The sequence below is a fragment of the Pseudomonas sp. NPDC008258 genome, from assembly GCF_042956345.1.
In the GTDB taxonomy this organism is placed as follows: domain Bacteria; phylum Pseudomonadota; class Gammaproteobacteria; order Pseudomonadales; family Pseudomonadaceae; genus Aquipseudomonas.
Window position 1 is genome coordinate 111,809 of the sequence record NZ_JBIBGE010000013.1, and the last position, 43,135, is coordinate 154,943.

Here is a 43,135-nt window from a genome sequence, read left to right on the forward strand (position 1 = left end):
TTTGCCATCCTGCTGTTCCAGGACATCGCCGCCATCCCGCTGATTGCCCTGGTGCCGTTGTTGGCTGCCAGTGGCCCGGACACCAGCCACGGTGACAGCCTGCAACACGGCCTGAAGGTATTTGCCAGCATCGCCGTGGTCATCATCGGCGGCCGCTACCTGTTGCGCCCGGTGTTCCGCACCGTGGCCCGCACCGGCCTGCCAGAAGTGTCCACCGCCACCGCATTGCTGGTGGTGATCGGCACCGCGTGGCTGATGGAAGAAGCCGGTGTGTCCATGGCCCTGGGCGCCTTCCTTGCCGGCCTGCTGCTGGCCGACTCGGAGTATCGGCATGAGTTGGAGTCGCAGATCGAACCGTTCAAGGGCCTGCTGCTGGGGCTGTTCTTCATCAGCGTCGGCATGGGCGCCAACCTGCGCCTGCTGCTGGAAATGCCGCTGGTGCTGCTGGGCCTGACCTTGCTGCTGGTGGCTGTGAAGCTGGTGCTTTTGATTGGCGTCGGCCGCCTGGCCGGTGGCCTGAACAGCGCCAGCGCCCTTCGTTTGGGCATGGTGCTGGCCGCCGGGGGTGAGTTCGCCTTCGTGGTGTTCAAGCTGGGCAAAGACCAAGGGCTGTTCGACACCCAGACTTACGACCTGTTGCTGATGACCATCACCCTGTCGATGGCCATCACCCCGCTGCTGATGATTGGCTGCGCCCGCGCCCTGAAACGCCCACAGCCTGTGCGGGAAGTGCCTGAGCAGTACAAGCAGATCCAGACTGATACACCGCGGGTGGTGATCGTCGGCATGGGCCGTATGGGCCAGATCGTGGCGCGCATTCTGCGGGCGCAGAAAATCCCGTTCATTGCCCTGGAAACCTCGGTGGACACCATCGAGATGACGCGGATGTTCGAACAGGTGCCGGTGTTCTACGGCGACCCGCTACGCCCGGAAGTGCTGCATGCGGCAAAGGTGGGTGAGGCGGAGTACTTCATCATCACCATTGATGACCCTGAAGCGGCCATTCATACCGCTGAACGGGTGAAGCGCCTGTACCCGCACCTGAAAGTGCTGGCCCGGGCACGTAACCGCCAGCATGTGCACAAGTTGGCGGATGTGGGTGCAGAGCCAATTCGCGAGACGTTCTACTCCAGCCTGGAGATGACCCGCCGCGCGCTGGTGGGGTTGGGTTTGAGTGATGAACAGGCGGCGGACCGGATTGCGCGGTTTACCCAGCATGATGAAGAGGTGCTGGTGGCCCAGGGGCAGGTGCGTGATGACCGGGCCAAGGTGATGCAGACGGCCAAGGAGGCGCGGGTGGAGTTGGAGCGGTTGTTTGATTCGGATGCGGATTGAAGATTGGCGCATCGCTTCAGGAAGAGGGCTGAGGCGCAATGCCAGTCAGTTAAGCCATTCGGGCAGCCATTGGGGCTGCTTCGCAGCCCATCGCCGGCAAGCCAGCTCCCACAGAAACCGCGAAGAACTTGAGGTTTATGCCGTACCTGTGGGAGCCCGGCTTGCCGGCGATGGGCCGCGTAGCGGACCCAACACACCAAATTCTCAGCAGCGTCCTACGTTTTTCCGGGCCGTTTCTTACATGTGCACATAGCCTGAAGAATTATCCTACACACCGTGTCGACGCCCGTCTGATTGTCCGGGGAAGGCCTGCTCTCTAGGCTGACCGGGTCGCTGTCGGTTCAGCGATCGGGTGTGGAAACCCGGATGTGATGAAGGACTGCCGTAATGGCAGTTGTGCGCGTGTGGCCTTTTGGCCTACCGGCTTGCCTTCTCCCCGGTTTTCCACCTCGCGTACAACTGCCGCCTTCTGCGTGGAAACGGGTGGTTGCAGTTCATTTCTGGAGAAGGAGTTGCCATGAAGAGAATCGTCCCCGATCCACCCCTCCCCGACACAACTCAACGCCCTTTCAGCCGCTGCGATGCCGGCCATCCCCCATTGTTCACAGTAAACCCGGGCGTCTCCGCCCACGATGCCCTGGTACATGTCGCCCAGTACCTGCGCGGTGCCTACGACTGCGGCTACAAAGCCTTGGAGCATCTGGATGACACAGGCAAAAGCCTGTTCTGGAGCAACCTGAATGCACTCGAAATGGCAGAAGGGTTGGTTGAGGCATTGCTGGATGGGATGGAGTCACAGCCCATAAGTTAAAGCGCTTTGCATCAGACCTGAGCAGGCTGCTGTGACTGGCCTGCTCAGCCTCAATATAGGAAACACCCTACAAAGCGCGTCCCTCCCCGTCTGATTGTTCAAGAAAACTCTGCTCTCTAGGCTCACTTGGCCGCCACCGCATCAGCGACATCCATCGCAGCCAGGTATCTCATTGAGCCCCAACCACTCCATCGCGAAAGTCACCGAGAGCAAAAGCCAGAACAATTGGGTGGACGAGAAACTGCCAGACCTCAAAACGCTTGCGCGTGAACTGCGCGCCCAGGCTATCGAAGAACTCGCTTCTGCCGACTCACATGACGCCGCAATTGAACTGGCTGCACAGCACCTGGGCTTGAGCAGAGAAGATGCCAGCCGGGTAATCGTCAAAAGCCCAATGGGCGACATCCTGATTCGGCGTAGCTGTATCCATCACATTGTCGAAAAGCGACAGGACGCCCGGGAACGCTATGTCAAAGTCGCCCTGGATACGCTGATCGGACCATTTGAAGTGTGGCAGGTGGCATACACCAATAACACCAACAGGCTTGCCTTTATAGGCGTCTACGAGACCAAGCGGCAGATGCTGGTGGTCGTAACACTCGACAAAGGCAAAATGCTGTGGAATTTCATGCAGTGCGATGCAAAAGCTCTGAACAAGCATCGCCACGGGAAGCTGCTCTACAAGCGGTACACATTTCTACCGAGCAAAGAAAAGGGCCACTGTTACCAGTGGCCCTGTAAGCATGCTTGATATTCATATACACACCCTCAAGCCGGGGTGTGGAGGTCTCACCCGACGCTGATGATTCAGCCATCGACGGGGTTCCTACGCCAACTGTTGCCGCTGAATGGCAGCTGGTTTCGCGCTCAACTGAGACGCTAACAACACTCTCGCATCAAGTCAATGATCGCTCTCAGTGGAATTCAACCATCAGGTTACCTGGTGTTACCTACCCGAAGTCAGCGCGTTATAGCTGGTCATCAGGTTGCGATAATCCGGAATGTGGTTCGAGCACAGCGCCGCCAGCCCTTCCACATCGTTGCGCCAGTCGCGATGCAGCTCACAGGCCACGCCGAACCAGGTCATCATCTGCGCCCCCGCCTGGCTCATGCGGTCATGGGCAGCATCACGGGTCATTTCATTGAAGGTGCCGGACGCATCGGTCACCACGAACACATCGAACTCTTCTTCCAGCGCCGCCAGGGCCGGGAAGGCAACACACACTTCAGTCACCACACCAGCAATGATCAGCTGCTTCTTGCCAGTGGCCTTCACCGCCTTGACGAAGTCTTCGTTGTCCCAGGCATTGATCTGGCCAGGGCGAGCGATGTACGGCGCATCCGGGAACAGCGCTTTCAGCTCGGGCACCAGCGGGCCGTTGGGGCCTTGTTCGAAGCTGGTGGTGAGGATGGTCGGCAGGTTGAAGAACTTGGCCAGGTCAGCCAGGGCCAGCACGTTGTTCTTGAACTTGTCCGGCTCGATGTCACGCACCAGCGACAGCAGGCCAGCCTGGTGGTCGACCAGCAGTACGGCAGCGTCGTCTTTGTTCAGGCGGTTGTATTTGAAGTTGGCCATGGTCTGTGCTCCTAAGGGTTATGAAGTTTTCAGCAATTCGGGGTGTTTCGCGTTGATGGGCACAGATTAAAATCATCACCTTTGCGGCGGTAGTTAGCAGAATCTGGCTTTAGCGTTCCGTTTTATGAACGATGGTTTGGCGTTGGATTTGCTGGCCTCTTCGCGGGCACGCCCGCTCCCACAGGCGATGTGCGATCCCAGTGGGAGCGGGCATGCCCGCGAAAGGGCCAGTACAGGCAACCCGTTACCCGGAGAACGATCATTGGAAGACCTCAACTCCCTCTACTACTTCACCCAGGTAGTCGAGCACGGCGGCTTCGCCCCGGCCGGGCGGGCGCTGGACATGCCCAAGTCAAAGCTCAGCCGGCGCATCGCCGACCTTGAGGACCGCCTGGGCGTGCGCCTGCTGCACCGCACCAGCCGGCACTGCTCGCTGACCGAGATCGGCCAGGCCTACTACAACCGCTGCCTGGCTATGCGCGTGGAGGCCGAGGGCGCGGCGGAGATCATTGAGCGCAACCGCAGTGAGCCGCGCGGGCTGGTGCGCATCAGTTGCCCTACCACCCTGCTCAACTCCTGGGTCGGGCCGATGCTGACCCGCTACATGCTCAAGTACCCGCAGGTTGAGCTGTTCATCGAAAGTACCAACCGCCGCGTCGACCTGCTGCACGAGGGCTTCGACATTGCGCTGCGAGTACGCTTTCCGCCGCTGGAAAACACCGACATGGTGATGAAGGTGCTGAGCAACAGCACCCAGTGCCTGGTCGGCCAGCCGCAGTACCTGGACCAACTGCCCAAGGGCTTCGATCCGCAACTGCTCGGCACGTTGCCGAGCCTGCATTGGGGCAGCGCCCAGCGCGAGTACCAGTGGGAGCTATTCCAGGGTGAGGACAGCAGCCGCAGCATCGTCATCCCGCATACACCGCGCATGGTGACCGACGATTTATTCGCCCTCCGCCATTTTGTGGTGGCCGGGGTGGGGATTGCGCATTTGCCGCGGGTGGCGGTGCGCGAAGACCTGGCATCGGGGCGGTTGGTGGAACTGATTCCGGACTGGCACCCGCGGTGCGGCATCGTGCATGCGATCTTCCCCTCGCGGCGCGGGTTGCTGCCGTCGGTGCGGGCGTTGATCGATCATCTGGCCGAGGAATTTGCGATCAGCGACATGGCCTAAATGGGTAGCTGCCTGCTCCGGCCCTTTCGCGGGTGAACCCGCTCCCACAGGGTCGGCGCTGGTCCCGAGACGTGTGCAGTACCTGTGGGAGCGGGTTCACCCGCGAAAGGGCCGGGACAGGCAAAGCCCGTTAAAGCACACACATACAAGACCCCTGACCTACCCTTCATCCACAGTCCCGGATCATCCACCCCGGAGCCCCCATGATCCGCGCCACTCACGGACCAGGCCGCGCCCTGCTCGCCACCCTCGCCCTCTGCCCCGCACTCAGCCAGGCCGAGGAACCCGGCTGGTCGCTGCTCAGCCGCAACTACTTCCTGCACAGCGACTTCCGCACACCTTCCGGCAGTGGCCAGAACTACCGCCAGGAATGGGCCCAGGGCTTCATCGGCGAGGTGCGCTCAGGCTTTACCGAAGGCACCGTGGGCGTAGGCATCGACGCCCATGGCTTTCTAGGCCTGAAGCTGGACGGCGGCCGCGGCCATGCCGGCACTGGCCTGCTGCCGCGCGACAGCGATGGCCGCGCCGAATCCGACTATTCAAGCGCTGGCGCCGCACTAAAACTGCGCCTGGGCAACACCCGACTGCGCTACGGCGAGATGATGGTGGAGACCCCGGTATTCGACACCGGCGACAAACGCCTGCACCCGGAATACGCCACCGGCTGGTTCGTGGAGAATACCGACCTGCCCGACTGGCGCCTGCAAGCCGGGCGTTTCACCGCCTTCAACAACCAGGACAACAGCTCCACCCACGACGACTTCAGCGGCTACGGCGCCACCACCCACAACCGCGCCATCAGCCTGGCCGGCGCCACGTTCGCGCCCGCTGGCCCGTTCGGCGGCGCGCTGTACGCCGGGCAACTGCAAGACACCTGGCGCCAGGCCTACCTGAACCTGAACCTGGCCGAAGGCAACTGGCGCGTGGACGGCAACCTGTACAGCACCCACGACACCGGCAACGCCAGCGCCGGGGCAATCGACACCCTCGCCTACAGCCTGCTGGCCAAGTACAGCTTCGGCGCCCAGGCGCTGAGCCTGGCCTACCAGAAAGTCGAGGGCGACACCCCGTTCGACTTCGTCGGCGGCGATTCCATCTACCTGGCCAACTCGATCAAGTACGCCGACTTCAACGGTCCCGGTGAGCGCTCGTGGCAACTGCGCTACGACCTCAACTTCGCCACACTCGGCGTCCCCGGCCTGAGCCTGATGGGCCGCTACGTGAGCGGCCGCGGCATCGATGGCAGCCATGCCCCGGCAAACGGCGCCTATGTGAACCAGTACGGCAAAGGCGGCAAACACTGGGAGCGCGACATCGACCTGAAATACGTGGTGCAGTCCGGTGCCGCCAAGGACCTGAGCCTGTCGTTCTCCCATGTAAGCCACCGCGCCAACCAGGCCCAGGCCGGCGATGACATCGACCGCATCTACCTGATCATCGAATACCCACTCAAAGGCAGCTTCTGACATGAGCACTTCCCCTTCAGGCGCCTGGAGCCCGTTGCGCAACACCACCTTCCGCATGCTGTGGATCGCCACAATCGCCTCCAACATCGGCACCTGGATGCACGAAGTTGGCGCCGGCTGGCTGATGACCACGCTGTCGGCCAGCCCGCTGCACGTGGCGCTGATACAGGTGGCCGGATCATTGCCGATGTTCTTTCTCGCCCTGCCGGCGGGTGCGGCGGCAGATATCGTCGACAAGCGCCGCTACCTGTTGCTGGTGCAGCTGTGGATGTCATCGGTCGCCGTGATATTGGCGGCCCTCACCCTGCTGGGGCTGATGAACGTCACCCTGCTGCTGGTGCTGACCCTGGCACTGGGCATCGGCACGGCGTTGATGATGCCGGCCTGGAGTGCGCTGACGCCGGAACTGGTGGGCAAGGAAGACCTGGCCAACGCGGTGGCCATTTCCAGCGTCGGCATCAATGTGTCCCGCGCCATTGGCCCGGCCCTGGCTGGCGTGGTGGTAAGCCTGGTTGGCCCGTGGCTGACCTTTGCCCTGAACGCGGTTTCGTTCGCCGGGGTGATCCTGGTGCTGTTCCTGTGGAAACGCGAAGTGAAAGAACCGCTGTTGCCAGCGGAACGATTTGTCGGTGCCATGCGTACCGGGCTGCGTTTCGCACGCAGTGCCAAACCCTTGCAGGCCGTGCTGTTGCGAGCGTTGGCGTTTTTCTTCTGCGCCAGCGCTGGCACCTCGCTGCTGCCCTTGATCGTGCGCGGTGAAATGCACGGTACCGCTGCCGACTTCGGCCTGCTGCTGGCGGCCATCGGCATTGGCGCAGTGGCCGGCGCGACCTTGCTGCCACGCCTGCGCGAACGCATCAGCCGCGACCGCCTGGTGCTGTTTGCCAGCCTGCTGTATGCCCTGTTCCTGCTGGCCCTGGCACTGGTGCGCAACTTCTACGTGCTGATGCCAGCGATGCTGCTCAGTGGTGCGGCGTGGATTGCCGTGCTGTCGAATTTGCAGGTGGCAGCGCAAACCTCTGTACCGGCCTGGGTAAGGGCGCGGGCGTTGTCGGTGTACATCCTGATCTTCTTCGGCGCCATGGCCTGTGGCGGCTTGCTGTGGGGTACGGTTGCCAGCCATGTATCGATCACTCTCAGCCTGCTGTTTGCCGCAGGTGGCCTGGCATTGGGCACCTTGCTGACCTGCAAGGTGACGCTGCCGGAAACCGAGGCTGAAGAGCTGACGCCGTCGCTGCACTGGCCGGTGCCAGTGCTGAGCGATGACATGGACAAGGAAAGCGGGCCGGTGATGGTGACCGTGGAGTACCACATCGACCCGGCCAAGGCCGAGGCGTTTCAGCAGGCGGCGCGGGAGCTGGAGGCGATGCGCAAGCGCAATGGCGCGTTGTCGTGGGGGTTGATGCGCGACAGTGCCGACCCGGCGGTTTGGCTGGAGTTCTTCTTTGAAGAGTCGTGGCTGGAGCATTTGCGGCATCACCACCGAGTAACGCGCGGCGAGCTGAAGATCGAGGCGCGGGTGCGGATGCTGCAAACCGATGGGGTTGCGGTGAAGATCCGGCATCTGTTGGCTGGCGGGGAGCATAAGGCGCACCATTGATGCTGCCTGCTCTGCCCTCTTCGCGGGCTCGCCCGCTCCCACAGGGACCGCGCAGAGCCTGAGAGCTAAGCCGTACCTGTGGGAGCGGGCGAGCCCGCGAAGAGGCCAGCACTGAAAGAACAAAAAAAGGGGCCAAAAAATGGCCCCTTCTTTGTATCAGCTCAGCTTAGAACGCGAAGCACGAGCAACCCAGCGACCCCCAGAAGCCCTGGAAGTCACTCACCGGCACACTCGATTTGCGCGCCTTGTCATGGCTGTGCGCATGCACCCCGCACGGGCCCGAGCACTGGTGCACGGCAGCAGCCAGCGACGGTGTACCCACACGCCAGTGCCCCGGCACCTTGGCCACCGGCGACCACTCCGGCAGCACCGGCACCTGTGGTGGGCCGAGGCGATCGAACTCCCCCGCCGCATACACCACCTTGCCATCGACAATGGTCAGCACCGACTCGATGCCCTTGATCGCCTCTTCATCAACGCTGAAGAAGTCCAGCGACAGCGCCGCCAGGTCAGCCAGCTGGCCCACCTTGATCTGGCCTTTCTTGCCCTGCTCGCTGGAGAACCACGCGCTGCCCTGGGTGAACAGTTGCAGTGCGGTATCGCGGCTCAGCCCTTCGGGGTACAGCTCCATGCCGCCCACGGTCTTGCCGCTGACCAGCCAGTACAGGGAGGTCCATGGGTTGTAGCTGGACACACGGGTAGCATCGGTACCGGCACCAACCGGCACGCCCATGTCGAGCATGCGCTTGATCGGTGGGGTCTGCTCGGCGGCCTTGGCGCCGTAGCGATCAACAAAATACTCGCCCTGGAAGGCCATACGGTCCTGTACGGCGATACCACCGCCCAGGGCGCGCACGCGCTCGATGTTCTGCGGGGTGATGGTTTCGGCATGGTCGAAGAACCACGGCAGGCCGTTGAACGGGATGTCGCGGTTGACCTTCTCGAACACGTCGAGCATGCGCGTGATCGATTCGTTGTAGGTAGCGTGCAGGCGGAACGGCCAGCGCTGCTCGACCAGGTGGCGCACCACCGGCTCCAGCTCTTCTTCCATGGTCTGCGGCAGGTCCGGGCGCGGTTCGAGGAAGTCCTCGAAGTCGGCGGCGGAGAACACCAGCATTTCGCCGGCGCCGTTGTGGCGCAGGAAGTCGGTGCCGCTGTGCAGCTTGACGCTGGAGGTCCACTTCTTGAAGTCGTCCAGCTCTTCCTTGGGCTTCTGGGTGAACAGGTTGTAGGCAATGCGCACGGTCAGCTGGTTGTTGTCGGCCAGCTCCTGGATCACCGAGTAGTCGTCGGGGAAGTTCTGGTAGCCGCCGCCAGCGTCGATGGCACTGGTCAGGCCCAGGCGGTTGAGCTCACGCATGAACTGGCGGGTGGAGTTGACCTGGTATTCCAGCGGCAGCTTCGGCCCTTTGGCCAGGGTGGCGTAGAGGATCATCGCGTTCGGGCGGGCAATCAGCATGCCCGTCGGGTTGCCGAACTTGTCACGCTGGATCTCGCCACCCGGCGGGTTCGGGGTGCTCTTGTCGTAGCCGACAGCCTTGAGCGCGGCGCGGTTGAGCAATGCGCGGTCGTAGAGGTGCAGCAGGAACACCGGAGTATCGGGTGCAGCCTGGTTGATTTCTTCCAGGGTCGGCATGCGTTTTTCGGCGAACTGGAACTCGTTCCAGCCACCCACCACACGTACCCACTGCGGGGTGGGCGTGCGCGCAGCCTGGTCCTTGAGCATGCGCAGGGCATCGGCCACCGACGGTACGCCTTCCCAGCGCAACTCCAGGTTGTAGTTCAGGCCACCGCGGATCAGGTGCAGGTGCGAGTCGTTCAGGCCGGGGATGACCGTGCGCTGCTTGAGGTCGACGAGTTGCGTGGTGGCGCCCTTGTGGGCCATGGCCTCGGCGTCGTTGCCCACGGCGATGAAGCGGCCGTCCTTGATGGCGACGGCGGTAGCGGTGGGCTTTTCGCGGTCAACGGTGTGCAGTTTGCCGTTGAACAGAATCAGGTCGGCGGTCATGGAACCTCCTTGGGTGGATGCGTGAGCGGAACCGGCTTGGCCGGTGAAAGGCAATGCAGACCAGAGCGCACCGGCAGCACCGAGCACGGTGCTGGTGGCGAGGAACTGGCGACGGGTCTTGTCGTTGCGGTCCTGGGACATGGGGTTCTCCGTCTCTCGGTGCGGCGGCGGCAGGCGCAACTGCGAAGCATGCCGGTTGGTGCAGTGCCAGGGCTTGGATGGATGTGCGGTGGGTTGTAGAAGGTTAGCCCTGATCAGGTTTTGTGTTGCCCGGGCCGGCCTCTTCGCGGGCTTGCCCGCTCCCACAGGGAAATCACAGGTTTCGAGTGCTGTGCAGTACCTGTGGGAGCGGGCGAGCCCGCGAATGCCTCCCACAGTTACTGCTGGAGGAACGCCAGCAAATCCTCATTAAGCTGCTGCGCATGGGTCACCGCAAACCCGTGCGGCGCCCCGGCATACACCTTCAACTCAGCCCCACGAATCAGTTCCGCCGCCTGCTTGCCAGTGGTCTCGAACGGCACGATCTGGTCGTCATCACCATGAATCACCAGCGTCGGCACATCGACCTTGGCCATGTCCGGGCGGAAGTCGGTTTCGGAGAACGCCGTCACGCAATCCAGGGTGCCTTTGATCGACGCCATCAGCGCAATGTTCAGGGTCTGGGCCTGCACCCCTTGGGACACTTGCTGCCCATGGTTGATGCCATAGAACGGCGCGGCGAAATCGGCGATGAACTGCGCGCGATCGGCACGCAGGCCAGCGCGGATACCTTCGAACACCGACAGGTCGACGCCCTCGGGGTTATCGTCACGCTTGCCGAACACCGGCGTCACTGCGCCCAGCAGCACCAGCCCGGCGACCCGCTCACTGCCGTGGCGGGCGATGTAGCGGCTGACGTCACCGCCACCCATGGAGAAGCCCACCAGGGTCACGTCGCGCAGGTCGAGGTGCTCGATCAGCTGGGCAATGTCATCGGCAAAGGTGTCGTAGTCGTAACCGTTCCACGGCTGGCTCGACCGCCCGAAGCCCCGGCGGTCGAAGGCGATGGCGCGGTAGCCGCGGCTGGCCAGGAACTCCATCTGCGAATCCCACATGTCGGCATCCAGCGGCCAGCCGTGGCTGAACAGCACGGGCTTGCCACTGCCCCAGTCCTTGAAATAAATCGACGTGCCATCACGGGTAACGAAGGTGCTCATAACGGTATCTCCTTGAAAGTGTCGAGGTGAAGGCGTGGCTCAGCCGCGCAGCCAGTTGGCGCAGCGGCGGGTTACCCAAGGCATGATGTAGAACACCACGGGCAGGATGACGAACAGGTTGACGATGAGGTTGCCGGTGATCGGCCCCCCCAGCTGCGGGAAGCGGGCGAACAACGGCGCCAGCAGTTGCGGAATGACCATGGTCATCGGGCAGATCACCAGGTAGGTCAGCAGCGCCTGCTTCCAGCGCGGCGGTTGCGCGGCCGGGGTGCCCGGGGTGGTATCAAGAACCTGGTGTTGCAGGCATACGGTCACTACTTCGCGGTTGTCTTGGAGTGCGGTGTTCATCGGCGTTCCTTGGGATGAGCTTGCCCGCATCCACTGTGCAACGGTGAACGGGCGGAGGATTGGATGGGTGTGCTGCCCTTGGCGGGCACCGACTGGCGGTGCCCGCGGCGGTTGGGCTTACTTGTTGGCGTTGAAGGCGTTGTAGCTGGTCATCAGGTTGCGGTAGTCCGGGATGTGGTTGGAGCACAGTGCGGCCAGGCCTTCGATGTCGTTGCGCCAGTCGCGGTGCAGCTCACAGGCCACGCCGAACCAGGTCATCAGTTGGGCGCCGGCGCGGCTCATACGGTCGTGGGCGGCGTCGCGGGTCATGGCGTTGAAGGTGCCGGAGGCATCGGTGACCACGAACACGTCGAACTCTTCTTCCAGTGCAGCCAGTGCCGGGAAGGCTACGCACACTTCGGTGACCACGCCGGCGATGATCAGCTGCTTCTTGCCGGTGGCTTTCACCGCCTTGACGAAGTCTTCGTTGTCCCAGGCGTTGATCTGGCCTGGGCGGGCGATGTAGGGGGCGTCCGGGAACAGTGCTTTGAGTTCCGGTACCAGCGGGCCGTTGGGGCCTTGCTCGAAGCTGGTGGTGAGGATGGTTGGCAGGTTGAAGAACTTGGCCAGGTCGGCCAGAGCCAGCACGTTGTTCTTGAACGCGTCTGGTTCGATGTCGCGGACCAGCGACAGCAGGCCAGCCTGGTGGTCGACCAGCAGTACGGCGGCGTCGTCTTTGTTCAGGCGGTTGTATTTGAAGTTGGTCATGGGGGTAGCTCCTAAGGGTTTTGATTTTCAGTAAGTTGGGTGTTTCGCGTTGATGGGAGAAGATTAAAACCATCACCTTTGGAGCGGTAGATAGTGGTTTTTGGCTTTAGCGTTCTGTTTTAGGAACGATGGATTGGCGCTGGATTTGCTGGCCTCTTCGCGGGCTTGCCCGCTCCCACAGGGACCGCGCTGGATTTGAATGCTGTGTAATCCCTGTGGGAGCGGGCGAGCCCGCGAAGAGGCCAGCACAGGCCCCATTGCCTGCAACAGCAACCTGCTCTATTACTACCCACAGCCCTCCCCTCACCCCCGAGACCACCATGCTGGCGTTCATCCAGTCGTCCCCGTTGTTGCTCGGTACCGCCCTGATCCTGCTCGACCTCGTGCTCTGGCAAGTCATCCCTCTCCAGCGCCGCGCCTGGCACATCGGCACGCGGCTGGTCATCTTCCTGCTGTTCAGCTCGGTGCTGGTGGCTGCTGGCATGAGCCCGCTGCAACCGCCGCCCTGGCCCGACGATGTCTCGCGCAACCTGATGGCCACCGTGCTGAGCATCGGCTGGTGGCTGTTTGGCGCACGCACGGTCACGGTGGTGTTCGGCCTGCTGCTGGTGGCCCGTGGCAGCCATGGCGGGCGGTTGTTGCAGGATGTGCTGGGGGCGTTGATCTTCCTGGCCGCCGTGGTGGCTGCCGCAGGCTATGTGTTGCAGTTGCCGGTGAAAGGCCTGCTGGCGACATCGGGGGTAATGGCCATCGTCATCGGCCTGGCGTTGCAGAGCACCCTGGCCGATGTGTTCAGCGGCATCATCCTGAACACCACGCGGCCGTACCAGATTGGCGACTCGATCTCTATCGACGGCACCGAAGGCAAGGTGCTGGAAATCGACTGGCGCGCCACGCGCCTGTTGACCGGCACCGGCAGCTTGGCGGTAATCCCCAACTCGGTGGCGGCCAAGGCCCGGCTGCTCAACCACAGCCGACCGGCCGATGTGCATGGGGTGTCCATCAGCGTGGTGGTGCCGGCCAAGGTGCGGCCCAAGCGGGTATTCGATGCACTGGAAAAAGCCTTGCAGGGCGTCAGCGCCATTCTTGCCACGCCCAAACCGAAGGTGACGGTAAAGGCTTCAATGCTGGAGTCCGTGGAGTACGAGGCCAGTGGCTTCGTAGCGGACGCGGGCGTAAAGGGCGATGCGCGCAACCAGTTGTTCGACCTTGCCCACCGGCACCTGGAGGCCAGCGGGGTAATGTGGAACGTCGACCTGGCCATACCCCCGCGCAGCCGCCAGCGCGAAGTGCTGGACGAAGTGCGGGTGTTCCGCTCGTTGAGCGCCGAGGAGCGCGATGCGCTCAGCCAGCGCATGACCGCCGTGGAGTACCTGGCGGATCAGGTGATTCTGGAGGTGGGCGAGCATTCCGAGCATTTGCTGGTGATTGGCAGCGGCGTGGTCTCGGCGTCGGTGCGCGATGGCGACAAGCTGCTGGAAGCCGGGCGCATGGGGCCGGGCGAGGTGCTGGGGATTGAGGGGATCATCGATGAGGATGACTCGTTTGCCGAATTCCGGACATTGACCAGTTGCGTGCTGTACCGGATCGACAAGGAGCAGGTGAAGAGTTGCCTGGTGCAGCGTGGCGATGTGCAGACGGCGCTGAGCAAGTTGCAGCGGTTCCGGCGCCAGAGCCGGGAATCGTTGTTGCTGCAGAAGCCGGCCTTGATCAAGAAGGGTGGCTTCCTAAGCTGGTTGCACAAGTAAGCCTGTACTGGCCTCTTCGCGGGCTCGCCCGCTCCCACAGGGATCGCGTAATGTCGACATCCTGCGCGGTACCTGTGGGAGCGGGCATGCCCGCGAAGAGGCCGGCGCTTACAACACAACTCTCAAGCATTGCCCCGCGTGGTACAGCGAGAAGCCGGACTCGTAGAACGCGGTGCGCAGCGAAGGCGCGCTCACACCATTCATCGGCGAGAACGGTATCGGCAGGCTATCAGCCTCGCCCTTCAGGAGGAACTCGGCAAACGCCCGGCCAATCACGGTGCCGGTGGTATTCCCCCGCCCGTTGTACCCGGTCACCGCCACCAGCCCCGGCGCCGGCTCGAACAGGCGCATCAGGTGGTCGGGGGTGAAGTCGATGCAGCCGGTCCAGTGCATCTCCCACTCGACCTTGCCCAGCTCCGGGTAGTAGTGGCTCTGGATCCGGTCGGCCCAGCTGCGCACGAACCACGCCGGCTTGTTGTCGACCCGGCCCAGGCTGCCGAGCAGCAGGCGGCCCTGGTCGTCGCGGCGGATGCTGCTGAGCACGGTACGGGTGTCCCACGAGCCTTGGCCGTGTGGCAGCACCTTGTCGGCCGCAGCGCCCTGTAGCGGCTTGGACGCCACCTGGTAGTAATACCCACGGAAGAACTGCTTCTGCAGGTTGCTCCAGTCGCCTTCGGTGTAGGCGCCGGTGGAAATCACCACCTTGTCGGCGCGCACCGAACCGCGTGCGGTCTTCACCCGCCAGGCATCGCCATCACGCTCCAGGCCTTCGACCGAAGACTGCTGGAACAGCTTGCCGCCCAGGCGTGCCACGGCAGCAGCCAGGCCCTGGGTGTAGCCCATGGGGTTGATGGTGCCGGCGCGGCGGTCGAGCAGCGCGGCGGAAATCTTGTTGGTACCGCAGTATTCCTGGCACTGGGCGCCGGTCAGCAGCTCGACGTCGGCACCACGGCGGCGCCATTGTTCGTGCCGGGCTTCGAGGTCGGCGATGCCGGTGGCGTTGTGCGCCATGTGCAGCGTGCCTTTGTGCTGGGCCTGGCAGTCGATGCCCAGGCGCTCGATCATGGCGAACACTTCCGCCGGGGCTTCGCCGAGCACCTTGTTCAGGCGGCTGCCCTGCTTCTGGCCGAGGGTGGCCTCGACGTCGTCGGGGCGGATCCAGGTGCCGGCGTTGACCAGGCCGACGTTGCGCCCGGAGCCGCCGTGGCCGATCTTCCAGGCCTCCAGCAGGATCACCGACTTGCCCTGTTCGAGCAGGTGGATGGCCGCCGACAGGCCGGTAATACCGCCACCGATCACGCAGACATCGGCCTTGTGCTCACCGGCCAGGGCCTGGGCGGCAACGGTCGGTTTGCTGACGAATTCCCACAAGCATTCTTGACGCAGTTCGGACATGGCCCGGCTCCAGCAATTTGTTCTTGTTGGGGCTGCCTTGCAGCCCATTCGCGGGCACGCCCGCTCCCACAGGGACCACACAGACCTCAAAGGCAGTGGAGATCCTGTGGGAGCGGGCGTGCCCGCGAACCGGGGGCGAGGCCCCCGGCCATGCAGCATCAATCGATCAGTCGAACACGATACCCTGCGCCAGCGGCAGCTCGCGCGAGTAGTTCACGGTGTTGGTCTGGCGACGCATGTAGCCTTTCCACGCATCCGAACCCGACTCACGGCCACCGCCAGTCTCTTTCTCGCCACCGAACGCACCGCCGATCTCGGCGCCGCTGGTGCCGATGTTGACGTTGGCGATGCCGCAGTCGCTGCCCGAGGCACTCTGGAAGCGCTCGGCCTCGCGAATGTCGGTAGTGAAGATGCACGACGACAGGCCTTGTGGCACTTCGTTGTTCAGGCGCAGGGCCTCTTCGAAGTCGTCGTAGGCCAGCACGTACAAGATCGGGGCGAAGGTTTCGTGGCGCACCACGTCGCTCTGCGCAGGCATTTCGGCAATGGCTGGCGACACGTAGTAAGCGTTCGGGTATTGGTCGGCCAGCTGACGCTCGCCACCAAACACCTGGCCACCTTCGTCGCGGGCCTTGGCCAGCGCGCCCTGCATGGCGTCGAACGACAGCTTGTCGATCAGCGGGCCGACCAGGTTGTCCTTGCGTGGGTCACCGATGCGCACTTTGCCGTAGGCCGCTTTGACGCGGGCAACCACTTCGTCCTTGATCGAGCGGTGCACGATAAGGCGACGCAGGGTGGTGCAACGCTGGCCAGCAGTACCGACAGCCGAGAACAGGATGCCGCGCACGGCCAGGTCCAGGTCGGCACTCGGGGCCAGGATCATGGCGTTGTTGCCGCCCAGTTCGAGGATGCTGCGGCCGAAACGGGCAGCCACACGTGGGCCCACTTCGCGGCCCATGCGGGTGCTGCCGGTGGCGCTGACCAGCGGCACGCGCGGGTCATCGACCATGGCTTCGCCGGCTTCACGGCCGCCGATGACCAGTTGTGCCAGGCCAGCCGGGGCGTCGCCGAAGGCTTTCAGGGCTTTTTCGAACAGCGCCTGGCAAGCCAGGGCGGTAAGCGGGGTTTTCTCGGACGGCTTCCACACCACCGAGTTACCGGCCACCAGGGCCAGGGCGGTGTTCCAGGCCCAGACCGCGACCGGGAAGTTGAAGGCGCTGATCACGCCGACCACGCCCAGCGGGTGCCAGGTTTCACGCATGTGGTGGCCCGGGCGCTCGGAGGCGATGGTCAGGCCGTACAGCTGGCGCGACAGGCCAACGGCAAAGTCGCAGATGTCGATCATTTCCTGCACTTCGCCCAGGCCTTCCTGGGTGATCTTGCCGGCTTCGATCGATACCAGCTCGCCCAGGTCGGCCTTGTGCTCACGCAGCACTTCGCCAAACAGGCGCACCAGCTCGCCACGGCGCGGGGCCGGTACAGTGCGCCAGGCCTCGAAGGCGCTTTGGGCCTGGTCGATACGGGCGATGGTCTCGGCTTTGCCGAGCAGTTTCACCGAGGCGATCTGGCTGCCGTCGATCGGCGTGTGAACAGGGTAGTCGCCCTGGGTGTAAGCCTCGGCGGCAACGCCAAGGCGCTCGAGCAATCCAGCAACCATTAGTGCATCTCCTACATCGGGTGATGGGGTGGAAAAATGATGTGGATCAGTATTAATCCGATCACATAGGTACAACAAACGACCTTTATTCCGCATATCATTCCGTCAGGTAATGATTTGAGCCGCAGAGACCGCTATGTCCAAACGCCTGGTGCCTTCCATGACCGCGCTGCAATGCTTTGAGGCTGCAGCCCGCCACTTGAGCTTCACCCGTGCCGCCGAAGAGCTGCACCTGACCCAGAGTGCGGTCAGCAAGCAGGTGGCGCAGCTTGAAGACATGCTGCGCCACCACCTGTTCCTGCGCATCCGCCGGCGCCTGCAACTGACGCCGGCCGGTAGCCTGTACCTGGCCGAGGTCAACAAGATCCTCACCCAGGTGGACATGTCCAGCCGCTACGTACTCACCTACGGCGAGCAGACCGAGATATTGAAGGTAGCCACTCAACCGAGTTTTGGCGTGCGCTGGTTGATCCCGCACCTGAAGGGTTTTGGCAAACGTCACACCAATATCCACCTGGACATTCGCAACGAGATGGAGCCGTTTGCCCTGTTGCAGGGCTCGGCGGACGTGGTGTTCTTCTATGGCCAGGGGACCTGGCCTGGGGCTACCTGCGTGGAGCTGTTCCGCGAAGAGGTGGTGCCGGTGTGCGCGCCGGAGCTGCTGGCCGGGCGTGAGCTGGCTGGTGCCGAGGAGCTGGCCGATCTGGTGCTGCTACAAAGCACGTCGCGGCCGGAGGCCTGGCATGAGTGGTTCCTGGAGCAGGACCTGCAGAGCGTCAGTGCCTACCACGGGCCGCGCTTCGATACGTTCTATATGGCATTGAGTGCGGCGCAGGCCGGGTGTGGGGTGGCGTTGGTGCCGCGTTATCTGGCGGCGAAAGAGTTGGCCGAGGGGAGTTTGGTGGTGCCTTGGAACCATGCGATGCGCAGCGCCGGGGCGCATTACCTGGCGTATGCCGAGCATGCGGCGGAGGTGCCCAAGGTACGGGCGTTGGTGGAATGGATTCACGAGCAGTTGCAGGCTTGAGGGCCTCTTCGCGGGCACGCCCACTCCCACAGAGGCGTTGCGCGGTCCCTGTGGGAGCGGGCGTGCCCGCGAAAGGCCCCTTGAGGTCGATCAAAAAAGGAATGACACACTCACTTTTTTTCGCTTGTGAGCCAAGTGCATTCCCAGCTTTCATGTAAGCGTCCGAACCCAACCAGGAAGCTAGCGATGCCCGCCCACGATTTCGTCAGCCCAGACAGCATTCGCGCGCAGTTCTCTGCCGCCATGTCGCTCATGTACAAACAGGAAGTGCCGCTCTACGGCACGCTGCTGGAGCTGGTGAGCGAAATCAACCAGCAGGTCATGGCCCAGCAACCCAAGGTTGCCGAGGCCCTGCGCTGGACCGGCGAAATCGAACGCCTCGACCACGAACGCCATGGCGCCATCCGCGTCGGCACTGCCGAAGAACTGGCCACCATCGCCCGCCTGTTCGCGGTCATGGGCATGCAGCCAGTCGGCTACTACGACCTAAGCTCCGCCGGGGTGCCGGTGCATTCCACCGCCTTCCGCGCCGTGCACGAGCAATCGCTGCACATCAGCCCGTTCCGGGTGTTCACCTCGCTGCTGCGCCTGGAACTGATCGACAACCTGCAACTGCGCGAGCTGGCCCAGAGCATCCTCGCCAAGCGCCAGATCTTCACCAGCCGTGCCCTCGAACTGATCGCCCAATGCGAGCGCGATGGCGGCCTGAACGCGGCAGATGCCGAAGCGTTCGTGCAGGAAGCGTTGCACACTTTCCGCTGGCACCATGACGCTACCGTCACCGCCGAGCAGTACCAGCAGCTGCACGACCAGCACCGCCTGATCGCCGACGTGGTGGCCTTCAAGGGCCCGCATATCAACCACCTGACCCCGCGCACCCTGGACATCGATGCGATCCAGCTCGGCATGCCGGCCAAGGGCATCCCGCCGAAGGCCGTGGTCGAAGGCCCGCCCACCCGCCGCCACCCGATCCTGCTGCGCCAGACCAGCTTCAAGGCCTTGCAGGAAAAAGTCGCGTTCAGCGACCAGCAAGGCAGCGAAGGCAGCCATACCGCGCGCTTTGGCGAGATCGAACAACGTGGCGCGGCCCTGACGCCGAAAGGTCGCCAGCTGTACGACAAGCTGCTCGACGCCACCCGCGCTGCCTTGGGTGGCGCACCGGCCGAGGCGAATGCCGAGCGTTACATGGCGCTGCTGAAAGACACCTTTGCCGAATTCCCCGACGACCTGGCGCAGATGCGTGAGCAGGGCCTGGCGTACTTCCGTTACTTCGCCACCGAAAAAGGCCTGGCTGCTCGTGACCAGGAAGGCCGCCCGACTACCCTGCAAGGGCTGATCGAGGCTGGCCATGTGCACTTCGAGGCGTTGGTATACGAGGATTTCCTGCCAGTGAGCGCGGCGGGGATCTTCCAGTCCAACCTGGGCGACGATGCGCAGGCCGAGTACGGCAGCAATGCCAACCGCGATGCGTTTGAAGTGGCGCTGGGGCTGCAGGTGCAGGATGAGCTGGCGCTGTATGCGCAGAGCGAGCGGCGTTCGTTGCAGGCATGTGCGCAGGCGTTGAACCTGGGTTCGATGTAAGGCTGGATATCGCCGGGGGCGCTTTGCGCCCCATTCGCGGGCATGCCCGCTCCCACAGGTACAGCGCAAGCCTCGGCGTTGAGGTGATCCTGTGGGAGCGGGCGTGCCCGCGAATGGGCCGCAGGGCGGCCCCCTGCGGTATCAGCGAAAACGATCGACTTCCTGCCGTAACTGCGCCGCCAGCCCTTCCAGCTCTCGCGCAGTAAAGGCCAGTTCATTGGCCACCTCGCGCTGCTCGCCGTTGGCCTGGGCAATGCTCTGCAAATTACGGCTGAGTACAGTCGCAGTGCTGCTCTGCTCCTGAGTCGCCGTACTGATCACCGCAAACTGCTCACCCGCCGCACGGCTTTGCTCGTCGATACGCGCCAGCGCCTCTGCCACCTTGTCGTTACGCTCCAGGCCTTCCTGCATCAGCTGGTTACCCTGCTCCAGCGTAGTGATGGCGTGCCCGGTCTGCTGCTGGATGCTGGTGATCATGCCGGAGATCTCATCCGTAGCCTGGCGGGTTCGCGCCGCCAGCCCACGCACCTCATCAGCCACCACCGCAAAGCCTCGCCCCTGTTCACCGGCACGGGCAGCCTCGATGGCAGCATTCAACGCCAGCAGGTTGGTCTGTTCGGCGATCGCGGTAATGACGCTGATGATGCCGCCGATTTCTTGCGAACGTGCGCCCAGGTTGTCCATCACCGTGGCCGTGCCGCCGAGGGCATCGGCAATCTGCTTCAGCGAGCGCGAAGCCTCATCCATGGCGTTGCGGCCGATACGGGTCTGCTGGGCGTTGTCCCGGGCCATGCGCTCGGTACCCGCCATGTTGTCGGCGATGTTCATCGAGGTGGCGCTGAACTCCTCCACCGCACCGGCCATGCTGGTGATTTCGCCGGACTGCTGGTCCATGCCCTCGCAGGCGCCAGCAGACAGGCCGGACAGCGAACGGGCGCGGGTGCTTACCTGTTCGGAGGCGCTGCGAATGTGTTCGACCATCGTCGACAATGCCTCGCCCATCTTGTTGAAGCTGCGGGCCAACTGCCCGATTTCGTCATGGCTGGTCACACTCAGCCGTGCGTTCAGATCACCGGCCCCAAGCGCCTCGGCCTGACGTACCAAGTCGTCCAGCGGGCGCAACTTGCGCCGCAGCAACCAAAGCGTGGCAGCCACGGCCAGGACCATGGCCAGCAAGCTGCCGATGACCAGGCGCAGACCAACGCTCCAGGTTACCTCGCGGATTTCCGCCATTGGCATGCTCGCAACCACCGTCCAGGGGCCTTCGGCAAAGGGTGCAGTGGCACTGTACAACTGCTGCTCGGCATTGGCCGGCGGTACCAGCCATTGGCCTTTTTCGTCCTGAAGGGCCAACGAACCCGTCTGGCCGATGCGGAAGCGCTTGAGGTTGGCGAACTGCGCGTTCTGCGCGTCGGTGTAGTCGAAGCCCACGAACAGCACGGCGATCACCCGGCCATTGCTGTCGCTCACCGGCACATAACGGGTCATGTAGTTGCGCTCGAACAGCACCGCGCGGCCAACGTACATCTGCCCGGCCAGCAGCTTGAGGTAGGCCGGGTGCTGGCGATCGAGCTGGGTGCCGATGGCGCGGCTGCCGTCCTGCTTCTTCAGGTTGGTACTGATGCGCACGAAGTCGTCACCGCTACGCACGAACAACGTGGCAATCCCGGCGGTCATCTGCTGGAATTCGTCAACCTGCTGGAAGTCGTTGTTCAGCAAGTGGTCGCCCAGGTACAAGGCCGGTGTCGCCTGGCCGGCGACCTGCACGGTCTCGCCGGCATGCAGCGACAGGCCTGAAGCGAAGCGGCGCTCGAACAGGCCACTGAGGCGCTGGGTATTGTCCTTGAGCGAGCCGTGGAACGTGTCGAGCTGGTCGGCCAGCAAGCGCGCTTCACTGGCCAGGTGGGCCTGGCGCGTGGCGAGGTTGGCATCGTCCAGCGAACGCAGGGCGAACAGGGTACTGCCGGAAATGACCAGCGCCAGCACGATGGCGAGGGCGACACCGAGCTGCGAGGCGATGCGGGCACGCGGTTGAGACATGGGGAAGCTCCTGGCAAGAGGCCGGGATCGTCCTGATCACGCTGACCGCCCGCTTTAGATCGACGGGAAGCGCGCCCTCTTCCGGGACGCTGGTGCCAGTATCGGCGTCGCGGGCGAATACTTGAGTGTTGGGCCGGGGTATACGCAAACGTTTTCTATTGCCTGTTCCGGCCCTTTCGCGGGCACGCCCGCTCCCACAGTTACTGCACCACTCCAGAGCCTGCGGTAATCCTGTGGGAGCGGGCGAGCCCGCGAAGAGGCCGGGACAGGCCATCAAAGAGGCGGCAGGATTTCCACATCCGGCAGATCCATGGCCGCCACCTCCTGCTCAAGAAACGCACTCAACCGCCGCAACCGCTCCCCTCCGCGCCGAGTACGCGGCCACACCAGGTAGTAATCCATGCCGCTGGGCACCGCCGTCGGCCAGGGCAGGCTAAGGCGCTTTTGCGCCACATCCTCGGCCACCATCAGCAAATCGCCCATGGAAATCCCGTAGCCACGCGCCGCCGCAATCATGCCCAGCTCCAGGGTATCGAATACCTGCCCGCCCTTGAGCGACACCTTGTCACTCAGGCCCATGCGCTCCAGCCATTCGCGCCAGTCGCGCTTGTCCACGGTGGGGTGCAGCAACTCGATGCCGGCCAACCGGCACACGTCCCAGGGCTCTTCATCGAGCAGGTCCGGTGCACCAACCGGAATCAGCAGCTCCGGGAACAGCTTGCGCACCTCCCAGTCCGCCGGGAACACCCCGTCGCTGAGCAACACCGCGCAATCGAACGGCTCCTGGTTGAAGTCCACATGGTCGACGTCCATCCAGGCGCTGGTCAGTTGCACCTCGTTGCCCGGCTGCAAGTGGCGAAAGCGGCTCAGGCACGCCAGCAACCAGCGCATGGTCAGGGTCGAAGGCGCCTTCATGCGCAGGATGTCGTCTTCACCACACAAGGTTTCGCAGGCCCGCTCGAACGCGGCGAAGCCCTCACGCACCCCCGGCAGCAACACCCGACCGGCTTCGGTCAACTGCAGGCTGCGGCCGCTGCGCACGAACAGGCGGCAGGCAAAATGCTCTTCCAGGGTACGGATGTGCCGGCTGATAGCGCTTTGAGTGATCGACAGCTCTTCGCCGGCACGGGTGAAGGAACTGAGCCGTGCGGCAGCTTCGAATGCGCGCAGGGCATACAGCGGTGGTAGCTGGCGTGGCATCAGGCACCTGCAATATGGGCGTGAGAGGCGAATCATCAAGGAGCATATATGCATGAGTTCAACTCATGCCAACTATCGCTTTTATCCTTTTGTGCAAAGTTGACCGAAGCCTCAGAATCGCGCTTCGTTCATCACCCCAGGAAGAAGGACCGCCCCCATGCACGTTGCGCCCACTACCGAACTCAAGGCTTTGCTGCGCCTGGCCGGGCCGCTGATTGCCTCGCAGTTGGCGCACATGCTGATGGTACTGACCGACACCCTGATGATGGCCCGTATCAGCCCGCAGGCCCTGGCCGGTGGCGGTTTGGGCGCGGCCAGCTATTCGTTCGTGTCGATCTTCTGCCTGGGCGTGATCGCCGCGGTCGGCACCCTGGTGGCAATCCGCAAAGGCGCCAACGATATCGAAGGGGCCACCCGCCTGGCACAGAACGGCCTTTGGCTGGCCTGGGGCCTGGCGCTGTTCGCGGCGCTGGTGCTGTGGAACCTTGAGCCGGTACTGCTGCTGTTCGGGCAACAGCCCGAAAACGTGGCCTCGGCCGCCGAATTCCTTACCCTGCTGCCGCTGGCCCTGCCCGGCTACCTGACCTTCATGGCGTTGCGCGGCTTCACCAGCGCGCTGGGCCGCTCGACCCCGGTAATGGTGATCAGCCTGGTCGGCACGGTGCTGAACTATCTGTTCAACGTGGCGCTGATCGAAGGCATGTTCGGCCTGCCCAAGCTGGGCCTGATGGGCATCGGCCTGGTCACTGCGGTGGTGTCGATGGGCATGGCCGTCGCCCTGGCGCTGTATATCCGCTGGCACCCGGCCTATGCCGCCTACCCCTTGCGCAAGGGCCTGTCGCGCCCATCGCTGCCGGCCCTGCGTGAGCTGTGGCGGCTGGGCCTGCCGATTGGCGGTACCTATATGGTGGAAGTGGGCCTGTTCGCCTTTGCCGCCCTGTGCATGGGGGTACTGGGCAGTACCGAATTGGCGGCGCACCAGATCGCTTTGCAGATCGTGTCCACGGCGTTCATGGTACCGACTGGCTTGTCGTATGCGGTGACCATGCGCGTGGGGCTGTACTACGGCGCCGGTAACCTGCTGGCGGCGCGCAGCGCCGGGCGGGTAGGCATCGGCTTCGGGGCGATGATCATGTTTGCCTTTGCGGCGCTGTTCCTGCTGCTGCCAGAAGCGCTGGTGGGGCTGTTCATCGACCGGAATGACCCTGGCTTTGCAGCCATCTACCAACTGGCGGTGCAATTGTTGATGGTGGCAGCCTGGTTCGAACTGTTCGATGGCATGCAGACCATTGCCATGGGCTCCATACGCGGGCTGAAGGACGCCAAGACCACCTTCCTGATCGGGCTGTGCTGCTATTGGCTGGTGGGGGCGCCGAGTGCCTGGCTGTTCGCGTTCAACCTGGGCGGTGGGGCGGTCGGGATCTGGTGGGGGTTGGCGCTGGGGCTGGCGTGTGCGGCGGTGGCGCTGACCTTTGGCTTTGAGTGGCGAATGAAGCGGTTGATGAGGAAGGCTGGGGTGCCTGAAAGGGCTGCGGTGTCTGTGTGATTTTTGGGGCTGCTTTGCAGCCCTTTCGCGGCGCAAGGCCGCTCCCACAGGGGCCTGTGTACGCAGGTCAATGTGGGAGCGGCCTTGTGTCGCGATCGGAGGGCGAAGCCCTCCCCTACGCTGTCACAGGCTAACCAGCTTCGGCCTGCTGCAATTGAGCAAGAACTCCATCAGTTTATCCACCGGCAACGGCTTGCTGACCAGAAAACCCTGCACCTGGTCGCACCCAAACCCGCGCAACAGCTCCAGCTGCTCTTCACTCTCCACCCCTTCGGCTACCACCTCCAGGTTAAGGTTGTGCGCCAGGTTGATCATGGCATGCACCAGCTTGCGGTTTTCCTCGCGCATTTCCATTTCGGCGACAAAGCTGCGGTCTACCTTGAGCAAGGTGATCGGCAGGCTGTTGAGGTGCACGAACGAGGAAAACCCGGTGCCGAAATCGTCAAGCGAGAAGCGCACGCCCAGACGCCCCAGGGCGTCCATGGTCTGGCGCACCACCTCGTTGCGGCGCATTACTGCCGTTTCGGTCAGCTCGAACTCCAGCCAGCGGGCATCCACGCCATGCTCGAGGATCAGGCGGCTCAGGGTGGCCAGCAACTGGCTGTCCTGAAACTGACGGAAGCTCAGGTTGACGGCCATGTGCAGCGGCTCAAGGCCCCGCTCGCACAGCGCCTGCATGTCACGCAGGGCGCGTGAGATGACCCAGTAACCCAGCGGTACGATCAAGCCGCTCTGCTCGGCCAGGGGCACGAACTCGCTGGGCGGCAGCAGCCCGCGTTCTGCATGGCGCCAGCGCACCAGCGCCTCCAGGCCAACGATGCGCCCGTCGGCCAGGTCCAGCCGCGGCTGATAGTGCAGCTCCAGCTCGTCGCGGCGCAGGGCGCGGCGCAGTTCGCTTTCCAGGTCGGCCAGGCTGCGAGCGTTGCGGTTGATACGTTCATTGAACACATGGAAGGTGCAGCCCTGGCTGCCCTTGGCCTGGCGCATGGCGATATGCGCGTGCCACATCAGCGGGTCGGCACCACCTTGGGCGCGGGCATGGGCCAGGCCCAGGCTGCAGCCCAGTAGCAGGCTTTCGCCGTCGATCCAGTAGGCCTCGGCCAGGGCCTCGACGATGCGCTCGGCAATCCATTCGGCACGGTTGGCGTCGCGACGGGTGTCGATCAACAGGGCAAACTCGTCGCTGCCCAGGCGCGCCAGCTGGTCGCCCGCCTCCAGCTGGTTTTGCAGCCGCGACACCACTTGCAGGATCAGCCGGTCGCCGCTCTGGTGGCCGAGGGCATCGTTGACGTGGCGGAAGTTGTCCAGGTCCAGGTGGCCCAAGGCAACACCACGGCCCTCGTTTTCGGCCAGGCGCGCGGTGAGCAAGGCCTGGAAGCCCTGGCGGTTGGCGATGCCGGTCAGTGGGTCTTGTTCGGCCAGGCGTTGCAAGGTGGCCACCAGCACACCACGCTCGCGCACATGGCGCAGCGAGCGGCGCAAGGCATCGGCATTGAGCTGGTCGCGTACCAGCCAGTCGCTGACCGCGGTGGGCGCCACCTCGGGCTCGCGGTCGAGCAACAGGATGGTCGGCAGGTCGCAGCGCCCCGGCACCGGCTGCAGGGCCGGAGTTGCCAGCACGACTGCCTGGCGGTCATGGCTGAACAGGCTGTCGACTGCGTCCCAGTTGGGGGCGGTCAGCAACACGGCGCTGCCGCTCAGGGCAGGCATGCAAGCGTGCAACAAGGCGGCCCATTCCGGCTCATCAGCCAACAGCAGCAAACGCAAAGGTTCGACAGGCGTGGACAAGCGGACTCCTTAGGGCTTCACGGTGCAACGATAACTGGCGGGTATGCTACTGCATTTAATGAAAATGATTTTCACTTTTATACATGTTTTTACGGGCGTAGCATCCCGACGTATTTTGTCGTGCATCCTGCTCGAAACGAGCCGAAGCGGCAAATATGATTTTTTCAGGTACTAGGATTAGTAACACTAATAGTAGGCCGGACAAAAGTCTGACTCAGACGTCAGACGGTCGCGCCACAACGGCCCCATGCCTGTTAGAATGCGCGGCTATTTTCTGGCGACCCCGGTTTCTAGCATGTCCCGACTCAACCCCCGGCAGCAGGAAGCCCGTGACTACGTCGGCGGCCCTCTTTTGGTGCTCGCTGGTGCAGGTTCGGGCAAGACCAGCGTGATCACGCGCAAGATTGCCCACCTGATCCAGAACTGCGGCATCCGTGCCCAGTACATCGTGGCGATGACCTTTACCAACAAGGCCGCGCGCGAGATGAAGGAACGGGTCGGCACGCTGCTGCGCCCGGGAGAGGGCCGCGGGCTTACGGTGTGCACCTTCCACAACCTGGGCCTGAACATCATCCGCAAGGAGCACGAGCGCCTGGGCTACAAGCCGGGCTTCTCGATCTTCGACGAGTCCGACATCAAGGCGTTGCTGTCGGACATCATGCAGAAGGAATACTCCGGCGACGACGGCATCGACGAGATCAAGAACATGATCGGTGCCTGGAAGAACGACCTGATCCTGCCGCCCGAGGCCCTGGAAAAGGCGCGCAACCCGCGCGAGCAGACCGCCGCCATCGTCTACACCCACTACCAGCGCACGCTCAAGGCGTTCAACGCGGTGGACTTCGACGACCTGATCCTGCAGCCGGTCAAGCTGTTCCAGGAGCACCCCGAGGTGCTGGAGCGGTGGCAGAACCGCGTGCGCTACCTGTTGGTGGACGAATACCAGGACACCAACGCCAGCCAGTACTTGCTGGTGAAGATGCTGATCGGCATGCGCAACCAGTTCACCGTGGTGGGCGACGACGACCAGTCGATCTACGCCTGGCGGGGTGCCCGGCCCGAGAACCTGATGCTGCTCAAGGAGGACTACCCCTCCCTGAAGATCGTCATGCTTGAGCAGAACTACCGCTCCACCAGCCGCATCCTGCGCTGCGCCAACGTACTGATCGCCAACAACCCGCACGCGTTCGAGAAGCAACTGTGGAGCGAGATGGGCGTGGGCGACGAGATTCGCGTTATCCGCTGCAAGAACGAGGAAGCCGAGGCCGAACGCGTGGCCATGGAAATCCTCACCTTGCACCTGCGCACCAACCGCCCGTACAGCGACTTCGCCATCCTTTACCGCGGCAACTACCAGGCCAAGCTGATCGAACTGAAGCTGCAGCACCACCAGGTGCCGTATCGCCTGTCGGGCGGCAACAGCTTCTTCGGACGCCAGGAGGTCAAGGACCTGATGGCCTACCTGCGCCTGCTGGTGAACCCGGACGATGACAACGCCTACCTGCGCGTCATCAACGTGCCCCGCCGCGAAATCGGCTCTACCACCCTGGAAAAGCTCGGCAACTATTCCACCGAGCGGGGTATTTCCATGTACGCCGCCAGCGAGGAGCTGGGCCTGGGCGAGCACCTGGACGCCCGCTATACCGAGCGCTTGCAGCGCTTCAAGCACTGGCTGGACGGCGTGCGCCACAAGGTTGCCCTGGAAGACCCGATTGCCGCGCTGCACGAGATGATCCGCGACATCGATTACGAGAACTGGATTCGCCAGCAGACCGCCAGCGACAAGGCCGCCGAGTTCCGCATCAGCAACGTCTGGTTCCTGGTCGAAGCGCTGAAGAACACCCTCGAAAAGGATGAAGAGGGTGACATGACCATCGAGGACGCCATCGGCAAGCTGGTGCTGCGCGACATGCTCGAGCGCCAGCAGGAAGAGGAAGAAAACGCCGAAGGCGTGCAGATGATGACCCTGCACGCCTCAAAGGGCCTGGAATTCCCCTACGTGTTCATCATGGGCATGGAAGAAGAAATCCTCCCGCACCGCTCCAGCATCGAGGCCGACACCATCGAAGAGGAACGCCGCCTGGCTTACGTGGGCATCACCCGCGCACGCCAGACCCTGGCCTTCACCTTGGCCGCCAAGCGCAAGCAGTACGGTGAAATCATCGACTGCACGCCCAGCCGGTTCCTCGACGAACTGCCACCGGATGACCTGGCCTGGGAGGGCCTGGACGATGCGCCGGTCGAGGTAAAGGCCGCCCGCGGCAACAACGCCCTGGCCGATATCCGGGCAATGCTCAAACGCTGATCAACCATTACTCTTTAATTCTGCCGCTTTTAGCGGCCACCTTTGTTACATCGAGGAATACCACAGTGGAAGCACTGCATCAGAAGATTCGCGAAGAAGGCATCGTGCTTTCCGATCAGGTTCTCAAAGTCGACGCGTTTCTCAACCACCAGATCGACCCTGCGCTGATGCAGCTGATCGGTGACGAGTTCGCCCGCCTGTTCGCTGACGCGGGCGTGACCAAGATCGTCACCATCGAAGCCTCGGGCATTGCCCCGGCGGTGATGACGGGCCTGAAGCTGGGCGTGCCGGTGATTTTCGCCCGCAAGCACCAGTCGCTGACCCTGACCGAGAACCTGCTGACTGCCTCGGTGTATTCCTTCACCAAGCAGACCGAGAACACCGTGGCCATCTCGCCGCGCCACCTCAACAGCAGCGACCGCGTGCTGGTAATCGACGACTTCCTGGCCAACGGCAAGGCGTCGCAAGCGCTGATCTCGATCATCAAGCAAGCCGGCGCCACCGTGGCTGGCCTGGGTATCGTGATCGAGAAGTCGTTCCAGGGCGGCCGTGCCGAGCTGGACAGCCAGGGCTACCGCGTTGAATCGCTGGCCCGGGTGAAGTCGCTTGAAGGTGGTGTGGTCACTTTCATCGAGTAATCGCGGCGCCTGCTTCGCGGGCACGCCCGCTCCCACAGGGATATCACAGTATTCAAAACCAGTGGTATCCCTGTGGGAGCGGGCGTGCCCGCGAATGGCCGCAACCCTCTTTATCTGGTCGCCGCCAACCCCGCCAGCAACAGCCGCTGATAAAGTTCTTCCTTCAACCCCTGCGGAGCATCCAGCCCCATCCGCACCAGATGCCGCTCATACCCCTCCGGCCCTGGCGCATCCAGCGCTGCCTTGCCCAGCTCCAGCACCTCGCTGAGCTTGAACTTGCTCTTCAACCAGTTCAACGCCCGCAACAAGTCCCGCTCTTCAGCCGTAAAGTCCGTCCCCATCGGATACTCCGGGAACAGCCGTGCATGCTGCGCTCTGATCGCCTCCAGCCGCTGCGGGGTATTGTCGGTAAAACGCGCATCCAGCTGAAAACCCCTGGCCAGCTTGCCGGCACGCTTGGCCTGCTCGATCAGCCCCTGCTGGAACCTTGAATCACAAACCGCCAGCAACCGCGCAATCACCTCGCTGTCGGTCTGCCCTCGCAAATCAGCGACGCCGTATTCCGTCACCACGATATCGCGCAGGTGCCGTGGGATGGTGCAGTGGCCATAGGTCCAGAACAGGTTTGAGGTCACTTCCCCGCCCGCCTCACGCCAGCTGCGCAAAAGCAGAATCGAACGCCCGCCCTCCAGCGCATGGCCCTGGGCGACGAAGTTGTACTGCCCACCCACGCCGCTAAGCACCCGGCCGTCATCCAGCTGGTCGGCCACCCCGGCACCCAGCAGGGTCATGCCGAACGCAGTGTTGATGAAGCGCGCATCGCGACGCTGGCGGCGCTTGAGTTCCTCCTGCCCGTACAGCTCGTTGATAAAGCTGATACGGGTCATGACGAACTGCGCACGTTGTTCCAGCGGCATGTCGCGCAGGCGCTGGTAGAACGCCTGCGGGCCCAGGAAGAAGCCGCCATGCAACAATGCGCCCTGCTCGTCCGCCGGGCGTCGCAGCAGCCCGGCTTCGGCCAGCACCAACAAGCCATTGACGAACATCTCGCTGCAGCCGTACAGGCCATGGGCAAAGGTATCCAGCCCTCCTTCCCGCTCGATCAGCGCCTGCCACGGGCCGACACCGAGCGCGTCGAGTACCGCACGGTAGCCCGCGTTGTCACCCTGGCGCGCCAGCAATGCCGCGGCGACCGCATCGCCCATGGCACCAATACCGATCTGCAATGTGCCACCGTCGCGCACCAGGCTGCTGGCGTGCAGGCCGATGCAGTGGTCCTGAATGCCGACCGGCATGTTCGGCGTGGAGAACAGCCGGCGTTGCTCGGCCTCATCAATCAGCAGGTCGAACGCATCGATAGGCAGCTCCGCATCGCCCGGCATGTACGGCAGCTCGGCATGCACCTGGCCGAGCATGAGGATGGTCTCACCAGCATCGCGGCGCTTGGCAATCATTGGCAACAGGTCGAGGGTGATGTCGGGGTTGCAGGCCAGGCTCAGGTGAACAGGCTTTTCCGGCGCGGCGGCCACCAGCTGGGCAATCAGGTTCAAGCCCTTGGCGTTGATGTCACGTGCGGCATGGCTGTAGTTGCTGCTGACATAGTCCTGCTGGGCCGATTCGCTGTGCAACAGGCTGCCGGGCTGCATGAAAAACTGCTCGACACGGATGTTGGGCGGCAGGTTGTCGTTGCGCAGGTCGGCGAGGTAAGTGAGCTCTTCGTAGTCGGCGAACACGCGCTCGACGAAGGGTTCGAGAAAGCGCCGTTGCAAGCCATCGCCCAGTGGCGGACGGCCGAGGGAAAGTGCGGTGTAAATGGTCAGCTGCCGTTCGGGCAGCTCGCGCACACGGGCGTAGAGGGCGTTGACGAAGGCATTGGGCTTGCCCAGGCCCAGCGGCAGGCCCATGTGGATATGGGCTGGCAGGCGGGTCAGGACTTGCTCGACAGCCTGGTCTATGGAGCAGAGGTGCATGGGGCCTCCTGAGACATCCGTGGGTTCAGGGGTTGGACATGGGCCTGGAGTATTTGGTTGCCTGTACCGGCCTCTTCGCGGGCTCGCCCGCTCCCACAGGTATTTCACAGGGCTAAGGGCGGTGGTGATCCTGTGGGAGCGGGCGAGCCCGCGAAAGGGCCAGTACAGGCGCCACAAAAACAAAGCCCGCCATCAATGGCGGGCCTCATGCAATTCAGCTGCGGCTCAAAGCCCGGACATTTTCTTGATCGCCCCTTTCAGGTCGTCATCCGAACAGTCCGCGCAGGTGCCCTTCGGCGGCATGGCGTTCAGGCCGGTAATGGCCTTGGCCAGGATGCCGTCCAGGCCGCCCTGGTGGTCGGCGCGCTCTTTCCACGCGTCTTTATCGCCAATTTTCGGTGCGCCGAGCAGGCCGCTGCCATGGCAGGCGTTACAGTGCTTGGCGATGATCTCGTCCGCCGTTTTCGCGCCCCCGCCACCGGCACTTGCAGCCACTTCCATGCCTTTGCATTCCTGGCCCTGGACGCACACCTGGCCAACCGGCTCCAGGCGCTTGGCGATGTCGTCATTGGTCGCAGCGGTTGCGCTCATTGCCCAGAGGGCGAATACGGCTGCTGGTACGGCCAGCATCTTCTTGATTTGGTTCACGCGAACACCCTCATGGTGGCTAATCACGCTCGCGGCCACGGAACGGCGAGCGTTGAAAAGTATAGCGGGAACCCAGAGGCCGTGAAACGACCCTACAAGCGAAAGGGGTATTGCCGAATCAATGCACTGCGCTGGATCAAAAGTTTGAAGGCGTGGCCGCACTGATCAGGCGGGCGGGCTGGTTGAACGGGTTGCGAAAGCGGTGCGGGCGCGTGCTTTCGAAGTAGTAACTGTCACCTTCTTCGAGGATGAAGATCTCGTTACCGACCACCAGCTCCAGGCGGCCTTCCAGCAGGATGCCGGTTTCTTCACCGTCGTGGGTAAGCATCTCGGCACCGGTGTCGGCACCTGGCGGGTACACCTCGGTGAGAAACGCGATGGCACGGTTGGGGTGCGACTTGCCAACCAGCTTCATGGTCACCGCACCGTCCGAGATATCAATCAGCTCGTGAGCCTTGTAAACGATTTGCGCAGGGCTTTCAGCCTCCAGCTCCACCGAAAAGAACTCGACCATGGACATGGGAATGCCGCTCAGCACCTTGCGCAGCGAGCTGATCGACGGGCTCACACTGTTCTTCTCGATCATCGAGATGGTGCTGTTGGTCACCCCGGCACGCTTGGCGAGTTCACGCTGGGACAGGCCCTTGAGCTTGCGGATGGCTTGCAGTCGTTCGCCGACGTCCAAAGCTGGAGCCTCCTGAAACGGTGGAAAGGGGGTGGATGTGAACGATATCATGGCAATGCCGTTCAGTATTTACAACACACCGCCCTTCAACCTGTCCGCTTCAGCGTCTCATTCGCCGATGTAGTCCCGCGGTACGCGCTTCAGGTTGCAGAAGATCTGGTACGGGATGGTGCCAGCGTGCGCGGCCACTTCGCTGGCCAGCACCTGCTTGCCCCACAGCTCCACCGGGCTGCCGACAGTGGCATGCGGCACGTCGGTGAGGTCGATGCTGAGCATGTCCATCGATACACGGCCAATCAGCTGGGTGCGCTGGCCGGCGACCAGCACCGGGGTGCCGTTGGGCGCCTGACGCGGGTAACCATCTGCATAGCCCATGGCGACCACGCCTACGCGGGTTGGCCGCGGGCTGACGAACTTGGCGCCGTAACCCACCGGCTCGCCGGCAGGCAGCTCGCGTACGCTGATGACTCGCGATTGCAGGGTCATGACCGGTTGCAAGCGTTCGGCCTGGGCCTGGGCCACTTCGAACGGCGATGCGCCGTACAGCATCAGGCCTGGGCGCACCCAGTCGCCAGCCGCTTGTGGCCAGCCCAGCACGCCGGGCGAGTTGCGCAGGCTGCACTCTGCGGCCAAGCCTTGGCGGGCGGCCTCGAACACGGCGATCTGCTGGGCGGTGGCGTCGGCATCCAGTTCATCGGCGCGGGCGAAGTGGCTCATCAATACGATGCGCGCCACCTTGCCGCTGGCCAGCAGGCGCTGGTAGGCGTCGTGATAATCCTTGGGGTGCAGGCCGACGCGGTGCATGCCGCTGTCGAGCTTCAACCAGACGGTGAGCGGCTTGTGTACATGGGTCTTTTCAATCGCTTCCAGCTGCCACAGCGAATGCACCACGCACCACAGGTCGTGCTCGGCGATCAGCGCCAGTTCGCTGGCTTCGAAAAAGCCTTCCAGCAGCAACACCGGGGCCTTGATACCGGCGGCGCGCAGCTCCAGCGCCTCTTCGATGCAGGCCACGGCAAAGCCGTCGGCTTCGGCCTCCAGGGCCAGGGCGCAGCGCACGGCACCATGGCCATAGGCGTCGGCCTTGATCACGGCGAGGGCTTTGGCACCGGTCAGTTCACGGGCCAGACGGTAGTTGTGGCGCAGGGCCTGGAGGTCGATCAGGGCGCGGGCGGGACGCATGGCGGCTGCCTTATGGTGGTTCGGGTTGAAATCGGTGTGGGATTCTTCGCGGGCTTGCCCGCTCCCACAGGTACTGCACAACTTTCAACAGCTGTGGTGTTCCTGTGGGAGCGGGCGAGCCCGCGAAAGGGCCAGCACAGGCTATTACTGCTGGTGAGCCGGCGCAGTCTGCCCGTGCTTGGCCACTTCCGGGCTGTTGCCATACCGGGAAATGTCCAGGCCTTCGGCACTGATCTGCGGCTTCTTGCGCGCAATCAGGTCAGCCAGCAGGCGGCCGGAGCCACACGCCATGGTCCAGCCCAAAGTACCGTGACCGGTGTTCAGGAACAGGTTGCGGAACTTAGTGGCACCCACGATCGGCGTACCGTCCGGGGTTGCCGGGCGCAGGCCGGTCCAGAAGCTGGCTTGGCTCAGGTCACCGCCTTGAGGATAAAGGTCGTTGACGATCATCTCCAGCGTTTCGCGCCGGCGCGGGTTCAGCGACAGGTCAAAACCGGCAATTTCAGCCATGCCGCCTACACGGATGCGGTTATCGAAACGGGTGATCGCAACCTTGTAGGTTTCGTCGAGAATGGTCGAGGTCGGGGCCATGTCGCCATTGGTGATCGGCACGGTCAGCGAGTAGCCTTTCAGCGGGTAGACCGGGGCCTTGATGCCCAGCGGCTTGAGCATCTGCGGCGAATAGCTGCCCAGCGCCAGCACGTAGCGGTCGGCGGTTTCCAGCTTGCCGTCGATCCACACGCCATTGATGCGGTCGCCAGCGAAGTCCAGGCGCTGGATGTCCTGGCCGAAACGGAATTCCACGCCCAGCTTCAGCGCCATGTCGGCAAGTTTGGTGGTGAACAGCTGGCAGTCGCCAGTTTGATCGTTAGGCAAGCGCAGGGCGCCAGCCAGGATGTCTTTCACGCCAGCCAGGGCCGGTTCGACGCGGACAATGCCATCACGGTCGAGCAGCTCGTAAGGCACGCCGGACTGTTCGAGTACGGCAATGTCCTTGGCTGCGGCGTCCACCTGAGCCTGGGTACGGAACAGCTGGGTAGTGCCCAGGCTGCGGTTTTCGTAATTGATGCCGGTTTCGGCGCGCAGTTCGTCGAGGCAGTCACGGCTGTACTCGGACAGGCGCACCATGCGCTCCTTGTTCACCGCGTAACGGCTGGCGGTGCAGTTGCGCAGCATCTGTGCCATCCACAGGTACTGGTCGACGTCGCCGGTGAGTTTGATGGCCAGCGGGGCGTGGCGCTCCAGCAGCCATTTGACGGCCTTCAGTGGCACGCCTGGGGCTGCCCAGGGCGAGGCATAGCCGGGCGAGATCTGACCGGCGTTGGCAAAACTGGTTTCCATGGCCACCGCCGGCTGGCGGTCGACCACCGTGACTTCGAAACCTTGCCGGGCCAGGTAGTAGGCACTGGCGGTTCCGATTACGCCGCTACCAAGTACCAGAACTCGCATCGTTATATCCCTCACACGCGGCACGCCGCAGACTTTTATTGAAATGGCATGAATGGGCGCAGTATAGGAATTTGAGACCAGTGCAATTCACTATATAAAAGCCTATTATTGGCGAGAATTCTCGGCAATATCGCCTTTCACGGAGGGGCATCCCCTATGAGAACCCAGCACCAGAGCAAGCGTGAACTGGACAAGATCGACCGCAACATCCTGCGTATCCTGCAGAATGACGGGCGTATTTCCTTCACCGAACTGGGCGAGAAAGTTGGGCTGTCCACCACCCCTTGCACCGAGCGGGTTCGCCGCCTGGAGCGCGAGGGCATCATCATGGGCTACAACGCCCGCCTGAACCCGCAGCACCTCAAGGGCAGCCTGCTGGTATTCGTGGAAATCAGCCTGGACTACAAGTCGGGCGATACGTTCGAGGAGTTCCGCCGCGCGGTGCTGAAGCTGCCGCACGTGCTGGAGTGCCACCTGGTTTCCGGTGACTTCGACTACCTGGTGAAGGCGCGTATTTCCGAGATGGCCTCGTACCGCAAGCTGCTTGGCGACATCCTGCTGAAGCTGCCGCACGTGCGCGAATCGAAGAGCTACATCGTGATGGAAGAGGTAAAGGAGAGCCTCTGCCTGCCGATCCCGGACTGAGACTAGACCAGTACCTGGCGGGTGGTGGCAATGAACTGGTGCACCAGCTGCTCGGCAGCAGGGTCGATCATCGGTTCAGGGCCACGGCCGCGTGGGCAAGCCATGCGCGGCGTGGTGCCGAACAGGCGGCAGATCATCGGGCGTTCTTCGTAGACCGTACAGCCGTTGGGGCCCAGGTGCACACAATCCAGGCGCTCGAGGGCGGCATCCTGCTCGGCCTGGGACTTGCGCGGCAGGCGGGCCATTTCTTCCGCCGAAGTGGTGACCGGGCCGCAGCAATCGTGGCAGCCGGGTACGCACTCGAAGGAAGGGATGAGTTCGCGCAGGAACTGGATCTTGTGGCGGTTGCAGGGCATGGCTGAATACAAATTTGGAAACCAGCCCGAATTATAGGCTTACGCGCTCTTTGTGGGAGCGGCCTTGTGTCGCGAAAGGGGTGCGTAGCGCCCCCAAGTATTCAGCTTCGCCGCAGATATTGCCGGGGCCGCCCTGCGGCCCTTTCGCGACGCAAGGCCGCTCCCACAGGCGACCGGGTTAACCAGGCCCGGCGGTTGCCCACCCCAGAGCCCCGGCTTATCCTCCTCCCCTAGCCCACCAGCCTCAGGACCGAGCCCATGATCCACAGCGCGCAGCACGCCGCCTCCTACTACGCCGCCAGCAGCGCGCCTCACCCCGACTACTCCTTCCTGCAAGGCGAACACAGCGCCGATGTATGCATCGTCGGCGGCGGCTACTCGGGCTTGAACACCGCCATCGAACTGGCCGAACGCGGCTTTTCGGTCATCCTGCTGGAAGCCCGCAAACTGGGCTGGGGCGCCAGTGGCCGCAATGGCGGGCAGTTGATTCGCGGCGTCGGCCATGGGCTTGAACAGTTCCTGCCGGTGATCGGCGAGGACGGCGTGCGCAGCATGAAGCTGATGGGCCTGGAGGCCGTGCAGATCGTGCGCGAGCGGGTCGAAAAGCACGCCATCGCCTGCGACCTGACCTGGGGCTACTGTGACCTGGCCAACAAACCCGCCGAGCTGCTGGGCTTCGCCGAAGACGCCGAAGAACTGCGTAGCCTGGGCTACGCGCATGAACTGCGGTTGGTCGGCAAGGATGATATCCACAGCGTGGTCGGTGCCGACTGCTATGTGGGCGGGCTGGTCGACATGGGGTCCGGACACCTGCACCCGCTCAACCTGGCCTTGGGCGAAGCCGCCGTGGCCGCGCGGCTGGGGGTGAAGCTGTTCGAGCAGTCCGAAGTTACGCGCATCGACTACGGCCCTGAAGTGCAGGTGCATACCGCCCAAGGCCGGGTACGAGCGAAAACCCTGGTGCTTTGCTGCAACGCCTACCTCAACGGCCTCAACCGCGAGCTGGGCGGCAAGGTGCTGCCGGCCGGTAGCTACATCATTGCCACCGAGCCGCTGGGCGAAGAACGCGCCCGCACGGTACTGCCGCAGAACATGGCGGTGTGTGACCAGCGCGTGGCGCTGGATTACTACCGCCTGTCCGCCGACCACCGCCTGCTGTTCGGCGGCGCCTGCCATTACTCGGGCCGCGACCCCAAGGACATTGCTGCCTACATGCGGCCGAAGATGCTCAAGGTGTTCCCGGAACTGGCCGACGTGCGAATCGACTACCAGTGGGGTGGCATGATCGGCATCGGCGCCAACCGCTTGCCACAGGTCGGCCGCCTGGCCAGCCAGCCGAACGTGTATTACGCCCAGGCTTATTCGGGCCACGGGCTCAACGCCACTCACCTGGCCGCGCGCCTGCTGGGCGAAGCCATCAGCGGCCAGGAAAGCGGGCGCTTCGACCTGTTCGCCAAGGTGCCGCATATCACCTTCCCCGGCGGCAAGCACCTGCGCTCGCCGCTGCTGGCGCTGGGGATGCTGTGGCATCGTCTGAAAGAGCTGGTCTGAACCACCGCGCCCGCCCTGTGGGAGCGGGCATGCCCGCGAACACCGGCAAAGCCGGTGCCAGCCACCGCATCGCCTGGTTCGCGGGCACGCCCGCTCCCACAGTGACCGTACAGGCTTCAAAACCGGGGTGAGCTTCAGTCCTTCCAGAAGGGTTTGCGCCCTTCTGTACGCGCCTGCTCCCAGCTCAACCCTACATCGCGCAACTCGTCATTGGTCAACTGCAGCAGCGCCCTGCGGGTGTGCCAGCGATGCAGCATCAGCCCCCAACGCCCCAGCCCCGCCGGCGCATTGAAAACCTTGGTCTGCTGCCCGGCGTCCAGTTCTTTGGCCATCAGTTGCAAACGCACATCGCTCATGCCACCCATCACTGCTATCTCCCACTCAGTTGATACCGTGGAGAAAGCATGCGCGTCGGCAACACCGGCAATACAGATCCAATACAGCCTTTTTATTCCCATACAGAATTGGCTGAAGATCGACTGAATGCTGTATTTTCAACCCAACTGTACCGGTCGCTATGCCAATGCAGCGCAGGAGTATGCCGTGACCCTCTACCTGAACCTCGCCGAACTGCTTGGCGCCCGCATCGAGCAGGGCCTTTACCGCCCCGGCCAACGCCTGCCATCGGTACGCGCCCTTAGCATGGAGCACGGTGTCAGCCTGAGCACCGTGCAGCAGGCCTACCGCATGCTGGAAGACAGCGGCATGGTCTCGCCACGGCCCAAATCCGGCTACTTCGTCAGCGACCACCGCCTCCTGCCGGCCCTGCCCGCCGTCAGCCGCCCGGCCCAGCGCCCGGTGGATATCTCGCAATGGGAGCAAGTGCTGGAATTGGTACGCAGCACCCCGCGCAAGGACGTGGTCCAACTCGGCCGCGGTATGCCCGACATCGATAGCCCTACCCTCAAGCCGCTGCTACGCAGCCTGGCGCAGTTGAGCCGGCGGCAGGACATGCCTGGCCTGTATTACGACAACATTCACGGCAACTTGGCCCTGCGTGAGCAGGTTGCACGCCTGATGCTCGACTCTGGCTGCCGCCTGAGCCCGGCAGATCTGGTCATAACCACCGGCTGCCACGAGGCGCTGTCGTGCAGCATTCGTGCGGTATGCGAGCCAGGCGACATCGTCGCGGTCGACTCCCCCAGCTTCCACGGTGCCATGCAAACCCTGAAGGGCCTGGGCATGAAGGCGCTGGAAATCCCCACCGACCCGGTGACCGGCATCAGCCTGGAGGCGCTGGAGCTGGCCCTGGAGCAGTGGCCGATCAAGCTGATCCAGATCACCCCCAGCTGCAACAACCCGCTTGGCTACATCATGCCCGAGGCGCGCAAGAAGGCCCTGCTGAGCCTCGCCCAGCGCTACGACGTGGCGATTCTGGAAGACGATGTGTACGGCGACCTGGCCTACACCTATCCGCGTCCGCGTACGGTCAAGTCGTTCGACGACGATGGCCGCGTGCTGTTCTGCAGCTCGTTTTCCAAGACCCTCGCCCCCGGCCTGCGGGTAGGCTGGGTGGCGCCTGGGCGCTACCTGGAGCGAGTGCTGCACATGAAATACATCAGCACCGGCAGCACCGCCTGCCAGCCGCAGTTGGCCATCGCCGACTTCATCGCCGGCGGGCACTACCAACCCCACGTGCGGCGCATGCGCAGCCAGTACCAACGTGGCCGAGACCTGATGAGCGAATGGGTAACCCGCTACTTTCCACAGGGCACCCGGGTCAGCCGCCCCCAGGGTGGCTTCATGTTGTGGGTGGAATTACCCGAACATTTCGATACGCTGCGCCTTAATCGGGCTTTACTGGAGCAAGGCGTACAGGTTGCCGTGGGCAGCATCTTCTCGGCCTCAGGCAAGTTTCGGCACTGCCTGCGCATGAATTTCGCCGCGCGGCCGACGCCGCAGATCGAGGCCGCCGTGCGCAAGGTTGGTGAAACCGCCCTTCGTCTACTGGATGAAGAAAGCGCCGACGCGTAACTTTGCGCCGCCTGCCACGGTCGAACCACTAAAGCCCTTGCTGCACAGGACGATCCACCTTTGAGACCCCAGCGAGCCTTGCCTCTGCTGCTGGTGCTGCTGCTCGGCCTTACAGGCTGCGCCAGCGTCAGTGCGCCACGCGAAACCAGCCAAGCACTGCCCGCCAATGACTCAGCCTTTGGCCGCTCGGTGCTGCGTCAGGCTGCCCCTTATGGCGGCCGCTCCGGCTTTCGCCTGTTGCCCAACAGCAACGAGGCCTTTCGCGCCCGTGCCGAGCTGATCCGCAACGCCCAGGCGAGCATCGACCTGCAGTACTACATCGTCCACGACGGCCTCAGCACCCGCGCCCTGGTGCACGAACTGCTGCGCGCCGCCGACCGTGGCGTACGTGTACGCATACTGCTCGACGACACCACCAGCGACGGCCTGGATACCATCATGGGTACCCTCGACGCGCACCCGAACATCCAGATCCGTGTGTTCAACCCGCTGCACCTGGGCCGCAGCACAGGCGTAACGCGTGCCGTGGGCCGGTTGTTCAACCTGTCGCGCCAGCACCGGCGCATGCACAACAAGCTGTTTCTGGTGGACAACAGCATGGCGATCGTCGGCGGGCGCAACCTGGGCGACGAGTATTTCGATGCCGAGCCCAACCTCAACTTCACAGACATTGATCTGCTGGGTGTAGGCCCGGTGGCCGAGCAGCTCGGGCACAGTTTCGACCAATACTGGAACAGCGCGCTCAGCCGGCCGATCACCGACTTTCTCTGGCGTGACCCGGATGCCGACGACCTGCGTGCCAGCCGCCATCGCCTGGAAGTGTCGCTGGCCGAAGCCAGGACCCAGCGCAAGGCTCTTTACGACCGCCTGATGGCCTACCAGTCGCAGCCACGCCTGGATGTGTGGCGCAATGAGCTGATCTGGGCGCACGCCCAGGCGTTGTGGGATGCACCAAGCAAGGTATTGGCCGACGATGAGCCAGACCCGCAACTGCTGCTAAGCCAGCAACTGGCGCCGGACCTGGCCAACGTGCACCGCGAGTTGATCCTGATGTCGGCCTACTTCGTGCCGGGCGAGCCGGGCCTGCTTTACCTCACCGGCCGCGCCGACGCCGGTGCGTCGGTGAGGCTGCTGACCAACTCGCTGGAGGCCACCGACGTGCCCGCGGTGCATGGTGGCTATGCGCCCTATCGGCGGGCCTTGCTTGAGCATGGCGTGCAGCTGTTCGAATTGCGCCGCCAACCGGGCGCGCCTGTGCACACACGCCTGAGCCTGCACGGCAGCAGCTCGGATTCGAGCCTGCACACCAAGGCGATCGTGTTCGACCGGCGCAAGACCTTCATTGGCTCGTTCAACTTCGACCCACGCTCAGTGCTGTGGAACACCGAGGTCGGGGTGCTGGTGGATAGCCCGGAGCTGGCCGAGTACACCCGCGAGCTGGCCCAGCAGGGTATGGCGCCTGCGTTGAGTTACCAGGTGAAACTGGTGGGTGACAAACTGGTATGGGCGACTGAAGACAATGGCCAGCGGCACATGCTGACCGCCGAGCCGGGTGGGATGTGGCGGCGGTTCAATGCCTGGATCAGCAAGGCGGTTGGCTTGGAGAAGATGTTGTAGCCGATGGCCTCATCGCCGGCAAGCCAGCTCCCACAGGATCTCGACAGGTCTTGAATGCTGTGCATTCCTTGTGGGAGCTGGCTTGCCGGCGATGGGCCGCAAGGCGGCCCCAAAATCGATCAGGCAGACACAGCCTCGAAAGCCCCGCGGCGCTGGGTCAACACCACCAACCCCGCAGCCCCTGCAGCCATCAGCAACAGCAACGCATGCCCACTGATCCACTGGCTGCCCGCCCCTGCCAGCAACGGCCCGAGCAGGCAACCAATACCCCACAGTTGCGCCACATGGGCATTGGCCCGCACCAGTTCGTCATCCCGATAGCGCTCACCGATCAAAACCAGCGACAAGGTGAACAGGCCACCGGCACTGGCCCCGAACAGCACCCACAACGGCCAGATTACCGGCGTATGCAGTAACAGCGGAATCGCCAGGCTGGACACCAGCAGCGTCACTGCACAACCGGTGAACAACGCCTTGCGCGACATATGGTCGGCCAGCGCACCAATGGGCAGCTGCAACACAGCATCGCCGACCACCACGGTACTGACCATGAACAGGGCGATTTCCGTGGTAAAGCCTTGCTGCAGGCAATACACCGGCAACAGGGTAAGGATCATTGCCTCGAACGAGGCAAACAGGGCAATCGCCCAGGCAATCACCGGTAACCGTCGGCAGAAGGCAAACAGGTCGCGGAAGGTAACGCTGCAGGCTTCGGTACTCGGTGCCCCACCACGCCCCAGCAGCACCAGCGGCGCGAGCAGCAACAGGCCGGTCGCGGCCCAGAAACCGAAGTCGTCATCGGAACCGAGAAAGCCCAGCACCAGCGGCCCCGCCAGCTGGCTCAACGCGTAGCTGCTGCCGTACAGCGCCACCAGGCGGCCACGCCATTGCTCGACCACCAGTTGGTTGATCCAGCTTTCGCCGAGGATGAATACCACGGTCAGGGACATGCCTATCATCAGCCGCAACAGCAGCCACAGAGGATAACTGGGCAGCAGCGCGACCAGGCCGATCGACAGCGCCCCGCCCCACAGGCAAATGCGCATGGCCGAGGGCACGCCGACCCAACCGGCCAGGCGGCTGGCCAGGCTGGCACCGGCCAGTACACCCAGCGCAGGCATCGCGGCCATTACGCCGATGGCGAAACTGCCGTAGCCCCAGGCCTCCAGGCGCAGGGATACCAGCGGCATGCTCACACCCAGCGCCAGCCCGACACTGAGCACCGATGCCAGTACGGCGAAATAGGTACCCCAACGCATTGCAGCCTCCTGGGCCAACGATTTTCCATGACCCATTCGCGGGCACGCCCGCTCCCACAAATACATCACAGTATTCAAGACTTGTGATGTACCTGTGGGAGCGGGCGTGCCCGCGAATGGGCCGCAAAGCGGCCCCTTACGATTACAGCTTGATCCAGGTCGCCTTCAGCTCGGTGTACTTCTCCAGTGCATGCAGCGACTTGTCACGGCCGTTGCCCGACTGCTTGAAGCCACCGAACGGCGCGGTCATGTCGCCGCCGTCGTACTGGTTGACCCAGACGCTGCCAGCGCGCACGGCACGGGCGGTCTTGTGGGCCTTGGAAATGTCCGACGTCCAGATACCAGCGGCCAGGCCATACGGCGTGTCGTTGGCAATGGCGATGGCTTCTTCGGCGGTGTCGAAGGCGATCACCGACAGCACTGGGCCGAAGATCTCTTCCTGGGCAATCTTCATGGCGTTGGTCACGCCGTCGAAGATGGTCGGCTCGACATAGGTGCCGCCAGTCTCTTCCAGCGTACGCTTGCCGCCGGCCAGCAGCTTGGCGCCGTCCTTGTGGCCAGCCTCGATGTACGACAGCACGGTGTTCATCTGCTGGGTGTCGACCAGGGCACC

General features: G+C 63.5%; 35 protein-coding genes and 1 pseudogene (1 of these 36 only partly in view). 16 read left to right on the top strand and 20 right to left on the bottom strand.

The features are described 5' to 3' along the window. From ACFY9W_RS13050 to ACFY9W_RS13060, 3 genes are all read left to right on the top strand, one after another. Window positions 1-1,335, top strand: partial view of a monovalent cation:proton antiporter-2 (CPA2) family protein gene (locus ACFY9W_RS13050; RefSeq protein WP_391130714.1) — the 3' portion only. It extends 453 nt beyond the left edge of the window; the window shows 1,335 of its 1,788 coding nt (coding positions 454-1,788); its start codon lies beyond the left edge, outside the window; it ends in the stop codon at window positions 1,333-1,335. A 517-nt stretch (window positions 1,336-1,852) separates the two neighbouring features. Then, window positions 1,853-2,146 (top strand): hypothetical protein, encoded by a 294-nt coding sequence (locus ACFY9W_RS13055; protein WP_391130717.1) that lies wholly within the window; start codon window positions 1,853-1,855, stop codon window positions 2,144-2,146. A 172-nt stretch (window positions 2,147-2,318) separates the two neighbouring features. Then, window positions 2,319-2,897 carry a PBECR2 nuclease fold domain-containing protein gene (locus ACFY9W_RS13060; protein WP_391130720.1) on the top strand — a complete coding sequence of 193 codons (579 nt, stop codon included), beginning with the start codon at window positions 2,319-2,321 and terminating at the stop codon, window positions 2,895-2,897. Between the two features lie 195 nt (window positions 2,898-3,092). On the opposite strand, the gene ycaC (ACFY9W_RS13065) is transcribed toward ACFY9W_RS13060, so the two are convergent. Then, window positions 3,093-3,722 carry an isochorismate family cysteine hydrolase YcaC gene (gene ycaC, locus ACFY9W_RS13065; RefSeq protein ID WP_391130723.1) on the bottom strand — a complete coding sequence of 210 codons (630 nt, stop codon included), beginning with the start codon at window positions 3,720-3,722 and terminating at the stop codon, window positions 3,093-3,095. Between the two features lie 262 nt (window positions 3,723-3,984). Between ycaC (ACFY9W_RS13065) and ACFY9W_RS13070 the strand changes: the two genes are divergently transcribed. The 3 genes from ACFY9W_RS13070 (at window position 3,985) to ACFY9W_RS13080 (ending at window position 7,962) form a co-directional block, all read left to right on the top strand. Then, on the top strand, window positions 3,985-4,896 hold the full coding sequence (locus ACFY9W_RS13070) for a LysR substrate-binding domain-containing protein (RefSeq protein ID WP_391130726.1): 912 nt from the start codon (window positions 3,985-3,987) through the stop codon (window positions 4,894-4,896). 203 nt (window positions 4,897-5,099) lie between these two features. Further along, complete coding sequence (locus tag ACFY9W_RS13075) at window positions 5,100-6,362, top strand: OprD family outer membrane porin (protein ID WP_391130729.1); 1,263 nt, start codon at window positions 5,100-5,102, stop codon at window positions 6,360-6,362. Between the two features lies 1 nt (window position 6,363). Next, window positions 6,364-7,962, top strand: coding sequence for an MFS transporter (locus tag ACFY9W_RS13080; RefSeq protein WP_391130732.1), 1,599 nt, complete (start codon window positions 6,364-6,366; stop codon window positions 7,960-7,962). A 166-nt stretch (window positions 7,963-8,128) separates the two neighbouring features. On the opposite strand, the gene ACFY9W_RS13085 is transcribed toward ACFY9W_RS13080, so the two are convergent. From ACFY9W_RS13085 to ycaC (ACFY9W_RS13100), 4 genes are all read right to left on the bottom strand, one after another. Continuing rightward, window positions 8,129-9,970, bottom strand: coding sequence for an amidohydrolase family protein (locus tag ACFY9W_RS13085; RefSeq protein WP_391130800.1), 1,842 nt, complete (start codon window positions 9,968-9,970; stop codon window positions 8,129-8,131). Between the two features lie 377 nt (window positions 9,971-10,347). Then, the gene (locus tag ACFY9W_RS13090) at window positions 10,348-11,166 is read right to left on the bottom strand and encodes an alpha/beta fold hydrolase (RefSeq protein WP_391130735.1); all 819 of its coding nucleotides are present in this window, start codon (window positions 11,164-11,166) and stop codon (window positions 10,348-10,350) included. A gap of 39 nt (window positions 11,167-11,205) precedes the next feature. Beyond that, on the bottom strand, window positions 11,206-11,514 hold the full coding sequence (locus ACFY9W_RS13095) for a hypothetical protein (RefSeq protein WP_391130738.1): 309 nt from the start codon (window positions 11,512-11,514) through the stop codon (window positions 11,206-11,208). 117 nt (window positions 11,515-11,631) lie between these two features. Beyond that, complete coding sequence (ycaC, locus tag ACFY9W_RS13100) at window positions 11,632-12,261, bottom strand: isochorismate family cysteine hydrolase YcaC (protein WP_009681621.1); 630 nt, start codon at window positions 12,259-12,261, stop codon at window positions 11,632-11,634. Window positions 12,262-12,581: 320 nt separating this feature from the next. On the opposite strand from ycaC (ACFY9W_RS13100), the gene ACFY9W_RS13105 reads away from it, so the two are divergent. Further along, a complete protein-coding gene (locus ACFY9W_RS13105) occupies window positions 12,582-14,009 on the top strand; it encodes a mechanosensitive ion channel domain-containing protein (protein ID WP_391130742.1) in 1,428 nt (475 codons plus the stop codon). A 108-nt stretch (window positions 14,010-14,117) separates the two neighbouring features. Here the strand turns inward: ACFY9W_RS13105 and ACFY9W_RS13110 are convergent, their stop codons facing one another. Next, window positions 14,118-15,404, bottom strand: a complete 1,287-nt coding sequence (locus tag ACFY9W_RS13110; RefSeq protein WP_391130745.1) for an FAD-dependent oxidoreductase — start codon at window positions 15,402-15,404, stop codon at window positions 14,118-14,120. Window positions 15,405-15,570: 166 nt separating this feature from the next. Further along, window positions 15,571-17,061 (bottom strand): aldehyde dehydrogenase family protein, encoded by a 1,491-nt coding sequence (locus ACFY9W_RS13115; RefSeq protein WP_016712672.1) that lies wholly within the window; start codon window positions 17,059-17,061, stop codon window positions 15,571-15,573. A gap of 136 nt (window positions 17,062-17,197) precedes the next feature. On the opposite strand from ACFY9W_RS13115, the gene ACFY9W_RS13120 reads away from it, so the two are divergent. Further along, complete coding sequence (locus ACFY9W_RS13120; RefSeq protein WP_391130748.1) at window positions 17,198-18,088, top strand: transcriptional regulator GcvA; 891 nt, start codon at window positions 17,198-17,200, stop codon at window positions 18,086-18,088. 186 nt (window positions 18,089-18,274) lie between these two features. Then, window positions 18,275-19,669, top strand: a complete 1,395-nt coding sequence (locus ACFY9W_RS13125; RefSeq protein WP_391130751.1) for a 2-oxoadipate dioxygenase/decarboxylase family protein — start codon at window positions 18,275-18,277, stop codon at window positions 19,667-19,669. Window positions 19,670-19,810: 141 nt separating this feature from the next. On the opposite strand, the gene ACFY9W_RS13130 is transcribed toward ACFY9W_RS13125, so the two are convergent. From ACFY9W_RS13130 to ACFY9W_RS13140, 3 genes and pseudogenes are all read right to left on the bottom strand, one after another. Continuing rightward, the gene (locus ACFY9W_RS13130; protein WP_391130803.1) at window positions 19,811-20,671 is read right to left on the bottom strand and encodes a methyl-accepting chemotaxis protein; all 861 of its coding nucleotides are present in this window, start codon (window positions 20,669-20,671) and stop codon (window positions 19,811-19,813) included. After that, window positions 20,666-21,709, bottom strand: a pseudogene (locus tag ACFY9W_RS13135) (Cache 3/Cache 2 fusion domain-containing protein); the annotation flags it as partial. The pseudogene ACFY9W_RS13135 and the gene ACFY9W_RS13130, both read right to left, overlap by 6 nt. Window positions 21,710-21,982: 273 nt before the next feature. Next, window positions 21,983-22,909, bottom strand: a complete 927-nt coding sequence (locus ACFY9W_RS13140) for a LysR substrate-binding domain-containing protein (protein WP_391130754.1) — start codon at window positions 22,907-22,909, stop codon at window positions 21,983-21,985. A 157-nt stretch (window positions 22,910-23,066) separates the two neighbouring features. Here ACFY9W_RS13140 and ACFY9W_RS13145 point away from each other — a divergent pair, with 157 nt between their 5' ends. Beyond that, window positions 23,067-24,455, top strand: a complete 1,389-nt coding sequence (locus ACFY9W_RS13145; RefSeq protein ID WP_391130757.1) for a NorM family multidrug efflux MATE transporter — start codon at window positions 23,067-23,069, stop codon at window positions 24,453-24,455. Between the two features lie 123 nt (window positions 24,456-24,578). Here the strand turns inward: ACFY9W_RS13145 and ACFY9W_RS13150 are convergent, their stop codons facing one another. After that, window positions 24,579-26,243 carry an EAL domain-containing protein gene (locus ACFY9W_RS13150; RefSeq protein WP_391130760.1) on the bottom strand — a complete coding sequence of 555 codons (1,665 nt, stop codon included), beginning with the start codon at window positions 26,241-26,243 and terminating at the stop codon, window positions 24,579-24,581. Between the two features lie 295 nt (window positions 26,244-26,538). Here ACFY9W_RS13150 and rep point away from each other — a divergent pair, with 295 nt between their 5' ends. Next, the gene (gene rep / locus ACFY9W_RS13155; RefSeq protein WP_391130762.1) at window positions 26,539-28,548 is read left to right on the top strand and encodes a DNA helicase Rep; all 2,010 of its coding nucleotides are present in this window, start codon (window positions 26,539-26,541) and stop codon (window positions 28,546-28,548) included. Window positions 28,549-28,613: 65 nt separating this feature from the next. Then, window positions 28,614-29,186, top strand: a complete 573-nt coding sequence (locus ACFY9W_RS13160) for a xanthine phosphoribosyltransferase (protein WP_009683322.1) — start codon at window positions 28,614-28,616, stop codon at window positions 29,184-29,186. A gap of 110 nt (window positions 29,187-29,296) precedes the next feature. Here ACFY9W_RS13160 and ACFY9W_RS13165 read toward each other — a convergent pair whose 3' ends face one another. From ACFY9W_RS13165 to dadA, 5 genes are all read right to left on the bottom strand, one after another. Further along, window positions 29,297-31,156: an acetyl-CoA hydrolase/transferase C-terminal domain-containing protein gene (locus tag ACFY9W_RS13165; protein ID WP_391130765.1), complete on the bottom strand. Its 1,860-nt coding sequence runs from the start codon at window positions 31,154-31,156 to the stop codon at window positions 29,297-29,299. A gap of 225 nt (window positions 31,157-31,381) precedes the next feature. Next, entirely contained in the window at window positions 31,382-31,786 is a 405-nt protein-coding gene (locus ACFY9W_RS13170) for a c-type cytochrome (protein ID WP_391130806.1), read from the bottom strand. A 154-nt stretch (window positions 31,787-31,940) separates the two neighbouring features. After that, entirely contained in the window at window positions 31,941-32,489 is a 549-nt protein-coding gene (locus tag ACFY9W_RS13175) for a cupin domain-containing protein (protein WP_391130767.1), read from the bottom strand. Window positions 32,490-32,597: 108 nt separating this feature from the next. Beyond that, on the bottom strand, window positions 32,598-33,671 hold the full coding sequence (alr, locus tag ACFY9W_RS13180; RefSeq protein WP_391130770.1) for an alanine racemase: 1,074 nt from the start codon (window positions 33,669-33,671) through the stop codon (window positions 32,598-32,600). Window positions 33,672-33,815: 144 nt separating this feature from the next. Further along, window positions 33,816-35,120, bottom strand: a complete 1,305-nt coding sequence (gene dadA, locus ACFY9W_RS13185; protein WP_391130773.1) for a D-amino acid dehydrogenase — start codon at window positions 35,118-35,120, stop codon at window positions 33,816-33,818. Between the two features lie 156 nt (window positions 35,121-35,276). On the opposite strand from dadA, the gene dadR reads away from it, so the two are divergent. Then, window positions 35,277-35,765, top strand: coding sequence for a transcriptional regulator DadR (dadR, locus tag ACFY9W_RS13190; RefSeq protein WP_003258963.1), 489 nt, complete (start codon window positions 35,277-35,279; stop codon window positions 35,763-35,765). Window positions 35,766-35,767: 2 nt separating this feature from the next. On the opposite strand, the gene ACFY9W_RS13195 is transcribed toward dadR, so the two are convergent. Further along, window positions 35,768-36,121 (bottom strand): YkgJ family cysteine cluster protein, encoded by a 354-nt coding sequence (locus ACFY9W_RS13195; protein WP_391130776.1) that lies wholly within the window; start codon window positions 36,119-36,121, stop codon window positions 35,768-35,770. A 258-nt stretch (window positions 36,122-36,379) separates the two neighbouring features. Here ACFY9W_RS13195 and ACFY9W_RS13200 point away from each other — a divergent pair, with 258 nt between their 5' ends. Further along, window positions 36,380-37,672: an FAD-dependent oxidoreductase gene (locus ACFY9W_RS13200; protein ID WP_391130779.1), complete on the top strand. Its 1,293-nt coding sequence runs from the start codon at window positions 36,380-36,382 to the stop codon at window positions 37,670-37,672. A 134-nt stretch (window positions 37,673-37,806) separates the two neighbouring features. Here the strand turns inward: ACFY9W_RS13200 and ACFY9W_RS13205 are convergent, their stop codons facing one another. Then, window positions 37,807-38,037: a DUF1127 domain-containing protein gene (locus ACFY9W_RS13205; protein WP_391130782.1), complete on the bottom strand. Its 231-nt coding sequence runs from the start codon at window positions 38,035-38,037 to the stop codon at window positions 37,807-37,809. 178 nt (window positions 38,038-38,215) lie between these two features. On the opposite strand from ACFY9W_RS13205, the gene ACFY9W_RS13210 reads away from it, so the two are divergent. Beyond that, window positions 38,216-39,646 (top strand): aminotransferase class I/II-fold pyridoxal phosphate-dependent enzyme, encoded by a 1,431-nt coding sequence (locus tag ACFY9W_RS13210; protein ID WP_391130809.1) that lies wholly within the window; start codon window positions 38,216-38,218, stop codon window positions 39,644-39,646. 60 nt (window positions 39,647-39,706) lie between these two features. Continuing rightward, complete coding sequence (locus tag ACFY9W_RS13215; RefSeq protein WP_391130785.1) at window positions 39,707-41,263, top strand: phospholipase D-like domain-containing protein; 1,557 nt, start codon at window positions 39,707-39,709, stop codon at window positions 41,261-41,263. Between the two features lie 119 nt (window positions 41,264-41,382). On the opposite strand, the gene ACFY9W_RS13220 is transcribed toward ACFY9W_RS13215, so the two are convergent. Both ACFY9W_RS13220 and ACFY9W_RS13225 read right to left on the bottom strand, forming a co-directional pair. Beyond that, window positions 41,383-42,522: an MFS transporter gene (locus ACFY9W_RS13220; RefSeq protein WP_391130788.1), complete on the bottom strand. Its 1,140-nt coding sequence runs from the start codon at window positions 42,520-42,522 to the stop codon at window positions 41,383-41,385. 142 nt (window positions 42,523-42,664) lie between these two features. Continuing rightward, window positions 42,665-43,135 (bottom strand): aldehyde dehydrogenase family protein (locus ACFY9W_RS13225; protein ID WP_391130791.1); only part of this gene is annotated, 471 nt, incomplete at its 5' end.

Bases quoted from the DNA above. Each gene is read 5' to 3' on its own strand.
- ACFY9W_RS13055 (WP_391130717.1), top strand. From the start codon at position 1,853: ATGAAGAGAATCGTCCCCGATCCACCCCTCCCCGACACAACTCAACGC.
- ycaC (WP_391130723.1), bottom strand. From the start codon at position 3,722: ATGGCCAACTTCAAATACAACCGCCTGAACAAAGACGACGCTGCCGTA.
- ACFY9W_RS13075 (WP_391130729.1), top strand. From the start codon at position 5,100: ATGATCCGCGCCACTCACGGACCAGGCCGCGCCCTGCTCGCCACCCTC.
- ACFY9W_RS13080 (WP_391130732.1), top strand. From the start codon at position 6,364: ATGAGCACTTCCCCTTCAGGCGCCTGGAGCCCGTTGCGCAACACCACC.
- ACFY9W_RS13085 (WP_391130800.1), bottom strand. From the start codon at position 9,970: ATGACCGCCGACCTGATTCTGTTCAACGGCAAACTGCACACCGTTGAC.
- ACFY9W_RS13090 (WP_391130735.1), bottom strand. From the start codon at position 11,166: ATGAGCACCTTCGTTACCCGTGATGGCACGTCGATTTATTTCAAGGAC.
- ACFY9W_RS13095 (WP_391130738.1), bottom strand. From the start codon at position 11,514: ATGAACACCGCACTCCAAGACAACCGCGAAGTAGTGACCGTATGCCTG.
- ycaC (WP_009681621.1), bottom strand. From the start codon at position 12,261: ATGACCAACTTCAAATACAACCGCCTGAACAAAGACGACGCCGCCGTA.
- ACFY9W_RS13105 (WP_391130742.1), top strand. From the start codon at position 12,582: ATGCTGGCGTTCATCCAGTCGTCCCCGTTGTTGCTCGGTACCGCCCTG.
- ACFY9W_RS13110 (WP_391130745.1), bottom strand. From the start codon at position 15,404: ATGTCCGAACTGCGTCAAGAATGCTTGTGGGAATTCGTCAGCAAACCG.
- ACFY9W_RS13115 (WP_016712672.1), bottom strand. From the start codon at position 17,061: ATGGTTGCTGGATTGCTCGAGCGCCTTGGCGTTGCCGCCGAGGCTTAC.
- ACFY9W_RS13120 (WP_391130748.1), top strand. From the start codon at position 17,198: ATGTCCAAACGCCTGGTGCCTTCCATGACCGCGCTGCAATGCTTTGAG.
- ACFY9W_RS13125 (WP_391130751.1), top strand. From the start codon at position 18,275: ATGCCCGCCCACGATTTCGTCAGCCCAGACAGCATTCGCGCGCAGTTC.
- ACFY9W_RS13130 (WP_391130803.1), bottom strand. From the start codon at position 20,671: ATGGGCGAGGCATTGTCGACGATGGTCGAACACATTCGCAGCGCCTCC.
- ACFY9W_RS13140 (WP_391130754.1), bottom strand. From the start codon at position 22,909: ATGCCACGCCAGCTACCACCGCTGTATGCCCTGCGCGCATTCGAAGCT.
- ACFY9W_RS13145 (WP_391130757.1), top strand. From the start codon at position 23,067: ATGCACGTTGCGCCCACTACCGAACTCAAGGCTTTGCTGCGCCTGGCC.
- rep (WP_391130762.1), top strand. From the start codon at position 26,539: ATGTCCCGACTCAACCCCCGGCAGCAGGAAGCCCGTGACTACGTCGGC.
- ACFY9W_RS13165 (WP_391130765.1), bottom strand. From the start codon at position 31,156: ATGCACCTCTGCTCCATAGACCAGGCTGTCGAGCAAGTCCTGACCCGC.
- ACFY9W_RS13170 (WP_391130806.1), bottom strand. From the start codon at position 31,786: ATGCTGGCCGTACCAGCAGCCGTATTCGCCCTCTGGGCAATGAGCGCA.
- alr (WP_391130770.1), bottom strand. From the start codon at position 33,671: ATGCGTCCCGCCCGCGCCCTGATCGACCTCCAGGCCCTGCGCCACAAC.
- dadA (WP_391130773.1), bottom strand. From the start codon at position 35,120: ATGCGAGTTCTGGTACTTGGTAGCGGCGTAATCGGAACCGCCAGTGCC.
- dadR (WP_003258963.1), top strand. From the start codon at position 35,277: ATGAGAACCCAGCACCAGAGCAAGCGTGAACTGGACAAGATCGACCGC.
- ACFY9W_RS13195 (WP_391130776.1), bottom strand. From the start codon at position 36,121: ATGCCCTGCAACCGCCACAAGATCCAGTTCCTGCGCGAACTCATCCCT.
- ACFY9W_RS13200 (WP_391130779.1), top strand. From the start codon at position 36,380: ATGATCCACAGCGCGCAGCACGCCGCCTCCTACTACGCCGCCAGCAGC.
- ACFY9W_RS13205 (WP_391130782.1), bottom strand. From the start codon at position 38,037: ATGGGTGGCATGAGCGATGTGCGTTTGCAACTGATGGCCAAAGAACTG.
- ACFY9W_RS13220 (WP_391130788.1), bottom strand. From the start codon at position 42,522: ATGCGTTGGGGTACCTATTTCGCCGTACTGGCATCGGTGCTCAGTGTC.